This window comes from Aeribacillus sp. SP014 (genome assembly GCF_054055575.1).
Window position 1 is genome coordinate 2,084,799 of record NZ_JBSRXI010000001.1, and the last position, 57,671, is coordinate 2,142,469.

Sequence of the window (57,671 nt, forward strand, 5' to 3'; positions counted from 1 at the left end):
AATTCAAGTTTTAAAGCCAAATACGGAACATCGTAAGTGGCTTTCGTGATTTGGGCGATAACGGGCAAGTCAACGGATGCAACAAGGTAATCGGCGGGACCGTACGTAAAGTGCTCCTGTGCCAGCCATACCTGCTTCTCACCTTGAACGACAATGCATAAGGAAGGATTATGAACACCGTGATTTGGTCCTGTAACAGTAGAATGACGAGAGAAAAATAAAGACGGAATAACGGTCGTGTGAATACCGTCTTGGCCTGTGTGACGTTCAATCAGCTTGGCGAGCTCATCTTGCTGTTTATAAATTTGTTCAGACATAAAATCCTCCTTGCTTCTTTATTCTTGCTAGTTCCATTTTAATGCATATTCGTCTGTTGCGTAAGTGGCTGTGAGAGGATTAGGCAATCATTTGAGACGATCATGATACCGTTCGTTTTTTCATTTGTTGCATAATAAACATGCGTAAGGTTTTTCACTCTTTTATGATCGCTAAAAAATTTCAAAGTGAAAGGAGGGGATCGGATACTATGAATAACGCTTGGAAGATTTACATGTTGACCCTGATCAGCTTCTTTGTGGGCACTTCACAGTTCGGGATCGTAGGTATGCTAGATAAAATCGCTGCTTCCGTCGGCGTAGCGGTAGCGACAGCGGGACAGCTTATTACCGTATTTGCGCTCGGGAACGCGATCGGCACGCCCATTGTCATGGTGGCGATGGCCAAGATGAATCAGCGCAGTCAATTGTTGCTGGCTCTTTCTATTATTTTACTGGGCATCGTTTTGACACTCCTTCTCCCGGGGTTCGGCTTTCTGATGGCTTCCCGTGTTGTACTAGGGATCGGAACGGGCGTCTTTGTCGTTACCGCCTATGCCGTTGCCGCGAAGTTGGCTCCTCCCGGACGTCAGGGCGGAGCGATGTCTAATGTCGCAATGGGCTTCGGCTCCTCTCTCGTATTCGGTGTCCCTATTGGGCGCGTTCTCGCAGAGACATATGATTGGAAGACGATCTTCTGGGTTATCGGCATCTTCAGTCTGCTGGCCATCTTCGCCGTCGCAAGGACGATTCCAGACATGGAAGGTGAAACGTCCGTCCCTCTGGGTAAGCCACTTGCTTTTGTGAAGAATCCGCGGATCGCGGCTGCTCTTGGAGTCACGTTCTTTGTGTTTATTGGTTTTTCGATTGTCGATACGTATATCACCTCCTATTTAGCTACCGTCATGCCAGAGATGAAACGGAAAATCAGTGTCATTCTCTTTGCTATGGGGATCGCGAGCGTGATCGGTTCGAGATTTGGCGGCTTCTTAGCGGATCGGATCGGCACCTTCCGCACTCTTATCATATCCATGGTCGTTCAAGCTTTTGCTTTGGTGTTACTGTCAGTTGGCTCCGGATGGACTATCGTCGCCATCCTGTTGCTCATGATTTGGGAACTCGCTTGTTGGACGTTCGGGCCGACCCAAAACTTTAACCTGATCTCGCTTGCGCCGGAAGCCTCTGGGATCGTGCTCAGTCTGAACAGTTCCTTTGTACAGCTCGGGTTTGCCACAGGTGCTGGCATCGGGGGGATCACCGTAGGAGGCTTGTCAATCATGGCGATTACTTGGATCAGTGCCGTCTCCGTCGCGATCGCTGCCATCATTGCAGTCGTTTCCTTCGGTCGTGCTTGGTCATTCTCAACTGTCCAACAATGAACACAATAGATGATGTAAAAAAGACAGAACCATCCAATCTTCGTATACCATATTTCTGCTTTAATAAAGGAATATTGATTTATAAAAACAGGAGGAGATTTTACGTGGAAAAGGTCATTTTGAACAACGGAGTTGAGATGCCAATTCTTGGTTTCGGTGTCTATCAGATCGATCCAAACGAATGTGAACAATGCGTGTATGACGCCCTTATGACGGGTTATCGTTTGATTGATACCGCTGCCGCTTATCAAAATGAGGAAGCGGTTGGTCGAGCCATTAAACGGAGTGGAATCCCAAGAGAAGACATATTTGTGACCACAAAGCTATGGATTCAAGATGTCGGCTACGAGAGCACAAAAAAAGCATTTGCAAGGTCATTGGAAAGATTGCAACTTGATTATTTGGATTTGTATTTGATTCATCAGCCTTTTGGCGATGTTTATGGCTCCTGGCGTGCGATGGAGGAATTGTACCGTGAGGGGAAAATTAGGGCCATTGGAGTGAGCAACTTCCAGATGGATCGTCTGATCGACTTGATCATCCATCATGAAGTCACTCCTGCCGTCAATCAAATTGAAACGCATCCTTTCTGCCAACAGGTCGAGAGTGCCCAATTTATGAAAGAGCACAATGTACAGATCGAGTCTTGGGCGCCTTTTGCCGAAGGGAGAAATAACATTTTCCAAAATGAAGTTTTAGTATCCATCGCTGAGAAGCATCGTAAATCCGTTGCTCAAGTCATTTTGCGTTGGTTGACACAAAGAGGAATTGTGGCCATTCCAAAGTCTGTTCATAAAGAACGGATCATTGAAAACTTTCATATCTTTGACTTTGAATTAAGTCAAGAGGATATGGAGAGCATTGCAGCGTTAGATACGAAAAAAAGCTTGTTCTTTTCCCATAACGATCCTGAAATCGTGAAATGGCTTTGTAACCGTAAACTTGATATTTAGTGCTTTTATACCACACAACAAACTGAAATGCGGAGAAGGGGGGATGCTGACTTGGCTTGTCCTTTTATCCAATTCTTGAAATGGAGTTTTAAATTTGAATAATGTTTTGCACTTAATGGATTTCTAAACAAACCTGATGTTCAGTTGACGCTTTATCGGCTATCATCCCCAGAAGTTCGTTGAAGCTTGGGCGTAAACAAACTTGGATGTGAATAAGTTTACAATAAGGCACGCTAAACTATTGTGTACTTTCATGGATACACTAAAATTTATGATCAATTATCGGCCATTTGTTCACTAATGGACAAACCGTATTCACCTAACCATTGCGGGCACCATGAGGTTGTTTATAATGATGTATATTAATTTATTGATGATGTTTATTATGTATAGGAAGTTGGATACGGGAAAGTCACTCATTTCTCATTCAATATGTGTTAGAAAGGATCGTGTTGTTATGTCTAATATTCAAGATAAAGTGGTCATTATAACGGGTGCTTCTAGCGGGATTGGAGAAGCGACTGCAAAGGAACTCGCTTCGAGAGGTGCGAAATTAGTGCTTGCAGCTCGCCGTGAGGACCGATTGAAGAAACTACAAGAAGAAATCAAAAACAGTGGGGGGCAAGCTATTTATAAAGTGACCGATGTCACTTCGTATGAACAAATGGAAGAACTGGCTGCGTATGCTCTAAAAGAGTTTGGAAAAATTGATGTGTTAATAAACAATGCCGGAATCATGCCACATTCGTTCCTTTATAAGAAAAAAGTGGATGATTGGAATCGGATGATTGACGTCAACATCAAAGGCGTACTGTATGGCATTGCGGCTGTCCTTCCTTCTATGAGAGAAAGAAAAGAAGGGCACATTATTAATGTTTCTTCAGTCGCTGGACACGTTGTCGGGGCTGGAAGTACTGTCTATGCCGCAACGAAGTTTGCTGTGCGCGCAATTTCTGAAGGTCTACGTAAAGAAGAGCTCGGCAACAACATACGTTCAACGATCATTTCGCCGGGGGCGGTTGCTACGGAATTAATAAATTCAGTCACAGATCCGGACCTAAAACCTAGCATTGATGAAATTTATAAAGGTGCGATCTATGCCGACAGTATTGCTCGTGCCATTGCCTTTGCAATTGAACAACCATCTGACGTCGCGATTAACGAGATGATCATTCGTCCTACGCGTCAAGAGCGGTAAATTGGATGTCAACAGATGTCAACAAAGGAAGATAAATAATGCAAAAACGTAAATTAGGAAGTCGGCCTTGCTCGTTCGTTAGCAAGAGCATGGAGAAAAAGTTATCCACGAACATCAGGTACAATTCGGCTCACGGAGCGGATGACGGGAACGGCAGGTTCGTCTTCACGTTCGAAGCCATCGGAACCCGATGGGAGATCGAGACCCGCGAGCCGTTAGACTTTCAGTTGAAGCAGCGCATTCTCGAACGAATCGAACAATTCGACGCCACGTACTCGCGGTTCCGTCAGGACTCCCTCGTTTCCCGAGTTGCTGCCGCCTCTAACGGTGGCCGCTTCGTCTTCCCGGACGACTCGGTCGCTCTTTTCGATCTCTATGATCGGCTACACATCGCTACCGCACGTGCCGTAGACCCGCTCGTTGGCCGTGACCTCGAACTTCTCGGCTACGACCGAACGTATTCGCTCACGTCCGCGTCGGAGTTTGTCCGAGCCGAGGCACACGCTCGGGAGAGAGTGACCTGGTCGAAGGATATTCTCCGGGACGGCACGTTAATTGTGACACGGCGCCCGCTTGTGATCGATGTCGGAGCGGCGGGGAAGGGGTATCTCGTGGACATCGTCTCCGAGATCCTCCGCGAGGGCGGATTCACCGAGTTCGTTGTCGACGGCAGCGGCGACCTCCGCCATTCGGGGGATTCCGTCCTTCGGGTCGGGCTTGAGCACCCGTTCGACCCCAGTCTGGTGGTAGGCGCAGCTAACCTGAAAAACCGGGCCTTGTGCGCATCTGCGGTCAACAGACGCGCCTGGGGTGACGGGCTGCACCACGTACTTGATGCCCGAACGGGCATCCCTGTACGCGATGTGGTCGCGACGTGGGTTGTCGCCGACGAGACCGCGACCGCCGATGGACTGGCGACGGCACTCTTTTTCACAAGCGGGCATCATCTAGCGAAGTTCTTCCGGTTCTCGTACGTGCGGATGTTTGCCGACGGCCGTGCCGAAATCTCGCAGAGCTTCGACGGCGAGCTCTTCACGTAAGTGATCAACTCGCAAGGAAAGGAGAGGATAAGAGTATGATTCCCTTGAGCAAGAGTTTTATCGTCACGGTGGCAGCAGTCTCCGTATCCACGGTCATGACTTCATCCGGGACGACGGATATGGCTGCCGAGCGCCCGACGATCACCTTGAATGGCAGCGTCAACTGTTCAAGATCGGCAACAAGTAAAGACTGCACCTACGAAGACGGCGAATATACGGCGACCGGCCAATACGGGAGCCTGCCCTCATCCATCACCGTGACTGTAACTTTGGTCGACGACGTCATCACCGCCGTCAAAGTGACCCCTCATGCGACGAACCCGACCTCCCTCGACCTGCAGCGCCGCTTCGCCGACGCGGTCCCGGCGGTCGTCGTCGGGAAGCGCATCGACGAGGTGAAGGTGGACCGTCTCGCAGGATCCAGCGGCACCCCCGACGGATTCAATGATGCGATCCGAAAGATTAAGGAGCAGGCTTTACTTTGTAACCAATCATCGCCCAAATAAGGGCAGTAGAAAGGAGAACAACCATGCAAAAACGTTTATTAGGGAAAAGTGGTCTGGAAGTGTCGGCGATCGGGCTTGGTTGCATGGGAATGAGTTATGGTTATGGTCCGGCATCAGACAAGAAAGAGATGATTTCGCTGATCCATGCGGCGATTGACCGGGGTGTTACTTTTTTCGACACTGCTGAAGTTTATGGTCCATATGTGAATGAGGAGTTGGTAGGTGAAGCGCTTGCCCCATTCAAGGGGAAGGTGGTCATCGCCACAAAATTTGGTATTAAAATGATCAATGGCAAACAGGTGCTTGACAGCAAGCCGGAGACCATTAGGCAATCCGTCGAAGGCTCGCTCAAACGCCTAAAAGTTGAAGCTATTGATCTGTACTATCAGCATCGTGTTGACCCAAATGTACCGATTGAGGAAGTAGCCGGAGTAGTGCAAGACCTAATCAAAGAAGGTAAGGTTAAGCATTGGGGACTTTCTGAAGCAGGGGTGCACACGATTCGCCGTGCACACGCGGTTCAGCCGCTCACTGCAGTTCAGAGTGAATACTCAATGATGTGGCGAAGCCCTGAAGAAGAACTGCTCCCTACGCTCGAGGAACTCGGAATCGGTTTCGTTCCGTTCAGCCCGCTGGGTAAGGGCTTCCTTACTGGAAAAATTGATAAGAATACAACATTCGTTAGCTCCGACTTCCGCAGTATTGTTCCTCGCTTCAAATCGGAGAATCTCGAAGTAAATCAGGTTTTGGTCGAACTAATCAAGAAGGTTGCTCTAGAGAAAAACGCAACACCGGCTCAAATCGCACTCGCATGGTTGCTTGCCCAGAAGCCATGGATTGTTCCGATTCCCGGCACGCGCAAATTGGAGCGGCTGGATGAAAATCTTGGTGCATTGGACGTTGTGCTGACTCCCGAGGAGCTAAGTGATTTGAACGACGCGCTCTCGAAGATCGAGATTGCGGGAGATCGCTATCCGGCAGGTTCAGAATACGCAAATCGAACGGGCAAATAACTGATCGTTCTCCACGAGGGGATAGAATTATGAAAAGTGCAAGGTAAATCACGAAAATCGTGAAAAAACTTGCACTTTTCATTTAAAGTAAGGCGAGCATCATTGTATCAAAAAAACCAAAGCCGGCTTATTTAATGTAAAAGACAAGCCTGATTGGCTTGCCTATTAAGAAATTTTTACTATTACTTGTGATACGGTTCACCTTAATTAATCTTAAACTGTTCAACAAATTCAATCCCTTCCCATTAGTGAAGTGACAAAAAATATCATCAAACTATAATTTTACTGAACCGTAAACTCCGACTCTTCACCTCTATATTTTTGAACTAATGTCCCAGCATCACGATCTCTCCCAAAGACGTTTTGTCACCATCCGCTCCCACCACTTCCACGGCAATATATTTTTCAAGACAATTCCTAATTTCACGCCTTTGCCAACCGGATACCGCAATTTCGGATAAGGAGACTTTGCCACGTGTACAATCTGTTGGATCACTTCATACGGAGAGGGTGCCGTGTCAGCAACATGGTTGACATATTTCAAAATTTTCTCCATCTCTTTAACATAAGGAGAATCCGGATTGACCGATACCGCATCCAGCCCTTTTGACCAGATTTCCGTTTTATAGGATCCCGGTTCAATTAAAACGACATGAACACCGTACGGCAGCATCTCTAAACGCAAAGACTCGCTGAATCCTTCCACCGCAAACTTTGATGCCACGTAAGGTCCCATAGAAGGGAATCCGATTCGTCCGCTGATACTGCTTATATTCACAACCTTGCCGCTTCTGCGTGCCCTCATCGACGGCAAAACAGCTTTTGTTACTGCCACCAAACCGAAAAAATTCGTTTCAAATTGCCGACGCCATTCTTCAACAGCAAGCTCCTCCGTAAATCCTCCCGCTGCATACCCCGCGTTGTTTACCAACAGATCAATTTGGCCGTATTCTTCAATCACATTCTGAATCACAGTTTCCGCTGAGGAAAAATCGTTTACATCTAGTTGGATAATCTCAATCCGGTCTGTGACACCTGCTTCTTTGGCCGCCGCTTTCAGTCGTCCTCTCTTATTCAAATCTCTCATTGAAGCCAGCACGCGGTAGCCTTCGCGGGCAAGCGCTACACTTGTCAGCAATCCAAAGCCGCTTGAAGCCCCTGTAACAAACGCAACAGGTTGTTTCTTTAAAGTTTGATTCACAAGATTCCCTCCAGCTATTCATATTCTAACACTGCCTTTTTGCTAAATATATGTAGAGTATCATCACTGCTTTCGTCCGCAAATTCCTTCAAAAATCTGCTCCACCTATATGTTTTGACAATTCCTGTCTCTTCTTAATAAACACTTTTTATTGAAATTGTATCATGGAAAAAAGTGCATAAAATAAATTTTACTATATTTTTAGACTGAGCAATTATTTAATTAGAAGAAGTTAAACGCAAATTAACACCAAATTTTTAAAGTAGAAAATTAAGGTATTATTAGTCATATTTTATCAGCTAAAGGTTGGGGTATATTACGAAGGAAAGGTTAAAAAGATATTAGTGAAAACAATTATAAATATAATATATTGAAAAACACTTAAAAATCGCCAAGTATAATAATTACCGGCGATTTTTAACTTCTATCATAGCTCATATGAATAAGTCGCTTTGCCTTTTCAAAATCTTCATCATTATAAATACTGACTTCTAAATCCCCTGTTCCGATATGACCGATATTTCGAACATCACGGCTAAATCCTGGCTCGAGTTCAATTTCATCTGGATTCACTTTTAAAAATAAGACGATTTTTTCTGTCTGAGGATGCACTTCTAAGCAGACAAAATTTTTAATGCGCTTAAAGGCTATGTAGTATTTTAATACAGCCATTTGTACATCATCGCCTAGTGCCATAATATATGCTTTTATTGCTTCAAACCGGTCTTTTAATTCTGTACTGGATTGTTCCAGATATTCGGAGACTGTCTTATATCCGAGCTTCGATGAGTTAATATGGTTTTCAACTTCCAGTAATGGTTGTGCAGTTGTTGCATTTACTAAATCGAGCAAAAGAAATCCATCTTTATAAAACTTATACTGGTACAACTCAATGTTCCGATTAATTTGTTGAACAGCATGTTCGTCATATTTTGTGAATCCACCCGCAATACATAATAAGCGCGGATTCGTCCAATCAATTGCGTCAGCCAAGTTATTGCCGTATTTGCGCATTACCATAAGAGTGAATTCTGCTTTATGATCCAACAGCCAGTCCAGATAATATAATCCTTGGTTAATGACATTTTCATTGACAGCTCGTTTATATTCGATAATAACTGGAGAGTTATTTTCATCAATACCTAATGTATCGATTCTGCCGCCATGTGTCTTGCCAGTAGAATATTCTGATGCTAAAAACCGTACACCTAAAAATGTTTCAAGATTACGCTCAATAAGGGTTTGCAGCGATTTTTCAATTGTCAGAGAAGTGCCTTCCAATTCACTTACATGTTCTCCATTTATACGAAATAATTTAATATCACCCATGAAACTACTCCTTCTTTTATTGTGCATCTAAAACTACAATTACAATAAATGAATAATGATAGTATACAATAAGCGTTGATATTTAGCGGACTAAATAATTTTTTCGCTTGTAAATGAGACATATTAGTCAATCTGTGTAAAGAATACGGAAGAACGTAACAAAAGACCCCAATTCAATTTTAATAATGTTCCACTCGTTCGGAAATATGTTTGCAAAATTATTTTGGCTCTTGGAAATACTAGAGAAACCAATCAATACATTCATTACAAAGACTGCTTGATTATTAACTACATGAAATGTTTATTATCCTTTGCAAGAAAGGAAATCATGTTGCAAACGATACAGATGATGAAACAACCGGAGAAGCAAAAGTGGTATTGTTAATTATTTTTCTCTCAAGCGCCCAGTTTACGAACTATATGATAACTTAAATTTTAAGTCAATTGAATATCTAGACATGTCGAGCATGAGGAATTTCAAAGAGACATCAAGAAAAGATAAAATAGTTTGAAGCGCATTTGAAAAAGCTTTGTGAAACTATATTATGTGAGGGGGATAATCGAGGAAGAAAAAATAAAAATCCAACTTGACACATATGTTTAATTTATTTAATATATTTACTAAAGATTTTTCGAAATATATAAATAGTTTCCTTTATTTCAAAAATAAACATGCCGACTGGATTACTAGAGGCTCTCAATTCAATGAAAATATTCATTTGAGTTGAGAGTCTCTTTTCGTTTTTCCGATGCTTGGTGCTCTAGACATGATCTATGGAGCATATACTGTTGATTCGCAAATTAAATTACATATTTGAAATAAATCGTTCCGACCACAAAATGAGTTTGACTATATTGGTGGCTTAATCCCAACGGGAAATCAAGTGAAGATGCGAGGATTTTTGCCTTTAATTATGGAAAAACTGAAATTTCTTGTTACAGTTCGGCCGGGGCTTGATCTTCTACCATAGCTGCAAGAATGGTAGTGACGATTGACCGTTTCGCAACAGCAGATGGTTGAATAGGACGAGAGCCCGCAGCTTAGCGGGGATGGTTTATTTCTTGATCAAAACGCACGATTTAAGCTAACGGATGATTTTTCAATAATGTTATCGAAATATTTTGCCTGATCATAAAGTTCACCAGTGTGTTGAAGAAGAAGTCGTCCAATTAATGGCTGTCCTAACTCTTTAGCCAACGCTTATTTCGGTGGATCAGGTATGGCTGCTATAAATGTGGCATCTGAACATGAATATTTACTTAACGTAGGGAAAGCCGCCTTGATTGCAGCTAAAAGCAAAAGCTGTCTGAAAAAATGAGATTTACAATTCGATGTACCCATTATCTTAGAGAGCAAAGCAACTGAATGGTATGGAGACAGTTGAGTTAATTCGGCATGTTGAGGAAAAAAACATCACAAATTTTTTTCGCATGGATTCATAAGGAGAGTTGTATGAGCGAACTCCATAAAAAAGAGTGCAAATCAGCCTTACTTACGGGCGGGTAGGTCTTGAACAAGGAGGTGCTGAAAAATTCCGGGTGATAATATCAAAATCTTTTTTCTTTTCAAAATAGTACAGAAATTACTTAATACAATATTCACGCTTTACCGAATAAAGAACTTCCTTGTTATCGGTACAGGTGGTCATGGCAATAAAAATTTTGGCCAGAACGCAATATGATTGGAATGAATTGTAGGGAGGAAACAGCTCATGAAAAAGAAGAAAATGCATTTGCTTCAATATATGATGCCGCCTGTAACTCATCACAGCAGCGCGACATGGAAGCATCCGCGGAATATGACGATGACGAATGCTTTTCAATGGAATCGTCCAGAGATTTGGCAAGAGATTGCCCAAATCGCCGAAAGAGGCAAACTTGATGCAGTATTTTTTGCCGATACGGAAGGCATCTATTCCGAGTATGAGAACAGCTACAAAAGTGCCGTGCGCTATGCCTCGCAAGTGCCTTGTTATGAACCGTCAGTTTTAATGGCATTTATGGGTGCAGTAACAAAGCATATTGGCCTGACCATGACGTTTTCGGTGGCAGGTTATCCACCATACATTTTAGCACGCAAACTGGCCACCTTGGATCACCTGTCACGTGGACGTGTCGGCTGGAATGTTGTCACTGCTTTTCATAAGAATGCATCTGAAAACCTTGGGTTGAGTGTTGAACAGTATCATTTATCCCACGATCAGCGCTATGATCGGCTGGAAGAGTATATGGAGGTTTGCTACAAATTATGGGACAGCTGGGAGCCGGATGCAATCGTTATGGATGCAGAAAATAACATATTTGCCGATCCAGAAAAAGTGCATCCGATCAATCACGAAGGAAAATGGTTCAAGTGCAAAGGCCCATTGAATATCGATCGTTCCCCGCAAGGGCGCCCGGTTATCCTTCAGGCTGGACAATCATCACGCGGAATCCAATTTGCCGCTAAACATGCCGAACTTATTTTTACTCTTCAGCCTGATCGCGAAGCAATGAAGGTTTATTACAATCGTTTGAAAGAAGGAGCAGTGAAAGCTGGGCGCGATCCGGATGATGTCAGAGTCTGTTTTGGATTGCAAGTATTTGTTGGAGAAACAGAGGAAATTGCCCGTGCGAAAGCTGCACTTCACAATTCTCTCGTTCCTGCTGAAGCAGGGGTAACGATCTTGTCCGGTCACTTGGGCTACGATTTATCCAAACACGGACTGGACGAATTAATTGCTGATTTAAAAGTGCCTGGTATTCAAGGAATGATTGACGCTTATAAACATAGTAGCTCTAAAAATATAACCATTCGTGAGGCTGGGATGTTACATGGTCGCGGAGTCATGACTCCACAGTTAGTTGGTTCGCCAGAGCAAGTAGCCAATTGGATGGAAGTGACAATGAAGGAAGTAGGAGGAGACGGCTTTCTGTTAAGTCCAGCTTATTTGCCCGGCTCACTGGAAGAGTTTATTGAGTTGGTGGTGCCAATTTTACAAAAACGCGGTTTGGCAAGGACAGAATATGTTGAAAACGGAACATTAAGGGATAATCTGAAGGCCCTGAACGCCTAAAAACTTGAGCAAATGCTGTAGTTTTCACCTTTCCTCGAGAAAAAGTGAGGATGGGCTGGAAAAACCATCATTTATATAGGGAGGATGAAAGCTTATGTCAAGAATTATTTCTGAAAATGAAAATCCTATCACGTTAACACTCGGTCAAGTACGTGAAAAAATTCGTGAATATCCGTCCCAATGCAGATCGTATTGATAGAAGCAAAGAATTTCCAAGTGAAAATATCGCCGTTCTTGCAAAAGAGGGGTTTAACAGTATTTTACTGCCAGAAAAATTAGAGGGATTGGGATTGAACTATTCTGCCTTTGCAATTGTTGTTCAGGAAATAGCGAAGGCATGTCCCTCCACTGCACTTATTTACACTATGCATGTAGAGGCAGCCCGCACGATATACTCTCATGGAAATGAAGATCAATGGGAACGGTGGTTGAAACCGATTCGCAGTGGAAAGTTTGGTACAACTTCAACCAGCGAAGGAGCAACAGGAGGACATTACTGGTACAACATAAGTGAAGCTGTAAGAACGGATGACGGGTACATTATTAATGCTCAAAAATCTTTCACCACGAGCAGTGGATTTGCGGATTTTTATGTATTCCAAACAAAAACACCAAATGCTAAATCACCAGATGACATTACTTATTTTATTGTGGACGGTCATCAAGAAGGGATAGAAGCTGGAGAATGGGCAGCGCTGGGAGTGCGTGGAAATCACAGCTCTTCGCTTACCCTTCGTAATGTTTTTGTAGATAAAAAGGATCGTTTAGGTGAAGAAGGTGAGGGAAAAGAAATTGTTCAAAACGGTATCGCTTACCTGATTGGTCTAGGGGCAACATGGACAGGAACCGCTATCGGGATTTTGGATGAAACACTTGCATATGCTAAGCGGAAAGTTCATCAGGATGTCAATAAGGCATTAAGCGATTATCAAGTTATTCGCAGCCAGCTAGCAAAAGCGAAAATTTTAAAGGACAGCCTGCAAGCCTGGCAGAAGGATTTAGCTTCTCAATTGGATGAATGGTTAGAAAGTGGAGAAAAATACGCTCCAGAAGAGCTGAAAAATTCTTTACTTGAATTCAAAGTCCTAGCTTCCGATGCAGCCAATGAGATTGCACAAATAGGACTTGATATCAGCGGCGGATTCGGTTACCGTGAAGGAACTTTGGAAAGATTATATCGAGATGCCCGAGCAGGCATCGCCATGGGACCATCAATCATATCGCGCGAGAAATGATCGGGAAAAATTTGTTGGATTAGGGATAAACTAAAAAGATGCATCATCCAGAAAAAATAAAAGAAATAACAATAATAAATGATTTTGGGGGAGAAGACAAAATGAAAAGACTTTCTTATTTGTTTTACATAATTTGCTTAATGGTACTAATAAGCGGTTGTGGAAAAGCTACTAATGCCAGTGAAGATAAAGATACATTAGTAATAGCAACGAATCCTTCGTTTAATGGTTTTCCAGAAATACTTGAATTTATAAAACCTAAGTTGAAAGAGGAAGGTATAGATTTAAAAATTGAATATGTAAATGACATTATTCAGCCTAATGAGCTCGTTCATGACAAAAGTGTTGATGCGAACGCTTTTCAACATATTCCTTATATGGAAGCTTACAACAAGCAGCATGGAACTAATTTAGTTGCAGCGATTAAAGTACTTGCTTGGCCTTCCGGACTTTATTCAAAGCGTTATAAAGACATAAAAGACGTTCCTGACGGGGCAACCATCAGTATACCGCAGGATCCTTCCAATAACGGAAGAGCGCTTGATTTCTTAGCAAAACATGGATTCATTAAATTGAAAGAAGGGGTAGGATTACAAGCAACTAAAAAAGATATCATTGAAAACAAAAGAAATTTCAAAATTATCGAATTAGATCAAGGAATGTCAGCAAAATCTCTTGATGATGTAGATTTAGCTTTTATTTTAGGAGGATATCAAACAGCAGTTGGTCTTCACTTAAAAGATGCGCTGCTTGCGGAAGACTCTAGCTCTGAATTTATAGGCGTTATCACGACTAGACCAGACAACCAAAATGACGAAAAAATCCAAAAATTAAAAAAGGTTTTGCATACACCGGAGGTTAAAAAATTCATTGAGGAAACATTCCATGGGGACATAATCCCAGTATTTGAATAATGGGGGCTGTCACAAATGATACATTTAAAAAATATAAAGAAAACTTATCAAATTAAAAAAGATGAGAAATTGGAAGCAATTAAATCCGTATCATTAAAAGTGGAAAAAGGGGATATCTATGGGATTATCGGATTTAGCGGAGCAGGAAAGTCAACTCTGCTTCGTACAATCAATCTCCTTGAAAAGCCTGATGAAGGGGAGGTTCTTATTGAAGGAAGAAATATAATGGCTTTAAAGAAGAAAGAGCTGCGGCATATGAGACAATCGATTTCCATGATATTTCAACATTTTAACTTGATTCATAATAAAACGGTTTATGACAATGTATCTTTTCCATTAGAAATTGCCGGAATACCATCCGTTAAACGTAAAAGTATAATAGAAGAATGTCTTTCCATAGTTCAATTAGAAGATAAAGCAAATCAATACCCCTCTAATTTAAGCGGGGGACAAAAACAAAGAGTTGCCATCGCAAGAGCTTTGGCAACGAACCCGAAAATTTTGTTATGTGATGAGCCTACATCAGCTTTAGATCCACAAACAACGGATAATATTCTATCCTTTTTAAAGAAAATTAATCAAGAGCTAAATATAACGATGGTTATTGTTACACATGAAATGGATGTAGTGAGAAAAATTTGCAATAAAGTAGCCGTAATGGAAAAAGGAAGTATTTTAGAGGAATTTTCGTTATCAGACAATCAATATAATCCTAAGTCTGATATTGCTAAATTAATATTTAATAAGGACAAAAGGATGATCCTAAATGTTTGAAAACATCATTCAACAAATTCCTGATATAATAGAAGCCACTAAGCAAACAGCCATTATGGTAGGTATTTCAGTAACAGCTGGCATACTATTTGGAATTCCTTTAGGAACGATTCTGTTTTTAACAAGAAAAGGGCAATTATTAGAACAGCCGCATATTTTCAATATTTTAAATTCATTAGTGAATTTAATTAACGCATTTCCATTATTAATTTTAATCGTAGCTGTCATTCCGTTTACTCGGCTGTTGGTAGGAACATCCGTTGGAACGGTTCCTGCCTCTGTACCGCTTTCGATCGCTATTATTCCTTATTTCGCCAGACTAATAGAACAATCTTTAGTGGAAGTAAATAAAGGGGTCATCGAAGCAGCTATTTCAATGGGAGCTAATATATTTCAAATTATATGGAAAGTAATGTTTGTTGAAGCGAGAGCAGGAATGGTAGTCAGCTTATCTAATATTATTATTCTTTTAATATCTTATTCTACCATAGCGGGTGTTGTTGGCGCAGGCGGTCTCGGAGATTTTGCCGTTCGAAATGGCTATTATCGTTATCAACCGGATATTATGCTTGCTACAGTTGTTATCATGATCATTTTAGTTTCCATTATTCAAATTAGCGGCAGCCGTTTAGCCAGTTTTTTGGATAAACGATAAGCTAAACGGGGTCATTTATTGCGGGATTTTTGAACATAGTGTCTTAACAAAATGATGATTCGTTTCAAAGCATTGCTTGAATCGAGATCTTCTATAAAGTTTTAGTAAAATCCAGTCTCGCATAAGAAAATGCGATTAACAATTGTTCCCCCTCTTTTAATTTTATATAGATGAAGGAAGCTGTTGACATGGGTTATTGTTCAACAGCTTCTTGTTTTAAACATAGTATTGGCTTCTTAAAAAAGTAGGGAATTTTAACGTTTTATTTTTTTCCTCATAATCAATTGTGTAAGTTATTTGCACTGATTTTAAAAATTTCTTTCATACTTTCGGGTCAATTATAAAGATTATGTTAAAAATCGTATTTTCCGTTGATTTATATAAGTATATTGTTATATGTTTATTGAAGATAAGGAAATGATAATACTAAACAGTATTCATGTCGTGGATATGAAAAGACATTTTTTAGTGTGCGATGAACCATAAAGTATCGTCTTTTTTTGATTGATATATAAGTAAATATTTATATAACTATATATGTATAGGGGTGTTCCAAATGCAAAAAGCGGTGGTGGAAATAGAAAAAGCAGCACACGTTTTAAAGCTACTCGGTGATAAAACACGTTTAACGATTATGGCCATTTTAAAGAAACGCGAGTGTTGCGTCTGTGAGCTTCTAGAAGTATTTGATATGAGTCAGCCGGCTATTAGTCAGCATTTACGCAAGTTAAAAGATGCAGGATTAGTAAAAGAAGATAGAAGGGGGCAATGGATTTATTATTCTCTCAATCCAGAAAATGAGTTATATGATTTCATTCAAGAAATTCTGCAGCACATTCCAGATCAAACAGAGAATATTCGTAAGATTGAGGAAACCAACCCTACACTCCGTTGTGGTTGTTAACCTATTAATTTTAATTTAATTGGGAGGGAAAATGAAAAATACGGGGAAAAAACGTCTATCGTTCCTGGATCGATACTTATCGCTATGGATTTTCCTTGCTATGGCAGCAGGAATTGGCTTAGGATTCGTCTTTCCGGGTTTTGTAGATGCAATAAACAGTTTACAGGTAGGAACGACATCGATTCCAATTGCCATTGGTTTAATTTTCATGATGTATCCTCCGTTGGCAAAAGTTCGCTACGAGGAGATGGGACGCGTCTTTAAAGACATAAAAGTATTGGTTTTGTCCCTTGTACAAAATTGGATTATTGGACCAATATTGATGTTTGTATTGGCGATTGTATTTTTGCCGGATAAGCCGGAATACATGGTCGGACTCATCCTAATCGGTCTGGCACGTTGTATTGCGATGGTGATCGTCTGGAATGATTTAGCGAAAGGAGACAGAGAGTACGCAGCTGGACTTGTGGCGTTTAACTCTGTATTCCAAGTGCTATTTTACTCTGTTTATGCGTATGTGTTTGTAACAATCATTCCAGAATGGTTAGGACTAGAAGGTGCTGTCGTTCATATTACAATGATGGAAGTCGCCAAGTCGGTGTTCATTTACTTAGGAATTCCGTTTCTTGGCGGAATGGTGACGCGCTTTTTGTTGGTAAAAGCAAAGGGCAGACAATGGTATGAAAAAGTGTTCATTCCAAAAATCAGCCCGATTACATTGATTTCTTTATTGTTTACGATTATCGTCATGTTCTCTTTAAAAGGAGACGCTATCGTAAGTTTGCCGTTGGATGTAGTGAGTGTCGCCATTCCATTGTTCATTTACTTTGTATTGATGTTTTTCGTTTCCTTCTTCATGGGGAAGAAATTTGGAGCGAGCTACCCTGTCACCACCACACTTGCCTTTACAGCCGGCAGCAATAACTTTGAGTTAGCGATTGCTGTAGCTGTTGGCGTGTTTGGGATCCATTCTGGTGCAGCATTTGCAGCTGTCATTGGACCACTTGTGGAAGTGCCTGTCATGATTGCATTGGTCAACGTAGCATTATGGTTTCAGCGAAAATACTTTAAAACCGAATCAGTATCATACTAACAACAGAGGTGCAATAAAACATGAAAAACAAAAAGATCATTTACTTCTTATGCACTGGCAACTCTTGCCGCAGCCAAATGGCAGAAGGATGGGCAAAAAAATATCTTGGCGACGAGTGGGAAGTGTACAGCGCCGGTATCGAAGCTCACGGATTAAATCCAAACGCGGTAAAAGTCATGAAAGAAGTAGGAATTGATATTTCGAACCAAACATCGGATATCATTGATCCGGAAATTTTAAATAAAGCGGATTTGGTCGTAACATTATGCGGTCACGCCGCAGACCATTGCCCGGTAACACCTCCGCACGTGAAACGCGTACATTGGGGATTCGATGATCCTGCGAAGGCAGAGGGGACAGAAGAAGAAAAATGGGCTGTTTTCATGCGTGTTCGCGATGAGATTGGTGAAAGAATTAAACGTTTTGCTGAGACTGGTGAATAACTTCCTTCAGTCCCTCCATATCAATAACAAAAAGAGCCTGGAGAACTTTCTCGGGCTCTTCGTGTTTTTTAGGAGAAGAATTAGACAATTAACGAAAAAGTCATATAGCATTGGCTGTTGCAAGACAATATCAACATTAAGATTAATAGATCTGCTGCAATGGGGCAGATTTTAGGGGGGAAAAATAGATATTTAATTTAGGTAAAAGCTTTAAGGGATTTATAGTACGATTTGAGGCTTCAATTATTACATTTTTTGAAACACCGCCCGATTTCTAACATTATTTTTATTTTGGTTATATGTAGTTTAAGTGGGGCTTGAAAGAATAAAATCGAGAAAGCTTCCGATGCAAGCATCGATTCACAATCGCCTGAATGTGGGACCTATTCAAGTTTCGATATTGGCTGTTTTATACGAAATGTTGATGTATGCGATGGATTCAACTCCCGCTATGGAACGCACGTTAAAGAGTTAGGTGATTAGCTGCCGGATGACTTTCGAAAGGCGGAACATTCCTTTCTCCAAGTCAGCTAAAGAAGCGTAGGAATAAGAAAGGCGAAGGTACTGGGCTGCATGCTTATCATAGACATTTCCTGGATTTAATAGAAGTCCATGCTCTAATGCTTTTTCAAAAAGTTTCCGTATGGAGATTGAAGGCAATATGCGCAGCCATATATAAAAACCGCCTCTAGGAACAGTCCAGGTCGCAATATCGGAAAAATACCTCTGTAATGAATCAATCATGATCTCTCTGCGAACCTTCAATTCTTTTCTGACCTCTTCCAAATGTTGATGATAGAGCCCGCTTGCTAGCCATTCCGCAACAGCCCATTGAGACAAGGAACTGGATCCGTAATCGGTTTGCATTTTAATATCCGCCAATCGCTCAATAACAGGCTTCGGTCCGACTATCCAGCCGATTCTCAGACCGGGACTCAATGTTTTCGACATGCTCCCAAGATATAAAACAAGCCCATTTTTATCGATGGCTTTCAATGGTGGGGGAGGCGGTGAATCGAGCCAGAGTTCCCGGTATACGTCATCTTCAATAATCGGTAGCCGCTCCTTTTCACATACATCAATCAATTTTCTCCGTCTTTCTTCGGACATCAAAATTCCTGTTGGATTATGAAAGGACGGAATTGTATAAAGCAATGAAGCATTTTGCCGCTTTTTTTGTTCCGAAATCTTATTTGCTTGAATTCCATGCTCATCTAAAGGAAGTCCAAATAATCGCATATCGGCAGATTGAAATACATGCAGGGAATACAGGTACGATGGTTTTTCCAGAAAGATCGTAGCACCTCGCCGCAATAGACCTATTGATATCAATTGCAATGCCTGCAGAGCTCCTGACACAATCAAAATGGAAGAAGGGGAAGCTTCAATCCCGATGGTTTTCAAATATCTACTGAGCTGTTCCCTGAGAAAAAGCAGCCCTTTTGGTTCCTCGTAGCCAAGTGAATCAATGTGCCCCGTCAGCTTTTCAAATACTTGTTTCATCATCTCACGTGGAAATAAATCTGGAGAAAGCTCTCCTGTTCCTAGCCGGATGATATTTGAATCAAACTCTGCTTTATTGATTTCCTGTATCGTAGGCAAATTAGGATAATAACTCCCCGCTTGCACATAGGAATTCCAGTCTGGGGGAGGGGTAGAGGTCATCAAAGACCACGAATTGTTAATAATCTTGGTACCGCTCCCTCTTTTTCCTTCCAGCAATCCATCAGCAATCAATTCTTCCATAGCCGCCACGATCGTACTGCGGTTCACTCCGAATGCTTGGGCCAATGTGCGTTGAGGAGGGATTTTTGTCCCTAAAGTCCATTCTCCTGTTTCAATCTTTTCTTTAATATATTCTTTGATCTGGATATAAAGGGGAACTGGAGTCGATTTGTCTGGCTTCCAATCTAATTCATTCATGAAAAAATACTCTCCCTTTACAATCATATGAGTCGATTATACAACTTGGTTGGTATTGAATCCATCCAATTGGTTGGAGACAATAATCGATTTCCGAGTAAAATTGTATTCATATGCAATGCAATAGGAGGGATTGGAATGGCGGAAGCCTTTATTCACGGACTTATTCTTGCATTTGGACTTATTCTTCCTCTTGGCGTCCAAAACGTTTTTATATTTCATCAAGGAGCTCTTCAGAAACACTTCATTCATGCGCTCCCAGCCGTTTTAACTGCTTCACTATGTGATACACTTTTAATCATCCTTGCTGTTTTCGGAGTATCTATTATGGTCTTGGGTTCTTTTTTGATCACAACGATTATTCTGTGCTTAGGGATTTTATTTTTGTTATATATGGGGTGGAGCACTTGGAAAAGTACCTCTTCTACTGATAAAGAGAATAACGAAAAAACAGCCAAGGAAACTTTTACACCATTCAAACAAGTTGTGTTTTCAGCATCGGTCTCGCTGCTCAATCCACATGCGATCATGGATACGATTGGCGTGATCGGAACGAGTTCACTTCAATACAATGGAAGGGAAAAAGCAGCTTTTGCACTTGCCTGTATTCTAGTTTCCTGGGTCTGGTTTGCGGGGCTGGCTTTGGCAGGACGTAGAATAGGGGATCTAGATCAATCTGGACGTTTGATGAGTGCTTTCAACAAAATTTCCGCGCTCGTCATGTGGGGAGCAGCGATTTATATTGGATTCACACTGGCAAAATAAAAACAGGAGTTTGCAGTAGAGGTTTCATTACTCCAAATAGTAAACTCTTGTAAGTCTATGAAACAGGATAATAAACTAAAAGAAAAAATCCAATTGCTGATTACTATAATAATCGGGAGACCAATAACCAGGAGAAAATTTTTTTTGCGGAGTTGAAAGGAGGAGATAGGATTGAAACACCCGTATGCTCATTATCGTTCTTTATTTCCTGTTTTAGCATCGAAAATCCATCTGGCGAGCTGTTCGCAAGGAGCCATTTCAAAAACTGTTTCCGAATCGATTGAAGCGTATATGAATAGTTTGCTAACGGCGGGGGTTAATTGGAATCAAGCAATAAAAGTAGTTGAACAGGCAAAATACAGTTTTGCAAAATTAATCGGTGCTGAACCTAATGAAATTGCTGTATTATGCTCGGTCTCTGACATTTTTTCTGCTATCGCCTCTTCACTTTCTTTTGAAAAAGGGAAAAATATCATTGTGACGACAGATATGGACTTTCCAACCGCCGGTCATGTATGGCTCGCTCAGGAGAAATTTGGAGCAAAGGTCAGATTTATTCCTTCTCAACAAGGAGTCATTCCTTTAGAATATTATGAACGTTATGTAACGTCTGACACACTTGTCACATCCATTTCCCATGTCTGTTATTACAACGGTTTTAAACAAGATCTCAAAGCGATTGCAGACATTGTTCATCGTAAAGGTTCACTTCTTTTTGTTGATGCATATCAATCTGCTGGACAGGTGCCTATTGATGTAAAGAAAATGGATATTGACATATTGGCAGCAGGAACAAGGAAATACATGTTAGGTATTCCGGGAATATCCTTCCTATACATAAAAGCTGAATTGGCAGAGAAATGGAAGCCGCGTGTCACAGGATGGTTTGGTCAGGAGGATCATTCGAAATTCAATTTTCATCAAATTATACCAGCAGCTGGAACACGTCGTTTTGAGACTGGAACGCCTTCTTTTATAAGCGCTTATGCAGCAGCTGCCGCTATTCGTTTACTTCTTGAAATAGGAGTGGAGAATATATCTTCTTATTTAAACCTATTAGCTCAATTCGCATTAGATTATGGACAAGAAAAAGGATTACACACTGTTACTCCTTTATCGGCTCACAAAAGAGGCGGCATAACTGCTTTTTATGTAAAAAATGCTGGGCAAATAGAATCGATCTTGAAAGAGAGAAATATCATTGTTTCTGCTAGAAACGACGTCATCCGAATCGCTCCTCATTTTTACAATACGCAGGATGATATTCGGCAAGCAATTGACGAGCTAGCAACTGTTTTAACAGCGAATAAATAAGCAGCACAGGTCTAGGTACTGAAAGACTCGAAACTTTTGCATGGTTCCAATAACAATATATGAGTGGTTTAAAGCGGACAAAAGATTTGTGTGAATAGTCTATTTTTAACTCTGTAGTGCAAAATTCAGCTAGTTTCATAACTAATGTCTTAACAGTTTTTTTCGGCTCCATTCAACGATCTGATGGAGCTTCGAACATTAGAAGAGGCAACATACGAAGGTTTCATGACATCATTGCATTTAGGGGTTAAGCAAAAAATAACAGGTAATGAACGATAAGCAAAACAGGCGCGAAATGTTTATATATTTTTGGTAAAATCCTCTTGAAATATTCAGAAAATTCTTTTAAAATAAGTGTAAACTTCATCCTATCTACCTTTTACAGGTGAAGGTAATGAAGATATCTCTTCTTATCTTAATTTAACAGTTGACTGATAAGATTCCATTTCCAGCCTTAGCCGGCTGGTTCAAATGGTTCGTAAAGCCAGTCCATATCACTAAAGTGTGTTTGGGCTGGTTTTTTGTTTTTAAGAAAGCTTTTTCAATAGGAGGCGATGAACATCGGAGGCGCACTAGAGGGTGTAAAGGTATTAGATTTGACTAGGGTGCTTGCCGGCCCATATTGTACAATGATTTTGGCAGACCTCGGAGCAGATGTCATTAAGGTAGAAGCCCCGGGCGGCAGCGACGAAACGAGGTTCTGGGGACCGCCGTTTCAAAACGGTGTCAGTGCTTACTATTTATGTGCAAATCGCAATAAGCGAAGCATTACCGTGAATCTGAAATCGGAAGAGGGCAGGGAAATCATTCGAATTCTGGCAAAAGAAGCGGACGTGCTCATTCATAATTTTAAAACTGGATCGATGGAAAAATGGCAGCTCGACTACGACTCCTTACAAAAAATAAATTCACGGCTCGTCTATTGTTCCATCACGGGATTCGGGGAAACGGGCCCGTACCGGTATCTGCCGGGTTATGACTTTATTATTCAAGGGATGAGCGGCCTGATGAGTATAACCGGAAGCGAAGAGAGCGGTCCAATGAAAATCGGTGTTGCCATGGTGGATATTTTAACAGGATTATATTCGGTCATTTCCATTGAAGCGGCTTTGTTGGAAAGGGGAAGATCCGGCAAAGGGCAAAAAATTGATCTATCACTGATGGATACAGCGGTCAGCTCGCTTGCCAATGTCGCCAGCAATTATCTAATTTCCGGGAAGGTACCGCGTAGACTCGGGAATGACCATCCGAATATAGTCCCTTATTCGAAATTCAAAGCGTTAGATGGGGACATAATTATCGCCGTCGGGAATAACCGACAGTTTGCCACACTATGTGAAGTAATGGGGCTGAGCGAAATGGCAATGGATGCTCGCTTCTGTACGAATGTGGCAAGAATGGAAAATAAGCTGGAGCTGACGAGGATTTTAGAAGACCAGCTCCAGCTCAAAACGGTCAATGAGTGGATAAAACTGTTTTCAGAAAAAAATATTCCATGCGGTCCCATCCATACTATAGATCAAGTATTTGAACATCCACAAGTTTTGGCCCGTGATATGGTTGTCCAAGTCGAACACCCGGAAGCAGGAATGGTAAAACTCGTTGGTTCGCCTGTTAAACTATCAAGAACGAATACAAAGATAGAACGTCATCCGCCGATGGCCGGGGAGCATACATGGGAAATCCTGCAGGAAGCTGGATTTTCATTTGAGGAGATTACCTATTTTAAAGAGAATAATATTATTTAATCGCGGGAGGAGTTTTTAAGATGAATTTTGAATTTACAGAAGAACAACGGATGTTGAGAAAGATGGTCAGAAATTTTGTTGATAAGGAAATTATCCCGAATATGCGAGAGTGGGATGAACGGGGATATTTCGATCCAATCATTTGGAAGCGCTTAAAAGAATTAGGCTTGCTGGGTGTCTGCATCCCTGAAAAATACGGCGGCAGCGGAATGGATTATAATTCGCTAGCCATCGTTTGTGAAGAACTGGAAAGAGGCGACACAGCTTTCCGCACGGCGGTATCCGTTCATACCGGATTAAACAGTATGACGTTGTTACAGTGGGGGACCGAAGAACAAAAGCAAAAATATCTCGTTCCACAAGCAAAAGGTGAAAAAATCGGCGCCTTTGGCTTAACAGAACCGGGAGCTGGATCTGACGTGGCATCACTTGGAACAACGGCTGTTAAAGACGGTGACCACTACATTTTAAACGGCTCCAAAACATGGATATCTTTATGCGATGTTGCCGATCATTTTATCGTGTTTGCGTATACAGATAAATCGAAAAAGCATCATGGAATTTCCGCCTTTATCGTCGAACGCACTATGCCTGGATTTTCATCCAAGTCCATTAAAGGAAAGCTCGGAATCCGATCCGGAAATACAGGAGAATTGTTCTTTGATCAGGTCCGTGTACCAAAAGAAAATTTACTTGGCCAAGAAGGAGAAGGATTCAAAATTGCGATGTCTGCGCTGGATAATGGACGTTTTACCGTTGCTGCAGGGGCAGTAGGCCTGATTATGGCATGTTTGGAAGAAAGTGTAAAATATTGTCACGAGCGTAAAACATTTGGCAAAGAAATTGGTAAACACCAGCTTGTCCAGCAAATGATTGCCAACATGGAAGCGGGATTGCAAATGAGCCGTTTATTGGTGTACCGTGCTGGAGAACTCAAAAACAAAGGATTGCGCAATACGAGAGAAACATCTCTAGCCAAATGGCAGGCCTGTAATTTTGCCAATAAGGCCGCAGATGATGCGGTTCAAATTCACGGAGCCTACGGTTATTCCAATGAATATCCTGTTGAGCGCTTCCTAAGAAACTCCAAAGCTCCTGTTATTTACGAAGGAACAAGAGAAATCCACACCATTATGCAGGCAGAATATGTGCTTGGGTATCGGGAAGATAAGCCATTAAATAACATGCTGCCAGCCTGGCCCTTTGAATGTGATAAAGAGACAGTAACGGATAGTTAGGTACCAATCGATAGCAGGATCGGATTCCATTTTGCATCCGATCCCCTTATTGCTTATTGATTGATAGCTTCATACTGTTTATACAGATCTTTTAATGCGGCAATTAGGGCATTATTGGCCTTTCCTAAATAACCATTCTTTAACTCTTCCAACGGCTTTTCAATGCCGTTGCGCAAACTATGACCTTTCAAGAGCCTGGAAATATATTCTCTGCCGTGTTCGGTAGCAAGCGTACAGGAAGCATCCACAATCACACCATATAATTTATCAACCTCTGCTGTAATCGTTAAAGTTTCATAAACACTTCTGGCCGCCATCCCTGTCGGAAGTTTGGCGTGACCGGCAATAAAATAAGTATTCATCCATAATCTCTCCTAATCGTTTTATTTTTAGAATAATATGAAAATAACCAAATGATAAGACTATTGATAGATGAAATTTCCAATACATCTCCATATAAATAAAAAGAGAAGGACAATTTTTTGTTAATGATATAATACTTTAATCGGTTTGTGTGTATCGCATTGGCTTTTACCTTGATAATTCGTCTAGCTGAAAATTTTATCCAAGTCGTTTCCCTAAGAATAGCACCATCAATTCATTTGTTTGTACCAAAATTACTTAGTTGGGAAACCGTTAAAAATGTATTTCTCTAAATTTTTTAGGTGATAGATTAGTATGCTTTTTAAACATTGTTATAAAATGGGAAACGCTGTTAAACCCGCACGCAAATGCTATTTCTTGAATTGATAAGTTTGTGTTGTGTAAAAGCTTTTTTGCATTATTAATCCGATAGCCGATTAAGTATTGATAGGGTGAACAGTTCATGTGTTTTTTAAAGATTCTTGAAAAATGGAAAGGGCTTAATCCGGCGCAGTTAGCTAGATCGGTTAAATTTATTTGATCTTGATAGTGATTTTCAATGTATACTATGGCACTCCTAATCGATTTTATATGTAATTCATCTGCATGATTCAAAAGCTGCTTTAATTCATAAAGAATTTTATGAATCATGATGGATATAGCATCTTCATCTATTTTGTCGTTTTCAGCCATGTCCAATATACTAGTCATGCAATCATTAATCACAAAATTGTTATTAATTGAATAAACGCATCCGTTGTTACTAAAGAGAAGTTCAAAATAATCATCACTTGCATTTCCTGAAAAGTGAATCCAATCAAAAATCGTATCTTCTTCTGCCTGATATAGATGAGGTTTATGACAGTTCAGGAAGACAAATGTGTTTTCAGTAGCTATAAATTCTTTATCCTCATATTTAATCCTCATTTTTCCTTTCCTAACATGCATGAACAGATAACTGTTCCAATTATTTCGCTCAACGAGGTATTCATTGGTGCAATAGAAGGTACCTGAGTAAATTAAGTAGAAAAGCGCTTTCTTAGAAAAATTACTTGGCATATGAAAAAACATTTTCGACTTTGGTAATACCCCTTTTTCATTCATACTGACACTCCTTCCATTTAGTTCATGTAAAGAGATTGTTGAATAATAATTTTTTTATAGCTAATAAAGGAGCAAGAATATTATATTTTTTAACAATATTCAGTAATGACTTTGTATATTTAGTCTAATAAAATAAACTTACCATAGCAACAATCATAAAAAAGTAAAGGGGTTAGGACGATGGAAATTAGAATTGGACTAGTTGGAGCTGGCTGGATGGGAAAAACTCATATAAAAGCATTTATTAACGCTTTTATAAACTTTGGACCTAAATATGGGAAGCCTGTTTTCGAAACGGTGTCTGATGTTAGTGCAGAGGCAGCTAAAAATGTATGCAAGCAACTTGGCTTTTCTAAATGGACTACCGACTGGAAAGAAGTAGTTCAAGACGAAAGGGTTCACATTGTTGACATCGCAACGCCAAACGCTTTTCACTACGAAGTGGCTAAAGCTGCATTGGAAAACGGAAAGCATGTGTACTGTGAGAAACCACTGACACTTTCTGCTGAACAGTCAATAGAACTTGCTGAAATGGCCAAGCAAAAAGGTGTTGTCAATTATGTAGGCTACAATAATGTGATGAATCCAGCTAATGCATATATAAAAGATCTTGTTCAATCAGGGAAACTTGGTCAAATTATCGGATTTTTCGGAATATATTCTCAAGATAGTTTGCTTGACCCAAATCTTCCAATTACATGGCGGCATATTAATAAATATTCTGGTTCAGGGGCTCTTGGTGATCTTGGCTCCCATATTTTAAGCGTTTCACAGTTTATTTTAGGTAATATTGAAAGCGTTATCGCTTTACCTAAAACGGTGATTAAACAGAGACCTGTGTCACCTGGATCATTAGAACTTGCAGATGTTGAAAATGATGATTTGATCACAATACTTGCTAAATATGAAAATGGTGCCGTTGGCACGATTTTAGCAAGCCGTGTGGCTCCAGGAAGAAAAAATTATTTAACGTATGAAATTCAAGGAACGGAAGGAACGGTTTATTATTCATTAGAACGTATGAATGAAGTAAAAGTGTATTTTACTTCAGATAACAGTGCCGACAGAGGGTTCAGAACTGTATTTTTAGGTCCGGAGCATAAAGGATACAGCGCTTTTTATCCAGCAGCTGGAATTGCCATCGGTTATAACGATATGAAAGTATTGGAAGCACACGAGTTACTTTCAGCTGTTTCAAAAGGTACTCCATACATTTGTGATTTTGAATTTGGTGCTAAGATAGATCAAACGGTGAGTGCTATCTTGGAATCTGCCGCTAAACAAAATTGGATTAATGTAAGAAACAAAGGAGGCGTCACAATATGAACATAAAGATTGGTACGGCACCAGATTCATGGGGAGTATGGTTTCCTCAAAATGAAAAACAAATTCCTTGGGAACGTTGCTTGAACGAAATGGCGGAATCTGGATATGAAGGAATTGAGCTTGGGCCTTGGGGTTATCTTCCTAATGATTACGATCAATTAAAAGAAGAGCTTGATAAAAGGAACTTAAAACTCACTGCTACAACGCTTATCGGTGATCTTACTTCAAATAGTAAAACAATAGAAATGATTGCTCTTCTAGATGAAATGGCAGAGCTTCAATTAAGATTTCCAACCGCGAAATATGTGGTGTTAATTGATGACTGTTATACGGATCTTTTTACCGGCGAACTCATTCGACCTCAAGTATTAAAAAATGGTGAATGGGATAAGTTCATTCATAACATCAATCAAATCAAAAATCACGCAAAAGCCAAATATGGTCTTGAAGTTTTATTTCATCCACATGCAGAAACCCATGTTGAAACAGAAGAACAAATTGAAAGATTTTTAAATGATACGGACATCAATCTTTGTCTAGATACAGGTCATCATGCTTATGCAGGTGGTGATCCTGTTGATTTCATGCGCAAACATCACAACCGTATTCCTTATCTCCATATAAAAAATTGTGATTTAAAGGTAAGAGAAAAAATGCAAAAAGAAGGATGGTCATTTGCCAAAGCTGTTAGTGAAGGCATTATGTGTGAACCTGAACTGGGTGTTGTAGACATGCAGGCGTTTTTTAAAGTCTTGCATGACATTGATTTTAATGGTTGGGCCATTGTTGAACAGGATATGTATCCAGCACCATTTGAAAAGCCCTTTCCAATTGCCAAGAGAACAAGGGAGTATTTAGAAAAAATTTGTAAAACTGTTGATATTAGTTGAATTAATCGAATTTTTTAATAAAAGGCTTTGCTAAAGAAAAAGGTTGATTTTAAAAAAATCTTTGCTTCATCGTGAAAAATGGTCAAAAAAACGAAATGAAAATTGAGGAGATGTTCATTTTATTTTATTTAAATGAGCAAAAAATCAACGCTAGATTTTAACATAGCCTTAATAAAAAACTATCGTTTCAAAAATAATTGAAGGTGAACTTTTTTAGTAGTACTAGTTAAGGGGGAATATATATGAAAAAAATATCAGTATTTATAGTAGTTTTATGTTTTACTATTTTTACACTAATTGGTTGTAGTAATCCATCAAGTGAAGCGAATGTATCTGGAGAAGAGAAAGATTTAAAAATACAAGTGGTTTTAAAGACATTAAGTCATCCTTATTGGAAAAGTGTGGAGGCAGGAGCTAAAAAGGCTGGAGAAGATTTTGGGGTTAATGTAGAAGTGATCGGTCCACCATCAGAAGCTGATGTAATTGAACAGGTAAGCATGATAGAAAATGCTATTAGTCAAGGCGTTGATGCTCTTGTCGTCTCTCCGTCTCAACCAACAACTGTATCAAATATATTTGATTTAGCTAAATCAGCAAATATTCCTGTCCTTCTTATCGACACAGATGCAGATTGGAAGGATAAAGTCACCTTTATCGGAACGGACAATTATTCTGCAGGTAAAGAAGGAGGAAAATATCTTGCCTCCTTGTTAAAAAAAGGAGACAAAGTAGCATTAGTTGAAGGGGCAAAAGGTAATTTAGCAACTGATGAGCGAATTAAGGGAGCAAAAGAGGTTTTAGAAAAAGCAGGGATGAACATTGTAGCGCAACAACCAGCCGATAGTGATAAATTTAAAGCAGCAGGCGTCATTGATGCAGTTTTACAAAACCATCCTGACTTAGCTGGAGTGTTTGCAGCAAACGATGATATGGCTATTGGCGCTTTAAGTGCAACAAAACAAAAGAAAGTTAACATCCCAATTGTTGGAGTAAATGGGGGAGAGGAAGCAACTAAATTAATTAGTGAAGGGAAATTAGCTGCATCTGTTGCCCAAAGTCCATACGATATGGGATACATGGGAGTAGAAAATGCTGTCAAAGCTATTAAAGGAGAGAAAGTTGAAAAACGCATCCCTACACCAATAAAAGTTGTAACAAAGGAGAATGCGGAAGAACATTTGAAAGAAATTCAAAAATAATTAAAACTAAGTACATTTATTATGTTTAGACTAATTAGGTTGAATAGACAAGTGAAATAAGATTACTGTTGAGACGTACAAATTATGCTTGGCTATTGATGCTGGTAGTGAAGTAATCAAATGATAAATTATGATATTCCTTGGAACCTAACCGATTAGTGCATCAGGTGGAACGAATTCATCGAATTGGTCAAAAGAAGTGTTTATTTTTAAACTAGTTGCCCCTAGTACACGTAAAGAGAATGGTATTTATTCGGTTACTTAATAGAAGGAACATATGCGTAGTGATTAAAACAAGTGTCTGAATATGACTTTATCGGAGAAATTCTTGAAGAACATGCAGTAGATTTAGCTAATTTACATTTATAATTTACATTTAATAGAAGGGGCGATCAGTAGACGAGAAACTTTAAATGAAATTATTGCACGGACGGAAAAAACATTAATTATCAGAAGACCATTTTCGGCCATTATCTTGCTACAAAAAGCGAATCAACTATTGCAGTTCTTACTATCCGTTTTAGGAGTATCGATTCTGATCATAAAGTCGTTTTCGAATAGATTTTCTTTGACACAGTATTTACTGAACGATTTCAAGCAAGAAGTTCTCAGATAGGTAGTTGAGCTGTACTGAATAACCATTGATTTGATTGGGTATAAAAAATTATGATAATTCGTAGACACAAAAAATTATTCGGAACTTAGGCTATTAGGCTAACAAGTTCCGAATAATTGATTTTCTGTGATTTGGCACTTGAGGGAAGAAGCCCTCAAATTTTAAGTTTTTTTCTTGTTTAAGGTAAAGACTTATGTATTTTGCTTTCATCTGCCCCTGCTAGGAGTGTAATGCACCCCTTTGTCAAGACACAAATTGATAATATTTAAGTTATCCATTCTCTCCTTTCGCTATGAATGTGGTGCGTGTGCAAAAAAGGCTTGACATGGAGCCTCTACGGGCACGATTTTTTGCGCTGGAGCGATGGACAGATAACATCGCATGGCTAAAACAGCCTATCATGCCCGTCTCTCCATATAAAGCCTCTCATCACGTTCGATGGTTAGGATGCTTGAGCCATCTTAGGTTGCTTGTACACTGTTGCTGGCGTCAAATAGTCCAAGGATTGGTGAGGTCGGTCTGTATTATAGAACGTAACATAGCGTCGAATGCCTTTTCGCAACTCTTTAGGATTCTCGAATTCATTGAGATAGATACATTCATACTTTAAAGCTCTAAAGAATCGTTCCGTACGACTATTGTCTGTTGCTCGTCCTTTGCCATCCATTGATACCTGGATGCCATACTCTTTCAACAGCCCGAGATAGTCAGCGTTTGTAAAATGGCTGCCCTGGTCACTATTGATGATGGCCGGCTTACCATGACGCAATGCCCGCTTCAGACAGTCGATGACAAATCCTTTCTCCAGCGTACTAGATAACTCGTAATCGATCACTTTGCGGCTGAACCAGTCGATGATGGTAAACAGGTACATAAAGCCCCGTCCCATACGAAGGTAGGTGATATCCACTCCCCATACATGGTTCGGACGGGTGATCTCCAATCCACGGAGCAGGTAAGGCCGGCAGTACTTGGCATGTAGCCTCTTACTAAGGTTGGGTTTAGGGTAAATAGCTTGTATACCCATAAGGCGCATGAGACGGCGTACGCGTTTATGATTCACATCAAATCCTTTCTCACGAAGTTTCGCAGTCATGCGCCTGTAGCCAAAGTAGGGATGAGCTGTATAAAGCATATCCATTTCGTGCATGAGCATGATGTTTTCTGAGCTTTCTGTTTGCCCCTTTGATTGGCGATACACGCTAGTACGATGAATACCTAATAACTGTGCCTGACGCTTGATGCTGATCGATGGGTGATTGAATTCGACCATAGCCTTTCGTTCGTCAACAGACTTATTTGAGTCCAGATTTTTTTTTCAGCCAGTCAACTTCAACCGTTAACTGACCTACCAATTTCTCTAAATTTTCTTGTTTGGCCTCATATTCTTTACGGATTTTATCCACTTCGCTTGAGCCTTTTTCAAAGACCATCGAGGATCGTTCTAGAAATTCTGCTTTCCAACGACTGACCATGACTGGGCTTAATTCATATTTGGCGGCTATTTCATTGACGGTTTGCTCTTCACGCAACACCTCAAGAACCACCTTAGCTTTAAATTCTGCGGTATATCGGTTTCTTTTTTTCATGGTATCATTATAACTTATTTATCACGCTCATGTGTCTCACCTTATGGGAGCATTATAGAGAGTGGGATTATTATAAACTGAAGGCTTACCAAGAGAATATATTTAATGCTATACTTGAATCAAAAGGATATTCTTATTGTTACTTTATCAAAATGCTGTTAGAAGGTCTCTCAAATGAACAATTATAAAGAAAATGTAATATTAATCGCCTCCGCACCACATGGATATGGAAAAAAAGTTGTAACGAATCGTCTTAGTCAAATGAAACGTGATCACGCAAACTTACAAAATAAACTTTCCCAAATAAAAAGTTCATTTCGTCATTCAAAATAAACGCTCATGATGAAGGAGTAATATCCATTTCTTCGAATGTTTCAAATTTGCACGTTCTACATTTCAATATGTTCAAGATAGCAGTAGAAGCCCATCTATCACCAAAGTATTCAAGAAGAAGGTCAGAAGAACTTTATGAAAAGAATGTCCAAACGGATATCATAAAAGAGTTGTTTGGAAAAGCAATTGGAGGGGACATATCTGTATTCGAAAAGTTGGAGAAGTTAGATAAATTATCTAACCAGATGCAGAAAGGAATTTTCGTTAAGAACCTCAACCATCCTGCGAATAAAAGAAAAAAAGGTTAAGGCAACACTATTGCATTAATCAAATAGATTCTAACTTCATAAATTCACGACACAAATGAACCCCTCTGAAGAAATCCTCGAATTTGAAGGAGTAACCATTAAGGATACACACTATGAAAGCTTTGCAACATCAGTAAAAAGTAAGAATTTTCTTATACATGAAAAAGTACGTGGAAGCATTGCGCTTATATGAAGAACTGTATCAAAAAGAACCAGGAAATTTAAATTATCGTTATAAATTAGCTGTAAGTACTCCTCATGATTACGATGATTTAGAATAATAATTCATCTAATCGGATTTTCTAATAGGAAAACGCGGTGTTATAATTTGCGGGTTGAATATTAATGTATGAAATCTAAGAAAATCAAGTCGATCGGTTTGTTAAATTAACTGCTTTTTAACGATGTTCACTTTCTTAACCAGATAATTAAATAAATATTGTGAATACATCAACAATAATAACTTAAATTAATTTTTTTCAAGTTCAGATTCCTCTGAAATGCTTGTTGCATTGGTGATAGAGATTTATAGAAAAGTTATTGTAACTGCATTGGAGAATCATTTAAAAGCATGTGGATTTGAAGTAAACTTAACTAAATTCGTTTATATATGAGCGGTCGTAAAACCATTAAGGAATTTTACGACTGGATTTATTATAATGCTCCCATAAGGTGAGACACATGAGCGTGATAAATAAGTTATAATGATACCATGAAAAAAAGAAACCGATATACCGCAGAATTTAAAGCTAAGGTGGTTCTTGAGGTGTTGCGTGAAGAGCAAACCGTCAATGAAATAGCCGCCAAATATGAATTAAGCCCAGTCATGGTCAGTCGTTGGAAAGCAGAATTTCTAGAACGATCCTCGATGGTCTTTGAAAAAGGCTCAAGCGAAGTGGATAAAATCCGTAAAGAATATGAGGCCAAACAAGAAAATTTAGAGAAATTGGTAGGTCAGTTAACGGTTGAAGTTGACTGGCTGAAAAAAAATCTGGGCTCAAATAAGTCTGTTGACGAACGAAAGGCTATGGTCGAATTCAATCACCCATCGATCAGCATCAAGCGTCAGGCACAGTTATTAGGTATTCATCGTACTAGCGTGTATCGCCAATCAAAGGGGCAAACAGAAAGCTCAGAAAACATCATGCTCATGCACGAAATGGATATGCTTTATACAGCTCATCCCTACTTTGGCTACAGGCGCATGACTGCGAAACTTCGTGAGAAAGGATTTGATGTGAATCATAAACGCGTACGCCGTCTCATGCGCCTTATGGGTATACAAGCTATTTACCCTAAACCCAACCTTAGTAAGAGGCTACATGCCAAGTACTGCCGGCCTTACCTGCTCCGTGGATTGGAGATCACCCGTCCGAACCATGTATGGGGAGTGGATATCACCTACCTTCGTATGGGACGGGGCTTTATGTACCTGTTTACCATCATCGACTGGTTCAGCCGCAAAGTGATCGATTACGAGTTATCTAGTACGCTGGAGAAAGGATTTGTCATCGACTGTCTGAAGCGGGCATTGCGTCATGGTAAGCCGGCCATCATCAATAGTGACCAGGGCAGCCATTTTACAAACGCTGACTATCTCGGGCTGTTGAAAGAGTATGGCATCCAGGTATCAATGGATGGCAAAGGACGAGCAACAGACAATAGTCGTACGGAACGATTCTTTAGAGCTTTAAAGTATGAATGTATCTATCTCAATGAATTCGAGAATCCTAAAGAGTTGCGAAAAGGCATTCGACGCTATGTTACGTTCTATAATACAGACCGACCTCACCAATCCTTGGACTATTTGACGCCAGCAACAGTGTACAAGCAACCTAAGATGGCTCAAGCATCCTAACCATCGAACGTGATGAGAGGCTTTATATGGAGAGACGGGCATGATAGGCTGTTTTAGCCATGCGATGTTATCTGTCCATCGCTCCAGCGCAAAAAATCGTGCCCGTAGAGGCTCCATGTCAAGCCTTTATCGCACACGCACCACATTCATAGCGAAAGGAGAGAATGGATAACTTAAATATTATCAATTTGTGTCTTGACAAAGGGGTGCATTACATATCTCATGACAAAGGATTGTACTTAAAACGCAAATTTGAAGTGTTCCCGGATCAAAATTTGGATACAGAAACATTGCAAAACGCAAAATTAAAGACAAAACATGCTGTTGCAGAAAGTAAAAAGCTTTTATCGATGAATATCGAAAAAAAAATTATTGCATTCATCGAGCATGTGGAACTGCTTGAATTACATTAGGAACGTATTATACATGGTTGTTAAAACATGACAAATCATTTAGCGAAGAATTTTATAAAATTAACGAAAGGGCAGTTAAGTAGTCAATAGCTGCTTTATATTTTTCGAATTTTAGTTTACATAATATATATTATAGGAAGTTATAAATGGATCTTGTTTCACTAAAGAGATTACTTGTTGTGATGAGACAAAATAAAAAAATGAAACAAATTGTATTTTAATTGCATTTAATGAATTTCTTTTTAAATTGTAAATTTACATTGCGATTTGATTAATTGATCTTTAAAAATTGATCTTAAAAATTCGTTATGATTTGCTGCGTGTTTAAATTCATTCCATGATTAATTTTGGATTATGATTTATTTATTTTTATTAACGCTTCATTTTTGTTTGTTCTATATCCTGAAGTCTGTTCATTCATCTCCTTATCAGTTTACATAATATATTTATGTTTTAAAAAAAACTCCACTCATACCCTCATCCTCATGATTTGAGCGACAAAATCAATGAATTATTGCCGCTCTTTGCCGTTCCTTTACTTCTCTTTTCCATTTTGTGGTATAAATTGGAAGCGATCATTAAAAAATGTTTTGTAGCCGAATTGCAGTGATAAAAAAGATGAAATCCCTACACTTCCGGCAATGCCGATCAAAATCACAATTTGATATTCGATTGCAACTAAAGGGCTTGTACCTGCGAGGATTTGACCTGTCATCATTCCCGGCAAAAACACTATCCCCATACCGACCATGTTATTGATAGTCGGCAAAATAGCTGAATCAAATGCAGAGTTTACGATTGGTTTTGTTGCTGCATCGGGTTTAGCACCTAACATGAGCGCCCCTTCAATCAGATTCTTTTGGGTAGCAAAATTTTCGATCATTTCTTTCATGCCTAGCGTTATACCGATCATTGAATTTCCAATAAACATTCCGGCAATCGGGATAAAGTATTGAGGTTCATACCAAGGCTTAAAATGAATGACGATTAGATTAAAATACAACAGGCTGACGAGAGAGCCGATAACCATTGACAGCACAATGACCAGCTTCAATTTTTTCGATAAAGGCTTATGAAGCTGTTTAAATATATTATAAACGGCAAACGATTCCATGAAACAAAGCACCAATAAGACAATCCAAGGTGAAGGATTTTTAAAAATATACATCAATATGTATCCGACTAGCACAAGTTGAATCGTCATCCTGGCAGTTGAAAGGACAATTAATTTTTCACGTTTAATTTCTCGTTTTTTTACAAGCAATATTAAAATAAGAACAAATAAATATGCTGCCGAGAGCCTCCAAAATTCGATGTTGATAACTTCTTGCTTCATTGATTATCACCTGTTGGTTTATTTATCGTAATAACTTTATCTGCATATGTTTTTGGTATTGTATCTGAGTGTGTTACCATAATAACCGTTTTTTCTTTTTCCTTTGAATAACGAATGAATGCATCCATGATTTTCTCTTCAGTTCCTTTATCTAGCGCAGAGGTTGGCTCGTCTAATAAAAAAACTTCTGGATCCATTAGAAAAATTCTGGCTAGTGCAAGTCTTTGTTTTTCTCCGCCGGACAATTGTTCCACGTCATCCTCTAATTTTTTTTGCAAGCACACAAATTTTAGTGCTTCTTTCAACTTTTCATCGTCAAGAGGCTCTTTTTCAGATAAAATTCTGCCGAAATTCAAATTCTCTCGAATATTTCCTTCAAACATTACTGGCTGCTGTGAAAGCATCACAACTTCCCGTCTTAAAGCGATTGGATTCCATTCAAACAATGACCGGCCTTTATAAACAATTTCTCCTTGATCTGGCGACAGCATGTGATTGAGCATTTTTAAAAGTGTTGTCTTTCCTCCCCCGCTTTGGCCAATGATGCACGTTACTTGTTTTTCTTCAATTTTCAACTCGTCAATGTATAGAATATCTTTGTATCGTAAATTTTTGATGTGAAACATGTAAAACAGCCCTTTCTTCATAAAAAGCGAAATCCCCTGTTTTGATTATGAATAAAGTTGCAAATGATTCAAACCATTATACTTATTAAACACTTCTCTCTTTATAAAAAGCTTGGCACTCTTATTTATTTTATTTCGTGCAGCAAACCACTGAAAATTTTTTATTTCATTTAATGTCGGAACAAAGGAATGGAAAAAAGATAAAAAATTTGAATTTTATACCTCTTGTTTTAAATAAAAAAAGCTTTTTGAATGAAATTTTAACGTATTTGGAGCATTTTGTAAAATTTTTTGCGAAGCGGAAAATCAATGTTATTGAAAGGAAAACGCCTTTTGATCATAAGTGCTTAATGAAGATCGACATTTTGCGTCTTGAAGCAGTTTTCTTCCCTGCTTTGGAGAAATGATCAGAGGAGTTTAAAAAAATTTGTCCTTAACCTTTCGTTTTATCCATGCTGCCTCAGCAATCCAACAATTTTGGGGCTCTAGACACTTCATAAGCCCCTGGCCTTTTTTGCAAAACGGGATGCAAAAGCATTCAACTCGATATGATAAAATTTTTTCCTTAAAACAATAGAATAACTTGTGAAATAGAGCTGATTGAATCGTTCAGAAAGAATGACATAAATCAAAACAGACGACAACGAGGCGGTTATAGGACGGTACGAGAACACCCCGACAAGCTCGTTGTCCACAACGCTTATGCAGCCCTTCATCGATGATAATGAAGAAGCTCTATATGCCGAATGAAAAATATGTACAGGGCTCCTTAGAAATTTTTCCAGTTCCAAGAGCCCGGATTGCGAAACATTTGATATGATCATGCTTTTTTCAAACGTGTCTCTTTCCTTGTAGTTTTCAGCTTGGCGTCCTTTTATTTAAAGACAGAGTAAGTTGATTGGTTTCATGGTAACTAGTTTCTTTCTGCAGCTAAAAATTCTTTTCTATAATGATCAATTACCTATAAAAGTTATAGTTCACGGCGGAAGTCACCGCTTTTGCCGCCTGTTTTCTCCATTAAATATGTTTGGCCAATGACCATTCCTTTATCGATTGCTTTGCACATATCATACACGGTTAAGGCGCAGACGCTCGCAGCAGTTAATGCTTCCATTTCAACCCCTGTGCTTCCTTTTGTTTTCACAAATGAATGGATCATTAATTCATATTTGTTTTCGTCGCATTTCCATTCAAATTGAATATCCACCGCTTTTAAAGCAATCGGATGGCACATTGGAATGATGTCAGCCGTGCGTTTGGCGGCCATAATTCCAGCTACTTGCGCTACTGACAGAACATCTCCTTTTTTGACCTGTGAGCTTGTGATTTTTTCATACACTTCTTTTGAAACAAGAATACTTGAGATGGCATGTGCAGTACGGACTGTTTCCTGTTTCTCTGAAATATCTACCATTTTTGCCCTTCCTTGCTCATTTAAGTGAGTCAGCTTCTTCATGTTTTTAACCTCCACTCATCGGCGGAATAAGGGCGACAACATCCCCATCCCGAATGATGTCATCTTCTGCAGCAAATTCTTCATTGATGGCAAAAAGGACGGAGGATAGGGCGGGCAGTGAATATTCTTTTTCCAACCGTTCGCGGAGTTGTTTAACAGTTATTTCTTGATATGGCAATGTCATCTCCTTTTTATTCAGCTGCTCTTTTAGTTGGGCGAAAAATAAAATTCGGATCATGACTTCATCTCCTTTGGAATGCCTTTTTCATAAGAAATCGTTTCTTGCTGATTGCCGATCCACAATGAGCCATCCTCCCAATGCTCTTTCTTCCATATCGGTACCATTTCTTTAATCCGCTCGATTGCATAACGGTTTGCTTCATAAGCATCAGCGCGGTGAGGAGTAGATACGGCGATGACGACCGCGGCATCCGTAATTTCTAATCGTCCGATACGATGGACAATGGCAACCTTAGCATTCGGAAACTGCTGTTTAATTTCAGCTCCGATTTGTTCCAGTTTTTTTTGAGCCATCGATTCATATGCTTCATATTCTAAATACAATGTTTTTTTTCCTTTTGTCAATTCCCTTACAGTTCCGATAAATGTAACGATAGCTCCGGCATTTCGATCCACAACAGCTTCGATGACACGTGAAACATCTATCGGTTCTTTCACAATTTGAAACATAATTATCCCTCCAAATATAATATAAAATGGCATTATTGTCTCATTTCCAACAGCTTCTCCTTTACATAGTTCACGATCCAGCTGATATACAAATCTTCATCTTTAATAAAAAATGAATGTTTTTCTTTCAAAGGGATCGAGCTAATCGATGCGATCACATTTGATAAATCAAGCAGATGAAGATCTTTCTCATCACGGATACAGACAATTTTCGGGTATGGAGCTTTTTTCAATCCTTCGATAATCAATACATCAATTGAAAAATGCCGGTAAAGTTCCATAATGTTCGAAAAATGTTCATTCGCTTTTATTTCAGCTTGCAACAGCAAAGTTTCTTCCCCTAGAACCGCTGAAACAACAGCACCAGCTTCCCAATGCCGATACGTATCTTTTTTTGGAACATCCGGTTTTCCACCATGACCGTGATGTTTAAAAGTACCGACTTTTATCCCATGATTGGTCAGCTCTTTGATGCATTTTTCAATTAGCGTAGTTTTTCCGCTGTTTTGATGCCCTACCACTTGTAAAATCATCATAGCCAACTGGAGGCTCCTTCTTCATCTTCGATTAACAGCACGTTAACTTCACTGCCTGCTTGAAATCCTCTGCTTCCGCCAGGCAAAACAATTAAACTATTAGTATGAATTAAGGATGAAACAATATTTGATTTGTCCCTTCCAATCGGATCAGCTACTAGCTTTCCATCATGATAGGACAGTTTTGCTCTCACAAAGCGCGTGAACGGATTCGGCTTTAAAAAATCTTTCGTTAAAATCGCCCGGGCTCGTTTTAAATAACAATTTTTTTGTCCGAGCATCGCCCTTATATACGGACGGACAAACAGCTCAAAACCGACATAACAAGCGGAAGGGTTGCCTGAGAGGCCGAACAAAATTTTGTTGCCGACAACAGCTGCAGAGGTAACACTCCCTGGACGCATGCCGATTTTATTGAATAAAACTTGGGCTTGAAGATGCTCGTACACCTTTGGGATATAATCAAAATCGCCCACTGACACTCCGCCTGTTGTGATGATAATGTCGGCCATTTGCATTGCTTTTGTAACAGCTTGAAATACATTTTGAAATGTGTCTTTCACAATTCCGTATAAAATCGGTTCACCGTGAGCTCTGAAAATTTGTGCCTGCAGCATATAAGTATTGCTATTGTGAATTTTTCCTTTTTCCAGCGGTTTATACACTTCAAGCAATTCGCTCCCGGTTGCTATGACGACAACCTTTGGGCTCTTCATAACCGGAACGTAATGATACCCGAACGTTGCCAGAACAGCGGATATTCCCGGAGTGATCACGGTTCCTTTTTCGATAAGCAAACTGCCCTTTTTCATATCTTCTCCGATGCGGGAGATGTTTTCTCCTGCCTCAACTTTTCTTTTTATTTGCACATATGTTTTTCCGTCTTTTCTGAATTCCTGTGTTAATTCCTTCATGATGACGGCATTTGCACCTTCTGGAATGGCAGCGCCAGTCATAATTTTAACGGCTTGAAAAGGTTTTAAAGATTCTTTCCAAACAGAATCTGCTCCTTGAGTCCCGACGACTTCCAAAACTGCTGGATTGGAAGCTGAAGCGGCCTCGGTCGATGCTGCCCAAACAGCATAGCCGTCATAAGGGGATCGATCAAATCCAGGTACATCCGTTGTAGCAGTTATATCTTGACCAAGCACACGATGAAAGCTGTTTTCGATTGATACATACTCTATTTCACCTTCATAGCTTTTTTCCAACACCCGGTCGATTGCTTCCTCTACTTGAATTGGCTTTCGCAACGATCCCATTCCTTTCCACCCTTCTTGCCCCCACCCGATACTACCAAGGAACATTTATTTTGTTTTGGAAAAGGAGGCTTGAGGAAAAAGGTTATTATGAACAATATACTGGTCATATTCATCCTTTGTATTAATATTGATGAAAGCATCATCATCATTGATCTCAACATATCTAGTATGAATACTTGGAAGAAAATGCTTCATGCTTAACTTATTTTGTTCAAGGTGCCATCGTATTTTTTCCTTCACTCGATGATGGTACATGGCGATCAATGGCTGAATATTTCCGTGAACACTAGGAACAATCGCTTCACAACCGTCATTTCTGTATAATTGCAATTTTTTCAACAAATGCGCATTGATAAAAGGAGTATCACAAGGTAAAACGATATACCATTCGGATTTGAATTGGGACATAACGGAATAAATGCCGGCAAGAGGTCCTTTTCCTTGATACAATTCGAGATCTTGAATATATGTCAGCTGGTTCCTTTGCAGCCATTTCGTATCTATTTCAGGATGTATGACAACAACCACGTCTTTTGTGATACATTGCAGCGCTTCGATACTATATAAAATAAATTCCTTTCCATTTCTTTTCGCAAATGCTTTCGGTTGCCCAAACCGTTTCGACTGTCCTCCTGCCAGCACAATCCCGATCATCTTGTTCACTGACGATTCATCTCCCAAACAAGATGGCGAAGTTCCGGCAAAATCAGCTTTTCCATGGCAAGACGAACCGCATTTGTCGATCCCGGCATGCAAAAAATGACTTTTTGTCCAATTGAACCGGCAAGCGCTCGACTAAGCATGGATGCGCTTCCAATTTCTTTATAGCTTAAATAACGAAACAATTCCCCAAAACCAACCATTTCTTTGTCAAGCAATTCTTTTACCGCTTCAACCGTCACATCCCGTTTTGTAAAACCAGTCCCGCCGTTCAATAAAAAAACATCAATTTCGTCAGAAGCCTCTTTCACAGCAGATTGAATGGCTTCCCGTTCATCTTTCACAATCTCGTAATCTATTATTTCCATTTGTTCTCTCGTTAATAATTCGATGATTAATGCACCGCTTTTATCCGTATCCTTCGTTCTCGTATCAGAAACGGTGATCACTTTGCAGCGAACAGGGTCATTTGCCTTGCTGCGATGTTCAGATACACTCATCAATCACACCTCACCCGCCAATATAAGACATTTCCACACGTCTTTTTGCAGAAAGAGCATTGATCCTTCCTCTTTCTTCGGAATAACGATCGTCCCGAGCCTGCCAAACACGGGTGATCTCATCCAATATTTCTTCACCGCTTGCTCCCTTTCGCATTTTAACTAATAAATCAACGCCGTTTGAGGCAAATAGCATGTATACTTTTTACCGTCAGCTGATAGGCGCATTCGCGTGCAATCAGAACAAAAAGCTCCTGATAAGGAAGAAATAAAACCGCCTTCCACATCCGTACCTCGGTATCGATACCTTTTAGGAACCTCGCCAAAAACGTTGACTGAACTGGTTTAAGAGGTATTTCTTGGTGAATCATATCATGAACTTCTTTGCTCGTCAAAACTTCGTCCATTTTCCAACCGTTTAAGGTTTCGACATCCATATATTCGATGAAGCGGATCGTCATTCCTTTTTCTTCAAAAAAACGAGCCATCGGTAAAATTTCGCTCTCATTTATTCCTTTTACAACCATGTTCACCTTTACCGCCAGACCTTGTGCAACCGCTTCTTCAATTCCTCTAACAATTTCCTCAGACTTTGCTTTACCTCCGTTCATTTTAGAAAAAATTTCGTTATTTAAAGCATCTAAACTGACATTGATCCGGTTCATGCCCGCTTTTTTTAAACGCTTGGCATATGATATTAAAAATATCCGTTAATGGTCAATGAAACGTCTTGAAGATCTTGAATATTTTTTAACATCGATATTAGTACATCAATGTCCTTTCGTCCCTCCGGTCAGACGAATTTTTCGAATGCCTAAACGTAAAGAGGCTGACCAAACGATATATTTCTTCAAACGCCATTAGTTATTCCCGTTTCATAAAAGAATACTGTCTTCCTTCCATTTCAACATACAGAATACACAACGAAAATTCCATCGGTCTGTCACCGAAATGCGCAAATTCAATAAAGGGCGGTTAATTGATATCGCAACATCTTCCTCTCCTTATACATTCATTCTTCATATGTTACAGACAAGATAAACAATAGAATGAGATCTCTGTCACATAAATTCGAATGATCATAAAAGGTTAAATTAATTGTAAAAAAAATTTTCTGAAAAAGAAACCTATTTGGAATACATTTTACCAATTTATCATTTTTTTATGGCTAACATGATGGGGCTCTATACAATGAATTGAGAAAGCAAAATAGATACACAAAAAATATTTTACGATTTCGGCAAATGGACAATGTACCAATGCTTGGCGACTTGATGGAAAGAATGGTTATTATATTAGAAAACCGTTCATCCATCAACAGGATCTTCTTAGCTTTTTCCATTTCGGGTCACTTGTCGAGAAGCCGTCCAGACTCGAAAAAACTCAAAGTTGATTGAAAAAAAGATACTATCGAGAAACAACTGATAGAAAAAACATTAAAGAAAACCGCCGGCAACAAATCCGAAACTTCCTGAGAATTAGGGATTTCACGAGTTACACTTTACAATAAGATGAAAAAATACCAGCTACCTAAATAGATGAACAACTTCTCAATCGTTTTCAAAAATGGCATTAACTTGTTTTACGCCCCGCTTTTTCTTCTAGCACACTTTTCAGGCAACCATCTTTTTGATGTCAATGACATACTTTCAATGTTAGAATGATCTTTTTGCAATAGCGCTTTGTCCGGGTTAGACGTATTTTTCGCACAATGGCCGCTGACCATATTAGCAAAGAAATAAATTTCCCTACATGCCATCAGCTGTTTCCGCTTTAAAAACACACACTCTCCTTTCTATTTCAAGCAAAACAATATCCTTAGCGAAATGGTACCGATCTTTCATTGAAAACTGAAACATTTTCTAACAAGCAGTTCAATTGATGTTGCAACATCTTCCCTTCCCTCAATTGGAAGGATATATGCCAATACGGCATCACGAATCAATTATTCATAAACTTTTCAAAAGTGATGCCGATGAAGTGAAGCAAATCACAAATTGCGGGAATTGTTTTTACTATGATGAACATTGATAAAAAAGATGGAAAGGAGAATATGGATGGGAAAAACTGTTGAATTAGATGTTCGCGAAGATTTAAAGAAGAAATTAGAGCCGTTTCAAAAAATCATGGCGGCCATTCAGCCTCTTGCACAAGGAGATGTATTTATTTTACACGCTCCGTTTAAACCCGTTCCGCTTTTTCCTATCATGAAGAAAAAAGGGTTTTCTTATCAAGCGGAAAAAATAGAGGATAAACATTGGAAAATTACCTTTGTTAAAACGGAGGAATGAAAAAATGATACTGGATAATCGCGGCTTAGAGCCCCCACAACCGATGATGCGGACTTTAACGGCATTAGCAAAATTAAAAAAAGGAGAAGCGTTGAAAATTATTAATGACCGCCGCCCGATGTTTTTATTTGAACAGCTTGACGATCTCGGTTATACCTATCAAACGCAAAAGCGCAGTGATGGAAGCTATGAAATAACGATTGAAAAGAAGGATGACGATGATGACGGCTAATCATACTTATGAAACGAATATTCGAATCCCTTTTTCGTTTATTATTTTTGGCTTGCTGGCGTTTTTCCTTTCTCAAATTCTTTTATTTCTGTCAACTCGTCAGCTTTCAACCGGAGAAATGCGCCTTCCTGTCGTATTGTCAGCTGTCCATTTATTAGTGATTGGCTTTGCTTTAATGACAGCCATGGGGGCCATGTATCAGCTTGTTCCAGTCGTGTTTTTAACCCCGATATGGAATGAATCATTCGCTTTTATCCAAATGGTCGTCACGTCATTAGGAATACTATCTTTTAGCATCAGCCTGGCCTTTAATATTCAAATGGCTATATTTTCAGGCTTGCTTCTTACTTGCGGGATTGTAATGTTTTTATGGCAGATGTTCATGACATTAAAAAAACAGAAGAAAAGAACGGTCATCACTTTATTTGTTGGTACCGCCCTCATTTGTTTGCTCCTAACGATCGGGCTCGGATTGACGCTTGCCTACCATTTTTGGAGCGGCAGACAATTAATCGATCATGATTTGATTTTCAAAGCCCATATATTGCTGGGATTTTCCGGCTGGTTTACACTTCTTATCTTCGGATTTTCTTACAAAATGGTTCCGATGTTTTCATTGGCGCATCATTTTTCAATGAACACAGCCCGATATGTCTACATTTTTTATATAAGCGGTCTTGTGTTAACTTTCATCAGTTTTATAACGGCAAATGACCGGTTGTTATCAGCAGGGCTTCAATTGCTGGCTGTCGGATATGGGTTATTTGCATACCATATGTTTGCCATTTTAAAGAAAAGGATGAAGAAAAAACTGGATAAACCTTTTCTGTTTGCTCTTTTGGCCATTGTTGTTGGAGTCATCCTGCATATAGCGGCGGCCGGTTTTTCTTTTGAAAGTGAAATCCATTCCCGCATCTTTTCCATCATCATCTACTGTTATCTGTTCGGCTGGATTGTATTAAGCATCATTGGCTACTTATATAAAATTGTTCCTTTTCTATGGTGGACACACCGGTATAGCAAAAAAATCGGCAAAGAAGCGGTGCCGACTTTGAAACAAATGATAAATGAAAAATGGATTGTGATGGAATGCTGTTTATTTGTTGCGAGTCTTATCGGCATGATCGCTGCTCTTGCCTCTTCAAGTACTGGTCTATTTTATCTTGCTCAAGGAGGAATGGTGCTGTTTTCTGGATTATTTGCCTGTACGATTGGCTCCGTATTGCTGAAATAAAAAAATGAGGGAACGGTTTACTGAAATATAAAGGGTGATGTTACAATGGAAATAAAAGCAAAGATCTTGGAAAAACTGCAAAACGTTTTAGATCCTGAATTGGGAATTAATGTTGTTGATTTAGGACTGATCTATAAGATTGAAGTAAAAGACGGAACTGCATTCATTTTAATGACATTGACTACACCCGGCTGTCCGTTGCACGACTCAATAGCAGGCGGTGTGAAACGCGCGTTGCGTGATATTGAAGGCATTCAAGACGTAAATGTCCAAATCACTTGGAATCCGCCTTGGTCCCCTGATAGAATGAGCGAAAAAGCATTAAGGCAGCTAGGGTTCCTTTCCTAAACGTTTTTCAAAGACTGTTCCTTTCCTGAAAGGGACAGCTTTTTTTATGAAAGAAGTCCCAATTATTTTGGTGTTTTTGGCTCTTCTTCCAGCTCCCAAACAAATGGCATCACATTTAAAATTTTCGTTTAATCGTTTCACAGCCCCCAAAAAAATCCCCTTCCAGGAAAATCTTTTTACAAATGCTGTCTTCCTGCAGGGAATAATCGCTGTTCCTTGTTTTTCCGGAGGTGTCAACCAGGAAAAAAATGTAACTGAAATTGCAAATGACGTTTCGTCCATTCCAATGAAAAAGCTCAAAATATCGTCATTCCGTAAGAATTGGCAAAACTGACGCCAACTATGGGACAATTAAAAATAATAAAAGCAAAGAATACATTTACCGTCGGCCATACCGGTCAGTAAATTCCGAGTGGAATTCGCATGACAGAACCTTGCAAGACGGGTTGGCAACTTAGATGCTTTTTTATGTTGCTGTCAGGTTATAAATATCTTGGAACGTACTTGCTAACGGAGATAAAATTCGCCATACGGCAAATGCAAATGTCATGGCTAAAGTGGTGACTGGCAGTAATGCTTTTTGTTTCACCAAAATCCCCCTCCTAAACAGATGAATGGTGCCATCATCTGTACCATAAAAATAGGCGGGGAATGTTTGTGAACTTTATCATATAATTATTGATTGCCAAATAATTGTTAAAATTTCACCTCAACAAAAATGTTTTTCCGATTTTTGCCCATTCAATCAAATTGAAAAACCGCTTGCGTTTCCAACGGTTTAAACTTCCCGTTTTTGGCGAAGCGCTTTAGGAATGTATACACAATAAGGCTCACTTTCCAAATAGTCGCCTGTCACAGCATACGCTCTTGAGCGTGAGCCTCCGCAAACAAAACGAAATTCGCAAACACCGCATTTTCCTTTATAAAGATTTGGATTGCGCAATTTTTGAAATATTGGTGAAGTTCTGTAAATATCGGCCAGTGGTGTTTGTCTTACATTTCCCGCTTTGATCGGAAGCAATCCGCTCGGGTAAACATCGCCAATATGGGAAATAAACACAAAACCGTTGCCATCATTTACTCCCTTCGGAGCACGGCCGAGTCCGTCCACTTCCCCTGTAGCCCCTTTAAACAAAATATCTTCATAATGGATTTCTTTTCCATCTATTTGCTGTTCACGCATTTTGGCTTGCAAGACAACACGACGGTAATGTTGTCCGGCAGTCGTTTTAATATCAAATGGTACACGTTTGCTCTTTTCATATAACCAACGAAAAACTTGTTCATGTTGGGCGGGAGAAATCATATCCGATTGTTTTCCTCTTCCAGTTGGTACGAGGAAAAAAAACGCTCCAAAGAACGCAATCAAGTTTTTCAACAAAATCCGCCATTTCTTCAAGAACATGAACATTGTAGCGTGATACAACCGTATTAATTTGAACAGGAATCTTAAATTCATGCAAATATTTGATTCCTTGCATCGTTAAATCGAAGGAACCTTTTGTGCCGCGAAAATGATCATGAATTTCCGCATTCGGGCCGTCCAAACTAAATGCCCAACGGGAAAGCCCGATATCTTTTGCCCTCTGCATCACTTCTTTTGTTACATTTGGAGTTGCACTCGGCGTGATTGAAACACGCAATCCCTTTTCAATAGCATATTCGGCAAGAGCGAATAAATCCGGCCGCATTAATGGATCACCGCCGGTAAATACTAATAGCGGCTGGTTCATCGCAAAAATATCATCAATTAATTTTTTTCCTTCCTGAAAAGTCAACTCATGGGGATCACGATGATATTGCGCCTCGGCTCGGCAATGTAAACAATTTAATTGACATGCTCTCGTCAACTCCCAAATGACAATAAAAGGGTTTTGGTCATAATCCATCATCACATACAAACTCCTTTCTTTAAAATGAAAAATATCTCTGCTTCTTCTCATCATATAAAAAGGTGAAATTTTCGAAGTGAAAGCCATCACACTTTCCGGTAAAAGGGAAGAAATGATTTTTACGAAAAAGTCATTCTTTTGACAAATGTTCAGCTGCTGCGGATCTTCCCCGCGATTGCTTCGGTAATTCGCAAATGGATGAGGTGGTCTGCCCCAAACCTTAAGTATGTTAGACTCCTTATTTTTATTAGTAACTATGATTTACATCACACGACTCATTTGTAAAGAAACGCTATAATATGAAACGAAAATCAAAGTTGAAAAAAGGTGTGATACCATGACAAATAGCTGGGTGTTTGAAAGATTAAGAAGCGTTCCCCTTTTCCGTGAACTGTCTGATGAAGAATTGACTTCTATAGTTGCTATCTCTCAAGTACGTACTTATCAACCAAAATCGTATGTATTCATGCAAGGCGACATGCTGGAAAACGTATATTTCATCCATTCAGGAACTATTAAAATATATAAAACGGACAGAAATGGAAAAGAACAAATCGTTTCCATCTTGCAGAATGGAGAAATGTTTCCACATACCGGATTTTTTTGCAAAGGATCTTACCCTGCTCATGCAGAAGTTATGGAAGAATCTACATTAATTGTCATTCCCATCAAAGATTTTGAGGAAACGCTTATGCTCTTTCCGGTATTGTCCATCAAATTGTTTCGTGTGATGAGTGAAAAAATTATAGATTTGCAAAATCGGTTAGAAGAGCAAATTCTTCATAATACATATGAACAAATCGTATTGTTGCTGTTGCGGCTTACAAAAACGAATGCACTGCCGCAAGGAAAACTTTATCGTTTGACAACCCATTTAACGAATCGGGAATTGGCAAATATGATCGGAACTTCCCGTGAAACCGTTAGCAGAACGCTTAACCAGATGAAGCGGAAGGGTCTTATTCTTGTTGATGACGACGGATATTATTTGGTTGATGCTGAACAATTGGAGAAAGAAATCTTTATGTAGCGGCCGCCAAAAAGAAAACTTATTTTTGATGAATGTTTGAAGCGATTAAGAATCATAATAAAGGAAAACGAATTTTCATGGAGGAAACGAAATGTCCACAAAACGTCAAGACAAGAAAATGAAAAATAACCCAACCTTCGGAGCATATGATGAACCTTTTAAGAGCGGCAGCGAATCCGACCTAACACAAGGTTTGGCCATAACGCAGGAACAAATAAGAGATACATATACGGAGGGCACAATTGATGGGATGATGGAGGATGTTGACGGCAACAACATCCCGTTGAAGACTGAAAAAGAATAATAATTCCTTTTTTTCCTGATATTAAAAATTTAAGTGAAATGCCTGTACCCCCGCAATCATCATGATGATTGCGGGGGAATTTCATGGCCAATTTTGTCTTGACAGCGTTTAAAAAAATATATCGGCATTACTTCCCCCAAAAAATCGAATGATCATTGGGCAATCAACCTTCTGCAAAGGGAAAATGCGCTTACGGCAGCATGAACAGATTGATGATCATAAACATTGCAAAACAAAAATATACGGCATTGCCCACTTCAATTAAACCGATTTTTAAAATCGGCATTTTTTTTCCGTAAAAATAAACAGCTCGAATAACACTCGGAATATAAGCTATTATAAAAACGGCATACTCGGTAGCGACCAAGCCGATCATTAAGAAAACATGAAAACCCCATGACAACCATTTATAGTTCGGATTGTTTTTTTCCCGAATCATTGTTTTGACATAAAAAGTGCTGCCCACAAAAAATAAAAAACAAAGCATTATGGTGATGAAGGCTTCTTTTGTTATTTCTCCGCTTACAATAAAAGAACTGGCAAGACCTCCAATGCAAAAAACAGCGATTGCTGCTAGATCATTGAAAAAAGCACGATCTTTTTTCTTTTTCCCATAATAAATATTTATTAAAAAAAACGGTGTCATCGCCATTCCGAAATATATTATTTCCCATCTATACATTAATGGAAAGAGCAGTATAACGGCAGCAGCGGCAAAATAAAGAGCAAACCACTTTATATAAAATGGCTTGCGCTTATTTTTCATAGCCATCAGTAACGGATATGTTGCTAAATATAAACATAACCAGCCGATAAATAATGGAATATGAATCCAAGAGAACCCTCCTATATAAGCCCCCAATAGAAATGGTATAACAAGCATTGCCCAGGCTCCATGCTGTTTTGGAATCACTAATTTCTTGACGGTTGCCATCATGTATCCACCTTTCATCAACAATTTCTTCTAAATTCCATTATAGTGAAAAAAACTAGCTACGTTGTGATTTGTTGCATACCTCTCCGTTTTGTCACAAAATAGCCACAACACTAAACGGGAAAGTGACACCTGTCACTATTGAAAAGAACGAGTTGCGGTATTATCTTTTTAACAATGAAATTGGGAGGGCAAAATAATGAAAACAATATTTACGGAAAATACGACAGTTGGAGAAATTGTCGCAATGCTTCCGAAAGCGAGCGATGTTTTTAAAAAAAATAAAATTGATTTTTGTTGCGGCGGTGATCGCTCTTTAAAAGAAGCAGCCGATAAACGGGGAGTGGCGATTGAGGAATTAATGAGTCAATTGCAGGATCTGTATGCTGCAACTGATGAAAAAACAGAGAAAAATTGGTTGACAGCAACATACTCAGAACTTATTGACCATATCATAAATAAACATCATCGTTATTTGTTGGAAGAACTGCCAAACCTTAGTCCCTATGTGACAAAAGTTATGCGAGTCCACGGCGGAAATCATCCACATCTAATAAAGGTTCATAAATTGTTTAATGAATTAAAAACGGAACTAGAACAACATTTATGGAAAGAAGAGTCTGAAGTATTTCCGCTTATTAGCCAGTTCGAGAAGCAGCCGACAAGCGAAAACGAACAAAAAATGAAAAAAATGATTGCCGATCTTACGAATGAACATGATAAAACAGGGGATATCATAAAAGAAATTAGACGGATCACAAATGACTATACCCTTCCGGACGGGGCTTGCCGAACATATCAACTCGTTTACAATCGTTTAGAAGCTTTGGAATCAGACTTATTTGAACACATTCATTTGGAAAATAACGTATTATTTCCACGCATTCTTCAATAATTTCGGGAGAAAGAGGCGGCGATCCCCCGCCTCATTCTTCACCATCTACGTTCCATCTTCGTTGCTTCTAAGATCCATTTCAACATCACGGAAACGGACTGTTCAGACCTTGATCTAACCATTAAAACTTAAAACGTTTTATCAAGGACGAAGCTAAAGGCTATTGACAAGCAAAGTTTCATGGCATGCCGTCGTAATAGAGTTTTTTTCAGAGAATAGAAAGCTAAAAACGAAAAGCGCCTCGGTGTGTGACGTCATTTTCGCTGATGTTGCTGAATAAGCGGCTTTCGATATGGTTTCTTTCTTTTTTGGAAGCGCTCTTTTTCTTGTTTTGATATTCTGCTTGTTTGGCACAAAAGAAGAATAACTTAAACATCTTTCTTCTGATATAATAAGTATAATAAGCTATATCCAACTTTTTTCAACTACACCACTACGATCACAAAGGAAGTGAAGGGAAATTGGAGGAATTTGTAGGATTCTGTATAAGGTGCAGCAAACCTATTCATTGTCTAAACGGTTTTTTGAATGGGGCTATTGACGAAAAAAATGGGTCGTTGTTTTGTTTTTCATGCTTAGAAGAGAATGAAAATTCGGATTTTTCTCATCCATCCCATTGAAAGCGCAAATAAATGGCATTTAGATTATGCATTTCAAACAACGTTTAGAAATGTGTCCGAATAATATGTCTGATCGAGACCAAGCGGTTTTCTTTCAGAACCCGCTCCTAAACCGCCAATGAAGCAAATAGAGTGAAAAACCCCTATCCTCACTAAATCCGGATAGGGGTGATCATTTTTTATGCTTCCGTTTCCAGCCAGCTATCAGTGACTTCTCCTGCGTCCTCTTTATCTATGTAAAAGGAACCGTTGCTGTATCGATCAGTCACCTTCACATTGGAAAGAGGCACTATTTCCCTGATGCCTTTCTCCGTTTCCAATACCAAATTCTCATTACCGTTGACGAGTAAGATGGCCGCTGTCCGATGCGGGTTTGTTTTCAGCTCTCTGTACAGCATTGATCCTCTTCTGGCTCGTTGTGTTCGTTCGATTTCCCCGATATTGATCATTTTCACAGCGCCTCTGTGCGTGACAATGGCGAGCTTTTGATCGTTAACATGTTTCTGAGCAAACACAAGTCCAGAAACGACTGCATCGCCTTCCTTTAATTGGATGCCTTTGACTCCTGCTGCACGGGAGCCGACAATATTCACTTCTTCTTCGTGAAATAAAAGACCGTATCCAAAACGGGTGGATAACAAAATCAATCCTGTTCCATCAGTTATATGAACCGCAACCACTTCATCGTCGTCTTTTAAATTGATCGCAACAAGCGGCTTGGAGTATCGCTGAGCTTTATATTGGCGAATTTCCGTTTTCTTCACCATGCCTTTTTTCGTAACAAACAAGAAAAATTTCTCGTCGTCAAAACTTTTTAAAGGAATGCCTTGTACAATCCGTTCATCTTGATCAATCGGAATGGTCCTTGAAATATGCTGTCCAATATCCTTCCAGCGAATATCCGGAAGCTCGTGAACAGGACAATATAAATAATTTCCTTTGTTTGTGAATAAGAGAAGAACATCTGTTGTGTTCATTTCATACTGGCATAACAGTCGATCCGAATCCTTCATGCCGAAATCTTTTCCGTTTGATGCTGTATACGACCGCAAGCTCGTACGTTTCACATAGCCGTCTTTTGTCACAGTAACAATTGTATCCTCGCTTGCGATGAGGGATTCCATATTGATAGTAATGGATTCAATTTCCGCCTCAATCTTCGTCCGCCGCTCATCGGCAAATGTTTTTTTCAATTGTTTTAATTCGGATTGAATGACTTTGGAAAGCTTTTTTTCATCCTCCAAAATGCTTGTTAACCCCTTGATTTTTTTCTCAAGCTCTTCTTCTTCCGCTTTCAACGCTGTAATATCAGTGTTTGTCAGACGGTACAGCTGCAACGAGACAATCGCCTCTGCCTGCGGTTCAGTAAATGCAAATTCACTAATTAAATTATCTTTCGCATCCCGTTTATCTTTTGAAGCACGAATAACAGCGATCACTTCATCCAAGATGGATAGAGCTTTGATTAATCCCTTTACGACATGCTCCCTTTCTTGAGCTTTTTGGAGCTCAAAAGTCGATCGGTTAATCACGACTTCCTTTCGGTGTTCGATATAAGCATCCAACAATTCAGGCAGGCTTAATAATTTCGGATGCCGATGGTGAATTGCAACCATATTAAAGTTATATGGAACTTGCAAATCTGTGTTTTTATATAAGTAATTTAAAACTCCTTCAGCATCGGCATCTTTTTTCAGTTCGATGACGATGCGAAGACCTGTCCGGTCCGTTTCATCGCGCACCTCGGCGATTCCGTCCACTTTTCTTTCGTACTTAAGGTCATCTATTTTTTTTACTAAATTTGCTTTATTGACCTCATACGGAATTTCTGTAATGACAATTTGCTCTTTTCCGCCTCGGATTTTTTCAATTTCCGCTTTGCCGCGAACAACAATTTTTCCTTTTCCTGTTTTATATGCTTTTTTAATCTCGTCGATTCCTTGAATGATTCCTCCAGTCGGGAAATCAGGGCCTTTTAACACTTCCATTAATTCCTCAACTGTGCAATCCGGATGATTCATTCGCATAATCACAGCATCAATGACTTCGCCAAGATTGTGCGGAGGAATATCAGTTGCATAGCCGGCCGAAATCCCTGTTGAACCATTGACAAGCAAGTTTGGGAACATCGCGGGGAGAACGACGGGTTCTTTCGTTGTATCATCAAAATTCGGTACAAACTCTACTGTATTTTTCTCAATATCTTTTAAAAGCTCGGAAGCAAGTTTGGACAGCCGTGCTTCCGTATAACGCATGGCGGCAGGAGGATCGCCGTCAAGGCTTCCGTTGTTTCCGTGCATTTCCACTAAAACATTGCGAACCTTCCACTCCTGGCTCATCCGAACCATCGCTTCATATACAGAAGAATCTCCATGCGGATGGAAGTTCCCGATAACATTCCCGACTGTTTTGGCCGCTTTTCGAAATCCTTTATCATGCGTATTTCCGTCCATCAGCATCGCGTATAAAATTCTCCGCTGCACCGGCTTCAGCCCGTCGCGAACATCCGGAAGCGCGCGGTCTTGAATAATGTATTTGCTGTACCGTCCAAAACGGTCGCCCAGCACATCTTCAAGGGGTAAATCGACATAACGTTGTTGAGCTTCCATGCTGCTCCTCCTCTAGCACAGTTTTAAATTTCGAACATGTTGTCATTTTCGTCAATACCAAAAGACACATTTTTTTCGATCCATTGTCGACGCGGTTCAACCTTGTCACCCATTAAGGTTGTCACTCTTCTTTCCGCTCTTGCTGCATCATCAATCCGGACGCGGATGAGAGTGCGTGTTTCAGGATTCATCGTCGTCTCCCATAGCTGCGGCGCATTCATTTCTCCAAGCCCTTTGTATCGTTGAATTGTGTAGCCTTTGCCGACCTTCTTAATGGCAGCGGACAGCTCCTTCTCATTCCATGCGTATTCGATGACTTCGGATTTGCCGCTGCCTTTGCTTACTTTATATAAAGGCGGAAGCGCAATATAGACTTTCCCTGCCTGAATGAGCGGCTTCATATATCGATAGAAGAAAGTCAATAAAAGCACTTGGATGTGGGCGCCATCCGTATCAGCATCCGTCATAATGATCACTTTGTCGTAGTTGCAATCTTCAATGTTAAAATCAGCACCGACGCCAGCTCCGATTGCATGAATAATTGTATTGATTTCTTCGTTTTTAAAAATATCCTGCAGCTTCGCCTTCTCCGTATTGATCACTTTTCCGCGCAGAGGCAGAACAGCCTGAAATCTTCTATCCCGACCTTGTTTCGCTGATCCTCCCGCAGAATCCCCCTCCACAAGAAACAATTCATTTTTCTTTGGATTCCGTGATTGAGCAGGCGTAAGCTTTCCGCTTAAAGACATTTCAGATTTTTTCCGTTTTTTTCCTGATCTTGCTTCTTCGCGCGCTTTTCTTGCCGCCTCTCTTGCTTCTTGCGCTTTTATCGCCTTTTTAATCAGGAGGGTGCTGATCTCCGCATTCTCTTCTAAAAAATAAGATAATTTTTCCGAAATGACTGTGTCAACAGCAGATCTCGCCTCTGTTGTACCGAGTTTTCCTTTCGTTTGCCCTTCAAACTGCAAAAGTCCTTCAGGAATTCGGACGGAGATAATTGCCGATAGCCCTTCACGAATATCTGTTCCTTCTAAGTTTTTGTCTTTCTCTTTTAATAAACCGGTCTTTCGTGCATATTCATTAAACACTCTTGTCATGGCAGTTTTGGCGCCTGCTTCATGTGTGCCGCCGTCTTTTGTTCTCACATGGTTGACAAACGACAAAATGTTTTCGCTGTAGCCGTCATTAAATTGGAAAGAAAATTCGACTTCAATTCCTTGCTGCTCACCTTCGAAAAAGACAACAGGATGAAGAGTTTCTTTTCCTTCATTTAAATATGCGACAAATGATTCGATCCCATTTTCATAACAATAAGATTCTTGAACATTGTTCCGTTCATCAATCAAATCAATTGTTAATCCTTTTAGGAGGAATGCAGACTCCCGCAATCGTTCACTCAATATGTCAAATTGAAAAGTCGTAGTGCTGAAGATGAGAGGATCTGGTTTAAAATGAACTGTCGTACCGGTTTCTTTTGTTTCTCCTAACTTTTCTAATGTCGTAACGGGTTTCCCGCCCTTTTCGAACCTTTGCTTGTAAATAAATCCGTCCCGTTTAATCGTCACTTCAAGCCACTCAGATAAAGCATTGACGACTGAAGCGCCTACTCCGTGCAAGCCGCCGCTTGTTTTGTAACCGCCTTGCCCGAATTTTCCTCCTGCATGAAGCACGGTTAAAATTACTTCCGGAGTCGGCTTACCAAGCTTATGCATGCCAGTCGGCATTCCTCTTCCTTTATCAGCAACTGAAATGCTTTCATCTTTATGTATTTTGACAATGATATGGTCTCCGAAGCCTGCTAATGCTTCATCTACAGAATTGTCAACAATTTCATATACAAGATGATGCAATCCTCTAGCATCCGTGCTGCCGATATACATCCCCGGCCGTTTCCTTACTGCTTCCAATCCTTCCAATACTTGAATCGCATCGTCATTGTATTCCATTATCTTTGCTTTTCCCACAAACAAATAACTCCTTTCAAAAAACAAGAACAGATGTTTGTAAACTGTATTTTACATGGTTTCCCTGCGTTTGGCAATCTTACACGGCAACGTATATTATTGTATTACTCAAATGTCGTATGTTTCAAACCTTTCTTCAAAAAAAGAACCCATCAAGATGATGGGGGAAAAATTTGTTATTTTGTTAACGCATGCGCCACTTTTATACACATATCCATGATAACGGGATAACCTTTTTCTTTTAATAATTGATAAGCTTCCTCGTTAACGCAGCCTAATTGAGCCCAAAAAACATCGGCATCAATTTCTAAAAATTCTTTCGCAACATCTAATAAATGCTCGGAACGTCTAAAAACGTTTACAATATCCACATGGCCTTCAATTTCTTTTAAGGATGAGACCGCTTTGACACCCAAGGCTTCATCGATCATCGGATTGACAGGAATAATCTCATACCCCGCATTTTGCATCGCTTGTGAAACTTGGTAAGATTCTCTTTCAGGATTGTTGGACAAGCCGACAACAGCGATTCGTTTGCTTTTTTTTAAAATATCACGGATTTCGTCTAGACTTGGATTTTGCATGAAAATTTGTTCACTCCTTCCAATGTTTCTTTTATTATAACTGTAAAAGCGTCGAACACCAAAGTTTTAAAACGGCTTTTATCAACAAAATATAGTCCTGATCGAATCAATTGTGTACAATAATAATAGAATCATGAATATAAAGGAGTTTCATTATGTCTTTTCTATTAATCTTAGTCCTTATCTTAGCTTATTTAATTGGTTCCATCCCCTTTGGACTTATCGTTGGCAAAATTGGATACGGCATTGATATTCGCGAACATGGAAGCGGAAATTTAGGTGCAACCAACACTTTTCGAGTGCTTGGAAAAAAAGCCGGGCTGTTTGTTACGGTTGCAGACATTTTAAAAGGAACTCTCGCAGCAAGCCTCCCCGTATTGCTTAGTGGTGACCTTCACCAAGCATGGACGCTCATTGCAGGAATGGTGGCTGCTGTAGGACATATGTATCCAATTTTCGCAGGCTTTCGGGGCGGAAAAGCCGTGGCGACAAGCGGAGGGGTGCTGCTTTTTTATAGCCCATTACTCTTTTTATCTATGCTTGCTGTATTTTTTCTTGTTTTATATGTATCAAAATATGTTTCTTTATCCTCTATGGTTACAGCACTGTATACGTTAGTTTATACTATTTTTACCGGTGATGCGGCTTTAATGATCATTGTCGCGATCCTCGCA

The 57,671-nt window shown here is 39.7% G+C and carries 53 protein-coding genes and 4 pseudogenes (2 of these 57 cut by a window edge); 34 read left to right on the top strand and 23 right to left on the bottom strand.

The annotated features are described in order from the left end of the window. Positions 1-317: the 5' portion of an AraC family transcriptional regulator gene (locus tag ACVIJU_RS10145; protein ID WP_144598429.1), read on the bottom strand. Its footprint begins 601 nt before the window's first position; 317 of the gene's 918 nt are visible here — the first part of the coding sequence; its start codon is at positions 315-317; its stop codon lies beyond the left edge, outside the window. Positions 318-526: 209 nt separating this feature from the next. Here ACVIJU_RS10145 and ACVIJU_RS10150 point away from each other — a divergent pair, with 209 nt between their 5' ends. From ACVIJU_RS10150 to ACVIJU_RS10175, 6 genes are all read left to right on the top strand, one after another. Continuing rightward, on the top strand, positions 527-1,693 hold the full coding sequence (locus tag ACVIJU_RS10150) for an MFS transporter (protein ID WP_339230672.1): 1,167 nt from the start codon (positions 527-529) through the stop codon (positions 1,691-1,693). A 104-nt stretch (positions 1,694-1,797) separates the two neighbouring features. Continuing rightward, positions 1,798-2,646 carry an aldo/keto reductase gene (locus ACVIJU_RS10155; protein WP_339230670.1) on the top strand — a complete coding sequence of 283 codons (849 nt, stop codon included), beginning with the start codon at positions 1,798-1,800 and terminating at the stop codon, positions 2,644-2,646. Between the two features lie 457 nt (positions 2,647-3,103). Next, entirely contained in the window at positions 3,104-3,844 is a 741-nt protein-coding gene (locus ACVIJU_RS10160; RefSeq protein WP_144598427.1) for an SDR family oxidoreductase, read from the top strand. An 89-nt stretch (positions 3,845-3,933) separates the two neighbouring features. Next, positions 3,934-4,884 carry an FAD:protein FMN transferase gene (locus ACVIJU_RS10165; protein WP_339230668.1) on the top strand — a complete coding sequence of 317 codons (951 nt, stop codon included), beginning with the start codon at positions 3,934-3,936 and terminating at the stop codon, positions 4,882-4,884. A 35-nt stretch (positions 4,885-4,919) separates the two neighbouring features. Continuing rightward, complete coding sequence (locus ACVIJU_RS10170; RefSeq protein ID WP_199757353.1) at positions 4,920-5,390, top strand: FMN-binding protein; 471 nt, start codon at positions 4,920-4,922, stop codon at positions 5,388-5,390. A 23-nt stretch (positions 5,391-5,413) separates the two neighbouring features. After that, complete coding sequence (locus ACVIJU_RS10175; RefSeq protein WP_144598425.1) at positions 5,414-6,403, top strand: aldo/keto reductase; 990 nt, start codon at positions 5,414-5,416, stop codon at positions 6,401-6,403. Positions 6,404-6,743: 340 nt separating this feature from the next. On the opposite strand, the gene ACVIJU_RS10180 is transcribed toward ACVIJU_RS10175, so the two are convergent. Continuing rightward, positions 6,744-7,604 (bottom strand): SDR family oxidoreductase, encoded by an 861-nt coding sequence (locus ACVIJU_RS10180; RefSeq protein WP_456687539.1) that lies wholly within the window; start codon positions 7,602-7,604, stop codon positions 6,744-6,746. A 417-nt stretch (positions 7,605-8,021) separates the two neighbouring features. Then, entirely contained in the window at positions 8,022-8,933 is a 912-nt protein-coding gene (locus ACVIJU_RS10185; protein WP_456687540.1) for a DUF5655 domain-containing protein, read from the bottom strand. A 1,712-nt stretch (positions 8,934-10,645) separates the two neighbouring features. On the opposite strand from ACVIJU_RS10185, the gene ACVIJU_RS10190 reads away from it, so the two are divergent. The 8 genes from ACVIJU_RS10190 (at position 10,646) to arsC (ending at position 18,007) form a co-directional block, all read left to right on the top strand. Continuing rightward, positions 10,646-11,989: an LLM class flavin-dependent oxidoreductase gene (locus tag ACVIJU_RS10190; protein WP_456687541.1), complete on the top strand. Its 1,344-nt coding sequence runs from the start codon at positions 10,646-10,648 to the stop codon at positions 11,987-11,989. 164 nt (positions 11,990-12,153) lie between these two features. Then, entirely contained in the window at positions 12,154-13,224 is a 1,071-nt protein-coding gene (locus ACVIJU_RS10195) for an acyl-CoA dehydrogenase family protein (protein WP_456687542.1), read from the top strand. Positions 13,225-13,262: 38 nt separating this feature from the next. Beyond that, complete coding sequence (locus ACVIJU_RS10200; RefSeq protein ID WP_130157718.1) at positions 13,263-14,138, top strand: MetQ/NlpA family ABC transporter substrate-binding protein; 876 nt, start codon at positions 13,263-13,265, stop codon at positions 14,136-14,138. 15 nt (positions 14,139-14,153) lie between these two features. After that, positions 14,154-14,912, top strand: a complete 759-nt coding sequence (locus ACVIJU_RS10205; protein WP_063388322.1) for a methionine ABC transporter ATP-binding protein — start codon at positions 14,154-14,156, stop codon at positions 14,910-14,912. Next, positions 14,905-15,567 carry a methionine ABC transporter permease gene (locus ACVIJU_RS10210; protein WP_063388321.1) on the top strand — a complete coding sequence of 221 codons (663 nt, stop codon included), beginning with the start codon at positions 14,905-14,907 and terminating at the stop codon, positions 15,565-15,567. Before ACVIJU_RS10205 ends, ACVIJU_RS10210 begins: the two co-directional genes overlap by 8 nt. Before the next feature lie 556 nt (positions 15,568-16,123). Then, positions 16,124-16,471 carry an ArsR/SmtB family transcription factor gene (locus ACVIJU_RS10215; protein ID WP_456687543.1) on the top strand — a complete coding sequence of 116 codons (348 nt, stop codon included), beginning with the start codon at positions 16,124-16,126 and terminating at the stop codon, positions 16,469-16,471. Positions 16,472-16,502: 31 nt separating this feature from the next. Beyond that, on the top strand, positions 16,503-17,564 hold the full coding sequence (arsB, locus tag ACVIJU_RS10220; RefSeq protein ID WP_456687544.1) for an ACR3 family arsenite efflux transporter: 1,062 nt from the start codon (positions 16,503-16,505) through the stop codon (positions 17,562-17,564). Between the two features lie 20 nt (positions 17,565-17,584). Further along, complete coding sequence (gene arsC / locus ACVIJU_RS10225; protein WP_094245837.1) at positions 17,585-18,007, top strand: arsenate reductase (thioredoxin); 423 nt, start codon at positions 17,585-17,587, stop codon at positions 18,005-18,007. Between the two features lie 471 nt (positions 18,008-18,478). Here arsC and pdxR read toward each other — a convergent pair whose 3' ends face one another. Further along, the gene (pdxR, locus tag ACVIJU_RS10230) at positions 18,479-19,930 is read right to left on the bottom strand and encodes a MocR-like pyridoxine biosynthesis transcription factor PdxR (protein ID WP_456687545.1); all 1,452 of its coding nucleotides are present in this window, start codon (positions 19,928-19,930) and stop codon (positions 18,479-18,481) included. A 138-nt stretch (positions 19,931-20,068) separates the two neighbouring features. On the opposite strand from pdxR, the gene ACVIJU_RS10235 reads away from it, so the two are divergent. From ACVIJU_RS10235 to ACVIJU_RS10250, 4 genes are all read left to right on the top strand, one after another. After that, positions 20,069-20,695, top strand: coding sequence for a LysE/ArgO family amino acid transporter (locus ACVIJU_RS10235; RefSeq protein WP_456687546.1), 627 nt, complete (start codon positions 20,069-20,071; stop codon positions 20,693-20,695). Positions 20,696-20,866: 171 nt separating this feature from the next. Continuing rightward, complete coding sequence (locus ACVIJU_RS10240) at positions 20,867-22,009, top strand: aminotransferase class V-fold PLP-dependent enzyme (protein WP_456687547.1); 1,143 nt, start codon at positions 20,867-20,869, stop codon at positions 22,007-22,009. Positions 22,010-22,569: 560 nt separating this feature from the next. Further along, the gene (locus tag ACVIJU_RS10245) at positions 22,570-23,757 is read left to right on the top strand and encodes a CaiB/BaiF CoA transferase family protein (RefSeq protein WP_063388328.1); all 1,188 of its coding nucleotides are present in this window, start codon (positions 22,570-22,572) and stop codon (positions 23,755-23,757) included. 20 nt (positions 23,758-23,777) lie between these two features. Continuing rightward, positions 23,778-24,995, top strand: a complete 1,218-nt coding sequence (locus tag ACVIJU_RS10250) for an acyl-CoA dehydrogenase family protein (protein WP_063388313.1) — start codon at positions 23,778-23,780, stop codon at positions 24,993-24,995. A gap of 53 nt (positions 24,996-25,048) precedes the next feature. Here ACVIJU_RS10250 and ACVIJU_RS10255 read toward each other — a convergent pair whose 3' ends face one another. Together ACVIJU_RS10255 and ACVIJU_RS10260 are read right to left on the bottom strand one after the other, a co-directional pair. Next, the gene (locus ACVIJU_RS10255) at positions 25,049-25,357 is read right to left on the bottom strand and encodes a DUF3870 domain-containing protein (RefSeq protein WP_063388312.1); all 309 of its coding nucleotides are present in this window, start codon (positions 25,355-25,357) and stop codon (positions 25,049-25,051) included. A gap of 274 nt (positions 25,358-25,631) precedes the next feature. Next, complete coding sequence (locus tag ACVIJU_RS10260; protein ID WP_063388311.1) at positions 25,632-26,462, bottom strand: AraC family transcriptional regulator; 831 nt, start codon at positions 26,460-26,462, stop codon at positions 25,632-25,634. Positions 26,463-26,642: 180 nt separating this feature from the next. Here ACVIJU_RS10260 and ACVIJU_RS10265 point away from each other — a divergent pair, with 180 nt between their 5' ends. The 3 genes from ACVIJU_RS10265 to ACVIJU_RS10275 all read left to right on the top strand — a co-directional run bounded on the left by ACVIJU_RS10265 (position 26,643) and on the right by ACVIJU_RS10275 (position 29,877). Next, positions 26,643-27,788: a Gfo/Idh/MocA family protein gene (locus ACVIJU_RS10265; protein ID WP_327856756.1), complete on the top strand. Its 1,146-nt coding sequence runs from the start codon at positions 26,643-26,645 to the stop codon at positions 27,786-27,788. Further along, the gene (locus ACVIJU_RS10270; RefSeq protein ID WP_063388309.1) at positions 27,785-28,678 is read left to right on the top strand and encodes a sugar phosphate isomerase/epimerase family protein; all 894 of its coding nucleotides are present in this window, start codon (positions 27,785-27,787) and stop codon (positions 28,676-28,678) included. Before ACVIJU_RS10265 ends, ACVIJU_RS10270 begins: the two co-directional genes overlap by 4 nt. A 242-nt stretch (positions 28,679-28,920) precedes the next feature. Beyond that, positions 28,921-29,877 (top strand): sugar ABC transporter substrate-binding protein, encoded by a 957-nt coding sequence (locus ACVIJU_RS10275; protein WP_456687548.1) that lies wholly within the window; start codon positions 28,921-28,923, stop codon positions 29,875-29,877. A 1,058-nt stretch (positions 29,878-30,935) separates the two neighbouring features. Here the strand turns inward: ACVIJU_RS10275 and ACVIJU_RS10280 are convergent. Further along, a protein-coding gene (locus ACVIJU_RS10280; protein ID WP_445684688.1) for an IS3 family transposase occupies positions 30,936-32,082 on the bottom strand; the annotation gives its coding sequence in 2 pieces (ribosomal slippage) (positions 30,936-31,812 and positions 31,811-32,082; 1,149 coding nt in all). A gap of 174 nt (positions 32,083-32,256) precedes the next feature. Between ACVIJU_RS10280 and ACVIJU_RS10285 the strand changes: the two genes are divergently transcribed. The 4 genes from ACVIJU_RS10285 (at position 32,257) to ACVIJU_RS10300 (ending at position 34,994) form a co-directional block, all read left to right on the top strand. After that, positions 32,257-32,415 carry a hypothetical protein gene (locus tag ACVIJU_RS10285; RefSeq protein WP_165381934.1) on the top strand — a complete coding sequence of 53 codons (159 nt, stop codon included), beginning with the start codon at positions 32,257-32,259 and terminating at the stop codon, positions 32,413-32,415. Between the two features lie 466 nt (positions 32,416-32,881). Beyond that, positions 32,882-33,004 (top strand): hypothetical protein, encoded by a 123-nt coding sequence (locus ACVIJU_RS10290; protein WP_311066121.1) that lies wholly within the window; start codon positions 32,882-32,884, stop codon positions 33,002-33,004. A gap of 431 nt (positions 33,005-33,435) precedes the next feature. After that, on the top strand, positions 33,436-34,581 hold the full coding sequence (locus ACVIJU_RS10295; RefSeq protein ID WP_153028083.1) for an IS3 family transposase: 1,146 nt from the start codon (positions 33,436-33,438) through the stop codon (positions 34,579-34,581). 164 nt (positions 34,582-34,745) lie between these two features. Next, on the top strand, positions 34,746-34,994 hold the full coding sequence (locus tag ACVIJU_RS10300; protein ID WP_456687549.1) for a hypothetical protein: 249 nt from the start codon (positions 34,746-34,748) through the stop codon (positions 34,992-34,994). A 535-nt stretch (positions 34,995-35,529) separates the two neighbouring features. On the opposite strand, the gene ACVIJU_RS10305 is transcribed toward ACVIJU_RS10300, so the two are convergent. The 10 genes and pseudogenes from ACVIJU_RS10305 to moaA form a co-directional block, all read right to left on the bottom strand. Continuing rightward, positions 35,530-36,330: an ABC transporter permease gene (locus ACVIJU_RS10305; protein WP_063387658.1), complete on the bottom strand. Its 801-nt coding sequence runs from the start codon at positions 36,328-36,330 to the stop codon at positions 35,530-35,532. Beyond that, on the bottom strand, positions 36,327-36,956 hold the full coding sequence (locus ACVIJU_RS10310) for an ABC transporter ATP-binding protein (protein ID WP_063387700.1): 630 nt from the start codon (positions 36,954-36,956) through the stop codon (positions 36,327-36,329). Before ACVIJU_RS10310 ends, ACVIJU_RS10305 begins: the two co-directional genes overlap by 4 nt. A 970-nt stretch (positions 36,957-37,926) precedes the next feature. Then, positions 37,927-38,412, bottom strand: coding sequence for a cyclic pyranopterin monophosphate synthase MoaC (gene moaC, locus ACVIJU_RS10315; protein WP_063387660.1), 486 nt, complete (start codon positions 38,410-38,412; stop codon positions 37,927-37,929). A gap of 4 nt (positions 38,413-38,416) precedes the next feature. Then, the gene (gene moaD / locus ACVIJU_RS10320; RefSeq protein ID WP_063387661.1) at positions 38,417-38,650 is read right to left on the bottom strand and encodes a molybdopterin converting factor subunit 1; all 234 of its coding nucleotides are present in this window, start codon (positions 38,648-38,650) and stop codon (positions 38,417-38,419) included. After that, a complete protein-coding gene (locus ACVIJU_RS10325; protein ID WP_130156967.1) occupies positions 38,647-39,102 on the bottom strand; it encodes a molybdenum cofactor biosynthesis protein MoaE in 456 nt (151 codons plus the stop codon). Before ACVIJU_RS10325 ends, moaD begins: the two co-directional genes overlap by 4 nt. 32 nt (positions 39,103-39,134) lie before the next feature. Further along, the gene (gene mobB, locus ACVIJU_RS10330; protein ID WP_186439295.1) at positions 39,135-39,638 is read right to left on the bottom strand and encodes a molybdopterin-guanine dinucleotide biosynthesis protein B; all 504 of its coding nucleotides are present in this window, start codon (positions 39,636-39,638) and stop codon (positions 39,135-39,137) included. Continuing rightward, positions 39,635-40,900 carry a molybdopterin molybdotransferase MoeA gene (locus tag ACVIJU_RS10335; protein WP_144598047.1) on the bottom strand — a complete coding sequence of 422 codons (1,266 nt, stop codon included), beginning with the start codon at positions 40,898-40,900 and terminating at the stop codon, positions 39,635-39,637. Before ACVIJU_RS10335 ends, mobB begins: the two co-directional genes overlap by 4 nt. 45 nt (positions 40,901-40,945) lie before the next feature. After that, complete coding sequence (locus ACVIJU_RS10340) at positions 40,946-41,554, bottom strand: molybdenum cofactor guanylyltransferase (RefSeq protein WP_063387703.1); 609 nt, start codon at positions 41,552-41,554, stop codon at positions 40,946-40,948. A 5-nt stretch (positions 41,555-41,559) separates the two neighbouring features. Further along, complete coding sequence (locus tag ACVIJU_RS10345; protein ID WP_094245859.1) at positions 41,560-42,060, bottom strand: MogA/MoaB family molybdenum cofactor biosynthesis protein; 501 nt, start codon at positions 42,058-42,060, stop codon at positions 41,560-41,562. A 10-nt stretch (positions 42,061-42,070) separates the two neighbouring features. Beyond that, positions 42,071-43,046 (bottom strand): annotated as a pseudogene (gene moaA / locus ACVIJU_RS10350) (GTP 3',8-cyclase MoaA). 423 nt (positions 43,047-43,469) lie between these two features. Here moaA and ACVIJU_RS10355 point away from each other — a divergent pair. The 5 genes and pseudogenes from ACVIJU_RS10355 to ACVIJU_RS10375 all read left to right on the top strand — a co-directional run bounded on the left by ACVIJU_RS10355 (position 43,470) and on the right by ACVIJU_RS10375 (position 46,165). Next, positions 43,470-43,598 (top strand): annotated as a pseudogene (locus ACVIJU_RS10355) (helix-turn-helix domain-containing protein). A 519-nt stretch (positions 43,599-44,117) separates the two neighbouring features. Next, positions 44,118-44,351 carry a DUF2249 domain-containing protein gene (locus ACVIJU_RS10360; protein ID WP_063387667.1) on the top strand — a complete coding sequence of 78 codons (234 nt, stop codon included), beginning with the start codon at positions 44,118-44,120 and terminating at the stop codon, positions 44,349-44,351. Positions 44,352-44,355: 4 nt separating this feature from the next. Beyond that, positions 44,356-44,583: a DUF2249 domain-containing protein gene (locus ACVIJU_RS10365; protein ID WP_063387668.1), complete on the top strand. Its 228-nt coding sequence runs from the start codon at positions 44,356-44,358 to the stop codon at positions 44,581-44,583. Further along, entirely contained in the window at positions 44,570-45,817 is a 1,248-nt protein-coding gene (locus ACVIJU_RS10370) for a hypothetical protein (RefSeq protein WP_063387669.1), read from the top strand. The genes ACVIJU_RS10365 and ACVIJU_RS10370 overlap by 14 nt, the downstream gene beginning before the upstream one ends. 45 nt (positions 45,818-45,862) lie before the next feature. Then, positions 45,863-46,165: a metal-sulfur cluster assembly factor gene (locus ACVIJU_RS10375; RefSeq protein ID WP_063387670.1), complete on the top strand. Its 303-nt coding sequence runs from the start codon at positions 45,863-45,865 to the stop codon at positions 46,163-46,165. 466 nt (positions 46,166-46,631) lie between these two features. On the opposite strand, the gene ACVIJU_RS10380 is transcribed toward ACVIJU_RS10375, so the two are convergent. Continuing rightward, positions 46,632-46,754 (bottom strand): hypothetical protein, encoded by a 123-nt coding sequence (locus tag ACVIJU_RS10380; RefSeq protein WP_268753464.1) that lies wholly within the window; start codon positions 46,752-46,754, stop codon positions 46,632-46,634. Between the two features lie 189 nt (positions 46,755-46,943). Continuing rightward, a pseudogene (locus tag ACVIJU_RS10385) lies at positions 46,944-48,057 on the bottom strand (TIGR04053 family radical SAM/SPASM domain-containing protein). A gap of 337 nt (positions 48,058-48,394) precedes the next feature. Between ACVIJU_RS10385 and ACVIJU_RS10390 the strand changes: the two are divergent. After that, positions 48,395-49,087: a Crp/Fnr family transcriptional regulator gene (locus ACVIJU_RS10390; protein WP_130156977.1), complete on the top strand. Its 693-nt coding sequence runs from the start codon at positions 48,395-48,397 to the stop codon at positions 49,085-49,087. A gap of 91 nt (positions 49,088-49,178) precedes the next feature. Then, positions 49,179-49,391, top strand: coding sequence for a YozQ family protein (locus tag ACVIJU_RS10395; protein WP_130156979.1), 213 nt, complete (start codon positions 49,179-49,181; stop codon positions 49,389-49,391). A gap of 190 nt (positions 49,392-49,581) precedes the next feature. On the opposite strand, the gene ACVIJU_RS10400 is transcribed toward ACVIJU_RS10395, so the two are convergent. Continuing rightward, positions 49,582-50,325: a YwiC-like family protein gene (locus ACVIJU_RS10400; RefSeq protein ID WP_066248572.1), complete on the bottom strand. Its 744-nt coding sequence runs from the start codon at positions 50,323-50,325 to the stop codon at positions 49,582-49,584. A 199-nt stretch (positions 50,326-50,524) separates the two neighbouring features. Between ACVIJU_RS10400 and ric the strand changes: the two genes are divergently transcribed. Continuing rightward, on the top strand, positions 50,525-51,220 hold the full coding sequence (gene ric, locus ACVIJU_RS10405; protein WP_456687550.1) for an iron-sulfur cluster repair di-iron protein: 696 nt from the start codon (positions 50,525-50,527) through the stop codon (positions 51,218-51,220). Between the two features lie 799 nt (positions 51,221-52,019). Here the strand turns inward: ric and parC are convergent. From parC to ACVIJU_RS10420, 3 genes are all read right to left on the bottom strand, one after another. Continuing rightward, positions 52,020-54,449 (bottom strand): DNA topoisomerase IV subunit A, encoded by a 2,430-nt coding sequence (parC, locus tag ACVIJU_RS10410; RefSeq protein WP_456687551.1) that lies wholly within the window; start codon positions 54,447-54,449, stop codon positions 52,020-52,022. A 23-nt stretch (positions 54,450-54,472) separates the two neighbouring features. Beyond that, positions 54,473-56,395 carry a DNA topoisomerase IV subunit B gene (parE, locus tag ACVIJU_RS10415; RefSeq protein ID WP_456687937.1) on the bottom strand — a complete coding sequence of 641 codons (1,923 nt, stop codon included), beginning with the start codon at positions 56,393-56,395 and terminating at the stop codon, positions 54,473-54,475. 194 nt (positions 56,396-56,589) lie between these two features. Then, positions 56,590-56,997, bottom strand: coding sequence for a CoA-binding protein (locus tag ACVIJU_RS10420; protein ID WP_063387680.1), 408 nt, complete (start codon positions 56,995-56,997; stop codon positions 56,590-56,592). Positions 56,998-57,152: 155 nt separating this feature from the next. Between ACVIJU_RS10420 and plsY the strand changes: the two are divergent. Beyond that, a pseudogene (plsY, locus tag ACVIJU_RS10425) lies at positions 57,153-57,671 on the top strand (glycerol-3-phosphate 1-O-acyltransferase PlsY); it runs 79 nt beyond the window's last position.

Coding starts and splice junctions, on each gene's coding strand:
- ACVIJU_RS10305 (WP_063387658.1), bottom strand. CDS start 36,330: ATGAAGCAAGAAGTTATCAACATCGAATTTTGGAGGCTCTCGGCAGCA.
- ACVIJU_RS10250 (WP_063388313.1), top strand. CDS start 23,778: ATGAATTTTGAATTTACAGAAGAACAACGGATGTTGAGAAAGATGGTC.
- pdxR (WP_456687545.1), bottom strand. CDS start 19,930: ATGAATGAATTAGATTGGAAGCCAGACAAATCGACTCCAGTTCCCCTT.
- arsB (WP_456687544.1), top strand. CDS start 16,503: ATGAAAAATACGGGGAAAAAACGTCTATCGTTCCTGGATCGATACTTA.
- ACVIJU_RS10400 (WP_066248572.1), bottom strand. CDS start 50,325: ATGGCAACCGTCAAGAAATTAGTGATTCCAAAACAGCATGGAGCCTGG.
- ACVIJU_RS10265 (WP_327856756.1), top strand. CDS start 26,643: ATGGAAATTAGAATTGGACTAGTTGGAGCTGGCTGGATGGGAAAAACT.
- ACVIJU_RS10215 (WP_456687543.1), top strand. CDS start 16,124: ATGCAAAAAGCGGTGGTGGAAATAGAAAAAGCAGCACACGTTTTAAAG.
- parE (WP_456687937.1), bottom strand. CDS start 56,395: ATGGAATACAATGACGATGCGATTCAAGTATTGGAAGGATTGGAAGCA.
- ACVIJU_RS10420 (WP_063387680.1), bottom strand. CDS start 56,997: ATGCAAAATCCAAGTCTAGACGAAATCCGTGATATTTTAAAAAAAAGC.
- ACVIJU_RS10150 (WP_339230672.1), top strand. CDS start 527: ATGAATAACGCTTGGAAGATTTACATGTTGACCCTGATCAGCTTCTTT.
- ACVIJU_RS10175 (WP_144598425.1), top strand. CDS start 5,414: ATGCAAAAACGTTTATTAGGGAAAAGTGGTCTGGAAGTGTCGGCGATC.
- ACVIJU_RS10255 (WP_063388312.1), bottom strand. CDS start 25,357: ATGAATACTTATTTTATTGCCGGTCACGCCAAACTTCCGACAGGGATG.
- ACVIJU_RS10210 (WP_063388321.1), top strand. CDS start 14,905: ATGTTTGAAAACATCATTCAACAAATTCCTGATATAATAGAAGCCACT.
- arsC (WP_094245837.1), top strand. CDS start 17,585: ATGAAAAACAAAAAGATCATTTACTTCTTATGCACTGGCAACTCTTGC.
- ACVIJU_RS10275 (WP_456687548.1), top strand. CDS start 28,921: ATGAAAAAAATATCAGTATTTATAGTAGTTTTATGTTTTACTATTTTT.
- ACVIJU_RS10310 (WP_063387700.1), bottom strand. CDS start 36,956: ATGTTTCACATCAAAAATTTACGATACAAAGATATTCTATACATTGAC.
- ACVIJU_RS10235 (WP_456687546.1), top strand. CDS start 20,069: ATGGCGGAAGCCTTTATTCACGGACTTATTCTTGCATTTGGACTTATT.
- ACVIJU_RS10370 (WP_063387669.1), top strand. CDS start 44,570: ATGATGACGGCTAATCATACTTATGAAACGAATATTCGAATCCCTTTT.
- ric (WP_456687550.1), top strand. CDS start 50,525: ATGAAAACAATATTTACGGAAAATACGACAGTTGGAGAAATTGTCGCA.
- ACVIJU_RS10335 (WP_144598047.1), bottom strand. CDS start 40,900: ATGGGATCGTTGCGAAAGCCAATTCAAGTAGAGGAAGCAATCGACCGG.
- ACVIJU_RS10185 (WP_456687540.1), bottom strand. CDS start 8,933: ATGGGTGATATTAAATTATTTCGTATAAATGGAGAACATGTAAGTGAA.
- ACVIJU_RS10290 (WP_311066121.1), top strand. CDS start 32,882: ATGAAAAAGTACGTGGAAGCATTGCGCTTATATGAAGAACTGTATCAA.
- parC (WP_456687551.1), bottom strand. CDS start 54,449: ATGGAAGCTCAACAACGTTATGTCGATTTACCCCTTGAAGATGTGCTG.
- ACVIJU_RS10270 (WP_063388309.1), top strand. CDS start 27,785: ATGAACATAAAGATTGGTACGGCACCAGATTCATGGGGAGTATGGTTT.
- ACVIJU_RS10190 (WP_456687541.1), top strand. CDS start 10,646: ATGAAAAAGAAGAAAATGCATTTGCTTCAATATATGATGCCGCCTGTA.
- ACVIJU_RS10170 (WP_199757353.1), top strand. CDS start 4,920: ATGATTCCCTTGAGCAAGAGTTTTATCGTCACGGTGGCAGCAGTCTCC.
- ACVIJU_RS10160 (WP_144598427.1), top strand. CDS start 3,104: ATGTCTAATATTCAAGATAAAGTGGTCATTATAACGGGTGCTTCTAGC.
- ACVIJU_RS10345 (WP_094245859.1), bottom strand. CDS start 42,060: ATGAGTGTATCTGAACATCGCAGCAAGGCAAATGACCCTGTTCGCTGC.
- ACVIJU_RS10375 (WP_063387670.1), top strand. CDS start 45,863: ATGGAAATAAAAGCAAAGATCTTGGAAAAACTGCAAAACGTTTTAGAT.
- ACVIJU_RS10365 (WP_063387668.1), top strand. CDS start 44,356: ATGATACTGGATAATCGCGGCTTAGAGCCCCCACAACCGATGATGCGG.
- ACVIJU_RS10295 (WP_153028083.1), top strand. CDS start 33,436: ATGAAAAAAAGAAACCGATATACCGCAGAATTTAAAGCTAAGGTGGTT.
- ACVIJU_RS10340 (WP_063387703.1), bottom strand. CDS start 41,554: ATGATCGGGATTGTGCTGGCAGGAGGACAGTCGAAACGGTTTGGGCAA.
- ACVIJU_RS10260 (WP_063388311.1), bottom strand. CDS start 26,462: ATGAATGAAAAAGGGGTATTACCAAAGTCGAAAATGTTTTTTCATATG.
- ACVIJU_RS10360 (WP_063387667.1), top strand. CDS start 44,118: ATGGGAAAAACTGTTGAATTAGATGTTCGCGAAGATTTAAAGAAGAAA.
- ACVIJU_RS10205 (WP_063388322.1), top strand. CDS start 14,154: ATGATACATTTAAAAAATATAAAGAAAACTTATCAAATTAAAAAAGAT.
- ACVIJU_RS10325 (WP_130156967.1), bottom strand. CDS start 39,102: ATGTTTCAAATTGTGAAAGAACCGATAGATGTTTCACGTGTCATCGAA.
- ACVIJU_RS10285 (WP_165381934.1), top strand. CDS start 32,257: ATGAACAATTATAAAGAAAATGTAATATTAATCGCCTCCGCACCACAT.
- ACVIJU_RS10200 (WP_130157718.1), top strand. CDS start 13,263: ATGCATCATCCAGAAAAAATAAAAGAAATAACAATAATAAATGATTTT.
- moaC (WP_063387660.1), bottom strand. CDS start 38,412: ATGAAGAAGCTGACTCACTTAAATGAGCAAGGAAGGGCAAAAATGGTA.
- ACVIJU_RS10395 (WP_130156979.1), top strand. CDS start 49,179: ATGTCCACAAAACGTCAAGACAAGAAAATGAAAAATAACCCAACCTTC.
- mobB (WP_186439295.1), bottom strand. CDS start 39,638: ATGATGATTTTACAAGTGGTAGGGCATCAAAACAGCGGAAAAACTACG.
- moaD (WP_063387661.1), bottom strand. CDS start 38,650: ATGATCCGAATTTTATTTTTCGCCCAACTAAAAGAGCAGCTGAATAAA.
- ACVIJU_RS10390 (WP_130156977.1), top strand. CDS start 48,395: ATGACAAATAGCTGGGTGTTTGAAAGATTAAGAAGCGTTCCCCTTTTC.
- ACVIJU_RS10165 (WP_339230668.1), top strand. CDS start 3,934: ATGGAGAAAAAGTTATCCACGAACATCAGGTACAATTCGGCTCACGGA.
- ACVIJU_RS10300 (WP_456687549.1), top strand. CDS start 34,746: ATGGATAACTTAAATATTATCAATTTGTGTCTTGACAAAGGGGTGCAT.